At 65.9% G+C, this 54,331-nt stretch carries 59 protein-coding genes, 1 tRNA gene and 1 pseudogene (1 of these 61 running past the window's edge); 20 read left to right on the forward strand and 41 right to left on the reverse strand.

The window, feature by feature from the left end; genetic code table 11:
- From hisA to hisB, 3 genes are all read right to left on the reverse strand, one after another.
- On the reverse strand, window positions 1-287 hold the 5' portion of the coding sequence (hisA, locus tag QQK25_RS01660; RefSeq protein ID WP_284186445.1) for a 1-(5-phosphoribosyl)-5-[(5-phosphoribosylamino)methylideneamino]imidazole-4-carboxamide isomerase. It extends 460 nt beyond the left edge of the window; only the first 287 of its 747 coding nucleotides appear in the window; it begins with the start codon at window positions 285-287; its stop codon lies off the left edge, out of view.
- 71 nt (window positions 288-358) lie between these two features.
- On the reverse strand, window positions 359-997 hold the full coding sequence (hisH, locus tag QQK25_RS01665; protein WP_284186446.1) for an imidazole glycerol phosphate synthase subunit HisH: 639 nt from the start codon (window positions 995-997) through the stop codon (window positions 359-361).
- The gene (gene hisB / locus QQK25_RS01670; RefSeq protein ID WP_153162372.1) at window positions 997-1,584 is read right to left on the reverse strand and encodes an imidazoleglycerol-phosphate dehydratase HisB; all 588 of its coding nucleotides are present in this window, start codon (window positions 1,582-1,584) and stop codon (window positions 997-999) included. Before hisB ends, hisH begins: the two co-directional genes overlap by 1 nt.
- Window positions 1,585-1,694: 110 nt before the next feature.
- Here hisB and hisC point away from each other — a divergent pair, with 110 nt between their 5' ends.
- Window positions 1,695-2,777 (forward strand): histidinol-phosphate transaminase, encoded by a 1,083-nt coding sequence (gene hisC, locus QQK25_RS01675; protein ID WP_284186447.1) that lies wholly within the window; start codon window positions 1,695-1,697, stop codon window positions 2,775-2,777.
- Between the two features lie 124 nt (window positions 2,778-2,901).
- On the opposite strand, the gene hisD is transcribed toward hisC, so the two are convergent.
- Genes hisD through QQK25_RS01740 form a run of 13 tightly spaced genes read right to left on the reverse strand, consistent with a single transcriptional unit; the run spans window position 2,902 to window position 13,262 of the window.
- A complete protein-coding gene (hisD, locus tag QQK25_RS01680) occupies window positions 2,902-4,218 on the reverse strand; it encodes a histidinol dehydrogenase (RefSeq protein ID WP_284186448.1) in 1,317 nt (438 codons plus the stop codon).
- Complete coding sequence (hisG, locus tag QQK25_RS01685; RefSeq protein ID WP_153162375.1) at window positions 4,215-4,859, reverse strand: ATP phosphoribosyltransferase; 645 nt, start codon at window positions 4,857-4,859, stop codon at window positions 4,215-4,217. Before hisG ends, hisD begins: the two co-directional genes overlap by 4 nt.
- A 53-nt stretch (window positions 4,860-4,912) precedes the next feature.
- Window positions 4,913-6,190 carry a BCS1 and AAA domain-containing protein gene (locus QQK25_RS01690; RefSeq protein ID WP_284186449.1) on the reverse strand — a complete coding sequence of 426 codons (1,278 nt, stop codon included), beginning with the start codon at window positions 6,188-6,190 and terminating at the stop codon, window positions 4,913-4,915.
- 14 nt (window positions 6,191-6,204) lie between these two features.
- Window positions 6,205-7,455 carry a UDP-N-acetylglucosamine 1-carboxyvinyltransferase gene (gene murA / locus QQK25_RS01695; RefSeq protein ID WP_284186450.1) on the reverse strand — a complete coding sequence of 417 codons (1,251 nt, stop codon included), beginning with the start codon at window positions 7,453-7,455 and terminating at the stop codon, window positions 6,205-6,207.
- 15 nt (window positions 7,456-7,470) lie between these two features.
- Window positions 7,471-7,725, reverse strand: coding sequence for a BolA family protein (locus QQK25_RS01700; protein ID WP_284186451.1), 255 nt, complete (start codon window positions 7,723-7,725; stop codon window positions 7,471-7,473).
- Window positions 7,726-7,745: 20 nt separating this feature from the next.
- Window positions 7,746-8,501 carry an ABC transporter permease gene (locus tag QQK25_RS01705; RefSeq protein WP_153162379.1) on the reverse strand — a complete coding sequence of 252 codons (756 nt, stop codon included), beginning with the start codon at window positions 8,499-8,501 and terminating at the stop codon, window positions 7,746-7,748.
- A 19-nt stretch (window positions 8,502-8,520) separates the two neighbouring features.
- A complete protein-coding gene (locus tag QQK25_RS01710; protein WP_284186452.1) occupies window positions 8,521-9,423 on the reverse strand; it encodes an ABC transporter ATP-binding protein in 903 nt (300 codons plus the stop codon).
- Window positions 9,424-9,444: 21 nt separating this feature from the next.
- Window positions 9,445-9,729: an STAS domain-containing protein gene (locus QQK25_RS01715; protein WP_284186453.1), complete on the reverse strand. Its 285-nt coding sequence runs from the start codon at window positions 9,727-9,729 to the stop codon at window positions 9,445-9,447.
- Window positions 9,726-10,358, reverse strand: coding sequence for an MlaC/ttg2D family ABC transporter substrate-binding protein (locus tag QQK25_RS01720; protein WP_284186454.1), 633 nt, complete (start codon window positions 10,356-10,358; stop codon window positions 9,726-9,728). Before QQK25_RS01720 ends, QQK25_RS01715 begins: the two co-directional genes overlap by 4 nt.
- Window positions 10,359-10,404: 46 nt before the next feature.
- Window positions 10,405-11,145, reverse strand: a complete 741-nt coding sequence (locus tag QQK25_RS01725) for an MlaA family lipoprotein (RefSeq protein ID WP_284186455.1) — start codon at window positions 11,143-11,145, stop codon at window positions 10,405-10,407.
- 58 nt (window positions 11,146-11,203) lie between these two features.
- The gene (gene mlaD / locus QQK25_RS01730; RefSeq protein ID WP_153162384.1) at window positions 11,204-11,677 is read right to left on the reverse strand and encodes an outer membrane lipid asymmetry maintenance protein MlaD; all 474 of its coding nucleotides are present in this window, start codon (window positions 11,675-11,677) and stop codon (window positions 11,204-11,206) included.
- Window positions 11,677-12,459 (reverse strand): lipid asymmetry maintenance ABC transporter permease subunit MlaE, encoded by a 783-nt coding sequence (gene mlaE / locus QQK25_RS01735; RefSeq protein WP_284186456.1) that lies wholly within the window; start codon window positions 12,457-12,459, stop codon window positions 11,677-11,679. Before mlaE ends, mlaD begins: the two co-directional genes overlap by 1 nt.
- Window positions 12,459-13,262: an ABC transporter ATP-binding protein gene (locus QQK25_RS01740; protein ID WP_284186457.1), complete on the reverse strand. Its 804-nt coding sequence runs from the start codon at window positions 13,260-13,262 to the stop codon at window positions 12,459-12,461. Before QQK25_RS01740 ends, mlaE begins: the two co-directional genes overlap by 1 nt.
- Window positions 13,263-13,501: 239 nt before the next feature.
- Here QQK25_RS01740 and leuS point away from each other — a divergent pair, with 239 nt between their 5' ends.
- The 9 genes from leuS (at window position 13,502) to QQK25_RS01785 (ending at window position 21,609) form a co-directional block, all read left to right on the forward strand.
- Window positions 13,502-16,123: a leucine--tRNA ligase gene (gene leuS / locus QQK25_RS01745; protein ID WP_284186458.1), complete on the forward strand. Its 2,622-nt coding sequence runs from the start codon at window positions 13,502-13,504 to the stop codon at window positions 16,121-16,123.
- Window positions 16,124-16,140: 17 nt separating this feature from the next.
- On the forward strand, window positions 16,141-16,353 hold the full coding sequence (locus QQK25_RS01750) for a hypothetical protein (protein ID WP_153162388.1): 213 nt from the start codon (window positions 16,141-16,143) through the stop codon (window positions 16,351-16,353).
- Window positions 16,350-16,907: an LPS-assembly lipoprotein LptE gene (locus QQK25_RS01755; RefSeq protein ID WP_284186459.1), complete on the forward strand. Its 558-nt coding sequence runs from the start codon at window positions 16,350-16,352 to the stop codon at window positions 16,905-16,907. The genes QQK25_RS01750 and QQK25_RS01755 overlap by 4 nt, the downstream gene beginning before the upstream one ends.
- Window positions 16,904-17,929, forward strand: coding sequence for a DNA polymerase III subunit delta (gene holA, locus QQK25_RS01760; protein WP_284186460.1), 1,026 nt, complete (start codon window positions 16,904-16,906; stop codon window positions 17,927-17,929). The genes QQK25_RS01755 and holA overlap by 4 nt, the downstream gene beginning before the upstream one ends.
- Before the next feature lie 31 nt (window positions 17,930-17,960).
- Window positions 17,961-19,238 carry a glutamate-5-semialdehyde dehydrogenase gene (locus QQK25_RS01765; protein WP_284186461.1) on the forward strand — a complete coding sequence of 426 codons (1,278 nt, stop codon included), beginning with the start codon at window positions 17,961-17,963 and terminating at the stop codon, window positions 19,236-19,238.
- A 126-nt stretch (window positions 19,239-19,364) separates the two neighbouring features.
- Window positions 19,365-19,955 carry a chalcone isomerase family protein gene (locus QQK25_RS01770; protein ID WP_284186462.1) on the forward strand — a complete coding sequence of 197 codons (591 nt, stop codon included), beginning with the start codon at window positions 19,365-19,367 and terminating at the stop codon, window positions 19,953-19,955.
- A gap of 16 nt (window positions 19,956-19,971) precedes the next feature.
- Window positions 19,972-20,511, forward strand: a complete 540-nt coding sequence (locus tag QQK25_RS01775; protein WP_306664076.1) for a methylated-DNA--[protein]-cysteine S-methyltransferase — start codon at window positions 19,972-19,974, stop codon at window positions 20,509-20,511.
- A 67-nt stretch (window positions 20,512-20,578) separates the two neighbouring features.
- Window positions 20,579-21,070, forward strand: a complete 492-nt coding sequence (ybaK, locus tag QQK25_RS01780) for a Cys-tRNA(Pro) deacylase (RefSeq protein ID WP_284186463.1) — start codon at window positions 20,579-20,581, stop codon at window positions 21,068-21,070.
- Window positions 21,071-21,228: 158 nt separating this feature from the next.
- Window positions 21,229-21,609 (forward strand): H-NS histone family protein, encoded by a 381-nt coding sequence (locus QQK25_RS01785; protein WP_284186464.1) that lies wholly within the window; start codon window positions 21,229-21,231, stop codon window positions 21,607-21,609.
- Between the two features lie 29 nt (window positions 21,610-21,638).
- Here the strand turns inward: QQK25_RS01785 and QQK25_RS01790 are convergent, their stop codons facing one another.
- Window positions 21,639-22,034: a dihydroneopterin aldolase gene (locus QQK25_RS01790; protein ID WP_153162395.1), complete on the reverse strand. Its 396-nt coding sequence runs from the start codon at window positions 22,032-22,034 to the stop codon at window positions 21,639-21,641.
- A 64-nt stretch (window positions 22,035-22,098) separates the two neighbouring features.
- On the opposite strand from QQK25_RS01790, the gene plsY reads away from it, so the two are divergent.
- Complete coding sequence (plsY, locus tag QQK25_RS01795) at window positions 22,099-22,710, forward strand: glycerol-3-phosphate 1-O-acyltransferase PlsY (protein WP_284186465.1); 612 nt, start codon at window positions 22,099-22,101, stop codon at window positions 22,708-22,710.
- A 25-nt stretch (window positions 22,711-22,735) separates the two neighbouring features.
- Here the strand turns inward: plsY and tsaD are convergent, their stop codons facing one another.
- Entirely contained in the window at window positions 22,736-23,779 is a 1,044-nt protein-coding gene (tsaD, locus tag QQK25_RS01800; RefSeq protein WP_284186466.1) for a tRNA (adenosine(37)-N6)-threonylcarbamoyltransferase complex transferase subunit TsaD, read from the reverse strand.
- A 142-nt stretch (window positions 23,780-23,921) separates the two neighbouring features.
- On the opposite strand from tsaD, the gene rpsU reads away from it, so the two are divergent.
- From rpsU to QQK25_RS01830, 6 genes are all read left to right on the forward strand, one after another.
- Window positions 23,922-24,134 (forward strand): 30S ribosomal protein S21, encoded by a 213-nt coding sequence (gene rpsU / locus QQK25_RS01805; RefSeq protein WP_079432811.1) that lies wholly within the window; start codon window positions 23,922-23,924, stop codon window positions 24,132-24,134.
- Between the two features lie 149 nt (window positions 24,135-24,283).
- Window positions 24,284-24,730 (forward strand): GatB/YqeY domain-containing protein, encoded by a 447-nt coding sequence (locus tag QQK25_RS01810; protein WP_284186467.1) that lies wholly within the window; start codon window positions 24,284-24,286, stop codon window positions 24,728-24,730.
- A gap of 53 nt (window positions 24,731-24,783) precedes the next feature.
- Window positions 24,784-26,682 (forward strand): DNA primase, encoded by a 1,899-nt coding sequence (dnaG, locus tag QQK25_RS01815; protein WP_284186468.1) that lies wholly within the window; start codon window positions 24,784-24,786, stop codon window positions 26,680-26,682.
- A 75-nt stretch (window positions 26,683-26,757) separates the two neighbouring features.
- Complete coding sequence (rpoD, locus tag QQK25_RS01820; RefSeq protein ID WP_284186469.1) at window positions 26,758-28,716, forward strand: RNA polymerase sigma factor RpoD; 1,959 nt, start codon at window positions 26,758-26,760, stop codon at window positions 28,714-28,716.
- 26 nt (window positions 28,717-28,742) lie between these two features.
- Window positions 28,743-28,819: transfer RNA gene (locus QQK25_RS01825), tRNA-Ile, on the forward strand.
- 262 nt (window positions 28,820-29,081) lie between these two features.
- Complete coding sequence (locus tag QQK25_RS01830; protein WP_284186470.1) at window positions 29,082-29,282, forward strand: hypothetical protein; 201 nt, start codon at window positions 29,082-29,084, stop codon at window positions 29,280-29,282.
- A 50-nt stretch (window positions 29,283-29,332) separates the two neighbouring features.
- Here QQK25_RS01830 and QQK25_RS01835 read toward each other — a convergent pair whose 3' ends face one another.
- The 19 genes from QQK25_RS01835 to QQK25_RS01925 all read right to left on the reverse strand — a co-directional run bounded on the left by QQK25_RS01835 (window position 29,333) and on the right by QQK25_RS01925 (window position 44,799).
- Entirely contained in the window at window positions 29,333-30,280 is a 948-nt protein-coding gene (locus tag QQK25_RS01835; RefSeq protein WP_284186471.1) for a hypothetical protein, read from the reverse strand.
- Between the two features lie 96 nt (window positions 30,281-30,376).
- Window positions 30,377-30,775 carry a hypothetical protein gene (locus QQK25_RS01840; RefSeq protein WP_284186472.1) on the reverse strand — a complete coding sequence of 133 codons (399 nt, stop codon included), beginning with the start codon at window positions 30,773-30,775 and terminating at the stop codon, window positions 30,377-30,379.
- A gap of 370 nt (window positions 30,776-31,145) precedes the next feature.
- Window positions 31,146-31,934, reverse strand: a complete 789-nt coding sequence (locus tag QQK25_RS01845) for a hypothetical protein (RefSeq protein WP_284186473.1) — start codon at window positions 31,932-31,934, stop codon at window positions 31,146-31,148.
- Between the two features lie 57 nt (window positions 31,935-31,991).
- Window positions 31,992-33,107 (reverse strand): hypothetical protein, encoded by a 1,116-nt coding sequence (locus QQK25_RS01850; protein ID WP_284186474.1) that lies wholly within the window; start codon window positions 33,105-33,107, stop codon window positions 31,992-31,994.
- A gap of 56 nt (window positions 33,108-33,163) precedes the next feature.
- Window positions 33,164-34,720 (reverse strand): hypothetical protein, encoded by a 1,557-nt coding sequence (locus QQK25_RS01855; RefSeq protein ID WP_284186475.1) that lies wholly within the window; start codon window positions 34,718-34,720, stop codon window positions 33,164-33,166.
- 1 nt (window position 34,721) lies between these two features.
- Window positions 34,722-37,184, reverse strand: coding sequence for a transglycosylase SLT domain-containing protein (locus QQK25_RS01860; protein WP_284186476.1), 2,463 nt, complete (start codon window positions 37,182-37,184; stop codon window positions 34,722-34,724).
- Window positions 37,185-37,186: 2 nt separating this feature from the next.
- Window positions 37,187-37,738, reverse strand: a complete 552-nt coding sequence (locus tag QQK25_RS01865) for a hypothetical protein (RefSeq protein WP_284186477.1) — start codon at window positions 37,736-37,738, stop codon at window positions 37,187-37,189.
- Between the two features lie 338 nt (window positions 37,739-38,076).
- Window positions 38,077-38,958 (reverse strand): hypothetical protein, encoded by an 882-nt coding sequence (locus tag QQK25_RS01870; RefSeq protein ID WP_284186478.1) that lies wholly within the window; start codon window positions 38,956-38,958, stop codon window positions 38,077-38,079.
- 1 nt (window position 38,959) lies between these two features.
- Window positions 38,960-39,196: a hypothetical protein gene (locus tag QQK25_RS01875; RefSeq protein WP_284186479.1), complete on the reverse strand. Its 237-nt coding sequence runs from the start codon at window positions 39,194-39,196 to the stop codon at window positions 38,960-38,962.
- A complete protein-coding gene (locus QQK25_RS01880) occupies window positions 39,193-39,543 on the reverse strand; it encodes a hypothetical protein (RefSeq protein ID WP_284186480.1) in 351 nt (116 codons plus the stop codon). The genes QQK25_RS01875 and QQK25_RS01880 overlap by 4 nt, the downstream gene beginning before the upstream one ends.
- The gene (locus QQK25_RS01885; protein ID WP_284186481.1) at window positions 39,540-39,929 is read right to left on the reverse strand and encodes a helix-turn-helix domain-containing protein; all 390 of its coding nucleotides are present in this window, start codon (window positions 39,927-39,929) and stop codon (window positions 39,540-39,542) included. The genes QQK25_RS01880 and QQK25_RS01885 overlap by 4 nt, the downstream gene beginning before the upstream one ends.
- Window positions 39,930-40,265: 336 nt before the next feature.
- The gene (locus QQK25_RS01890; RefSeq protein WP_284186482.1) at window positions 40,266-41,213 is read right to left on the reverse strand and encodes a hypothetical protein; all 948 of its coding nucleotides are present in this window, start codon (window positions 41,211-41,213) and stop codon (window positions 40,266-40,268) included.
- Between the two features lie 59 nt (window positions 41,214-41,272).
- Window positions 41,273-41,572, reverse strand: a complete 300-nt coding sequence (locus QQK25_RS01895) for a hypothetical protein (RefSeq protein WP_284186483.1) — start codon at window positions 41,570-41,572, stop codon at window positions 41,273-41,275.
- Window positions 41,569-41,952: a hypothetical protein gene (locus tag QQK25_RS01900; RefSeq protein WP_284186484.1), complete on the reverse strand. Its 384-nt coding sequence runs from the start codon at window positions 41,950-41,952 to the stop codon at window positions 41,569-41,571. The genes QQK25_RS01895 and QQK25_RS01900 overlap by 4 nt, the downstream gene beginning before the upstream one ends.
- Window positions 41,953-42,054: 102 nt before the next feature.
- Window positions 42,055-42,435, reverse strand: a complete 381-nt coding sequence (locus QQK25_RS01905; RefSeq protein WP_284186485.1) for a helix-turn-helix domain-containing protein — start codon at window positions 42,433-42,435, stop codon at window positions 42,055-42,057.
- 8 nt (window positions 42,436-42,443) lie between these two features.
- Window positions 42,444-42,737, reverse strand: a complete 294-nt coding sequence (locus tag QQK25_RS01910) for a type II toxin-antitoxin system HigB family toxin (RefSeq protein WP_284186486.1) — start codon at window positions 42,735-42,737, stop codon at window positions 42,444-42,446.
- A 92-nt stretch (window positions 42,738-42,829) separates the two neighbouring features.
- On the reverse strand, window positions 42,830-43,114 hold the full coding sequence (locus tag QQK25_RS01915) for a HigA family addiction module antitoxin (protein ID WP_284186487.1): 285 nt from the start codon (window positions 43,112-43,114) through the stop codon (window positions 42,830-42,832).
- Between the two features lie 10 nt (window positions 43,115-43,124).
- On the reverse strand, window positions 43,125-43,403 hold the full coding sequence (locus QQK25_RS01920; protein ID WP_284186488.1) for a type II toxin-antitoxin system RelE/ParE family toxin: 279 nt from the start codon (window positions 43,401-43,403) through the stop codon (window positions 43,125-43,127).
- 31 nt (window positions 43,404-43,434) lie between these two features.
- Complete coding sequence (locus QQK25_RS01925; RefSeq protein ID WP_284186489.1) at window positions 43,435-44,799, reverse strand: tyrosine-type recombinase/integrase; 1,365 nt, start codon at window positions 44,797-44,799, stop codon at window positions 43,435-43,437.
- A 335-nt stretch (window positions 44,800-45,134) separates the two neighbouring features.
- Between QQK25_RS01925 and scpB the strand changes: the two genes are divergently transcribed.
- Window positions 45,135-45,908: a methylmalonyl-CoA decarboxylase gene (gene scpB, locus QQK25_RS01930; protein ID WP_284186490.1), complete on the forward strand. Its 774-nt coding sequence runs from the start codon at window positions 45,135-45,137 to the stop codon at window positions 45,906-45,908.
- Window positions 45,909-45,988: 80 nt separating this feature from the next.
- On the forward strand, window positions 45,989-48,754 hold the full coding sequence (mgtA, locus tag QQK25_RS01935) for a magnesium-translocating P-type ATPase (RefSeq protein ID WP_284186491.1): 2,766 nt from the start codon (window positions 45,989-45,991) through the stop codon (window positions 48,752-48,754).
- 61 nt (window positions 48,755-48,815) lie between these two features.
- Here mgtA and QQK25_RS01940 read toward each other — a convergent pair whose 3' ends face one another.
- Window positions 48,816-49,859 carry a polysaccharide deacetylase family protein gene (locus QQK25_RS01940; protein ID WP_284186492.1) on the reverse strand — a complete coding sequence of 348 codons (1,044 nt, stop codon included), beginning with the start codon at window positions 49,857-49,859 and terminating at the stop codon, window positions 48,816-48,818.
- Between the two features lie 400 nt (window positions 49,860-50,259).
- Between QQK25_RS01940 and QQK25_RS01945 the strand changes: the two genes are divergently transcribed.
- A complete protein-coding gene (locus tag QQK25_RS01945; RefSeq protein WP_284186493.1) occupies window positions 50,260-50,604 on the forward strand; it encodes a diacylglycerol kinase in 345 nt (114 codons plus the stop codon).
- A 3-nt stretch (window positions 50,605-50,607) separates the two neighbouring features.
- Here the strand turns inward: QQK25_RS01945 and QQK25_RS01950 are convergent, their stop codons facing one another.
- The 3 genes and pseudogenes from QQK25_RS01950 to QQK25_RS01960 form a co-directional block, all read right to left on the reverse strand.
- Window positions 50,608-52,092: a c-type cytochrome gene (locus tag QQK25_RS01950; protein ID WP_284186494.1), complete on the reverse strand. Its 1,485-nt coding sequence runs from the start codon at window positions 52,090-52,092 to the stop codon at window positions 50,608-50,610.
- A gap of 13 nt (window positions 52,093-52,105) precedes the next feature.
- Window positions 52,106-53,623: a c-type cytochrome gene (locus QQK25_RS01955; RefSeq protein ID WP_284186495.1), complete on the reverse strand. Its 1,518-nt coding sequence runs from the start codon at window positions 53,621-53,623 to the stop codon at window positions 52,106-52,108.
- A gap of 18 nt (window positions 53,624-53,641) precedes the next feature.
- Window positions 53,642-54,331, reverse strand: a pseudogene (locus QQK25_RS01960) (hypothetical protein); the annotation flags it as partial.

Raw genomic sequence — 54,331 nt, forward strand, 5'->3', positions numbered from 1 at the left:
TCGAGGTAGCGCTCGATGGTGTCGAGGTCGCGGATGCCGCCGCCCAGCTGGACGGGGATCTCGTCACCGACTTCCTCGAGAATCGACTTGATGGCGGCTTCGTTCTTCGGCTTGCCGGCAAAGGCGCCGTTGAGGTCCACCAGATGCAGGCGCCGGGCGCCCTGCTCGACCCAGTGACGGGCCATGGCACGCGGGTCTTCGGAGAAGACCGTGGCGGCATCCATTTCGCCTTGCTTAAGGCGCACGCAGTGACCGTCCTTGAGGTCGATGGCGGGAATCAGCAGCATAGGAAGAAGTGCGGTAAGGGAGGGGAGGGAACGGAACGACGGGATGGATTTGACTACCCATGGGGAGCGATTCAGGGCTTCCAGGACATGAAGTTGGACAGCAGCTGCAGACCTGCCTGGGCGCTCTTTTCCGGGTGGAACTGGATGGCGAAGATATTAGCCTGCGCTACCGCCCCGGTAAAGGGGATGCCGTAGTCGGTGGTCGCAGCGACGATGGCCGGATCGGCGGGATCGACGTAGTAGCTGTGCACGTAGTAGAAACGCGCGCCGTCGGGGATGCCGGCCCACAGGGGGTGAGCCTGCTTCTGCCAGACTTCGTTCCAGCCCATGTGGGGCACCTTGAGGCGGGCGCCATCGGCGGCCACCATCCTGTCGGCCGGAAAGCGCCGCACTTCACCCTTGAAGATGCCGAGGCCGGGCACATTGCCCTCTTCGCTGTGATCGAAGAGCATCTGCTGGCCGATGCAGATGCCCAGGAAGGGCTTGTTCCGCGCGGCTTCGAGCACGGCCGGACGCAGGTTGCGAGCGTCGAGCTCGCGCATGCAGTCGGGCATCGCGCCCTGGCCCGGGAAGACGACGCGATCCGCCGACAGCACTTCGGCCGGATCGGCAGTGACGACGACAGTGGCACCAGTGGCGACGTGCTCGATGGCCTTGGCCACCGAACGCAGGTTGCCCATGCCGTAATCGATGATGGCGACCTTGCTCATCACAGGGCCCCCTTGGTGGACGGCACCACGCCGGCCTGGCGCGGGTCGGGCGTCACCGCCATGCGCAGCGCGCGACCGAAGGCCTTGAAGGCGGTCTCGCACTGGTGATGCGCGTTGCGGCCCTTGAGGTTGTCGATGTGCAGGCTGACGCCGGCGTGATTGACGAAGCCCTGGAAGAATTCATACACCAGCTGGGTGTCGAGGGCGCCGATCATCGCGGCGGTGAAGGGAATGTCGAACTCCAGCCCCGGGCGGCCGGACAGATCGACCACCACGCGGGAGAGGGCTTCATCGAGCGGCACGTAGGCGTGGCCGTAGCGGGTCAGGCCCTTCTTGTCGCCGACCGCCTTCGCAAAGGCCTGGCCGAGGGTGATGCCCACGTCTTCCACGGTGTGATGGCCGTCGATGTGCAGGTCACCGACGGATTCGATCTCGAGATCGAAGGCGCCGTGACGGGCGATCTGGTCGAGCATGTGGTCGAAGAAACCGATGCCGGTGTTGAGCTGGCTGTTGCCCGAACCGTCCAGGTTGATCTTGACCCGGATCTTGGTCTCGAGAGTGTCGCGGGAGATTTCGGCTTGCCGCATTGGGGGTTTTCCAGGAGAAACGGTCGAAACGAAGTAATGAGAACGGCCATGATAGCATTTAGCGTTTTCACCGTCCCTTGCGGCGCAAACCGCCGCCCGAGTCGATCGCCATGAGCCGCTTCTGGAGCCCCGTCGTTCACGGCCTGACCCCGTATGTTCCGGGCGAGCAGCCCAAGCTCGCCAACCTGGTCAAGCTCAACACCAACGAAAACCCCTACCCGCCCAGCCCCCGCGTGCTGGCCGCCATCCACGCCGAACTGGGCGCCGACGCCGATCGCCTGAAGCTCTACCCCGATCCCCTCGGGAGCCAGCTGAAGGCTGCCGTCGCCCGCCATTTCGACGTGCCGGCCGAGTGGGTGTTCGTGGGCAACAGCTCCGACGAGGTGCTGGCCCACACCTTCCAGGCGTTGCTCAAGCACGACAAGCCGCTGCTCTTCCCGGACATCACCTACAGCTTCTACCCGGTGTACTGCGGGCTGTACGGGATCGACTACCGTGCCGTGCCGCTGGCCGACGACTTCTCGATCCGCGTCGATGATTACCTCGCGGGCGATGCCGGCGCGGTGATCTTCCCGAACCCCAACGCCCCCACCGGCCGCCTGCTGCCACTGGCCGAGGTCGAGCGCCTCGCCGCCGCACTGCCGGATGCGCCCATCGTGATCGACGAGGCCTACGTGGATTTCGGCGGGCTCGATGTGATCCCCACCGCGGTGGCGCTGGTCCGTCGTTTCCCGAACATCCTGGTCACGCAAACCTTGTCCAAGTCGCGCTCGCTGGCCGGCCTGCGGGTGGGCTTTGCGATCGGCCAGCCGGAGCTGATCGAGGCCCTCACCCGCGTCAAGGACAGCTTCAACTCCTACCCGCTCGATCGCCTCGCACTGGTGGGCGCCAGCGCCGCGATGGACGACGAGGCGTGGTTCGACGAAACCCGCCGCAAGGTGATCGCCAGCCGCGAACAGCTCGCCGCCGATCTGGCCGGGCTGGGCTTCGAGGTGCTGCCCTCGGCCGCCAACTTCGTGTTCGCCCGCCATCCGGGCCACGACGCGGCCGCGCTGTCGGCCCGCCTGCGCGAGCGCAGCATCATCGTGCGACACTTCAAGGCGGCGCGGATCGACCAGTTCCTGCGCATCACGGTGGGCACCGACGAACAGTGCGCGCTGCTGGTGGATGCGCTGAAGGCCATCCTCGGCTGATCCGGCGCCTTTCGGGCAACAAAAAGCCGCGCTCAAGGGCGCGGCTTTTTGTTGGGTGCTGTACCTCCAGCGCACGGATCATTCAAATTTTCTGAATGATTTACGCAACCGAAAGCAGAGGATTTCAACCCTTCAGGCGCATCTCCGCCGAGCGGGCATGGGCCTGCAGGCCTTCGCCGTGGGCGAGGATCGAAGCGACCTTGCCCAGGGTCTGGGCGCCGACTTCCGACACCTCGATGAGGCTGGTGCGCTTCTGGAAGTCATACACGCCCAGCGGGCTCGAGAAGCGCGCGCTGCGCATGGTGGGCAGCACGTGGTTGGGGCCGGCGCAGTAGTCGCCCAAGGCCTCGACCGAGTGGTGGCCGATGAAGATGGCGCCGGCGTGGCGGATCTTCTCGACCCACGGGCCGGGCTCGGCCAGCGAAAGCTCCAGGTGCTCCGGGGCGATCCGGTTGGCGATCTCGCAGGCTTCCGCCAGATCACGCACCCGCACCAGCGCGCCGCGGTTCTTGAGCGACGTGGCGATGGTGTCGCGGCGGGGCATCTCGGGCAGCAGTTTGGCGATGCTGGCCTCGACGCGACCGATGAAGGCTTCGTCGGTGCATAGCAGGATGGACTGGGCGAGATCGTCGTGTTCGGCCTGGGCGAAAAGATCCATCGCCACCCAGTCCGGGTTGCCGGAACCGTCGGAGATGATCAGCACTTCGGACGGGCCGGCGACCATGTCGATGCCGACGGTGCCGAACACCCGGCGCTTGGCGCTCGCCACGTAGGCGTTGCCGGGGCCGACGATCTTGTCCACCTGGGGAATCGTCGCGGTGCCGTAGGCCAGCGCGGCCACGGCCTGGGCGCCCCCGATGGTGAACACGCGGTCGACGCCGGTGATCGCCGCGGCGGCCAGCACCAGCGGGTTCTTCTCGCCACGCGGGGTGGGCACGACCATGATCAGCTCGCCCACGCCCGCAACCTTGGCCGGGATGGCGTTCATCAGCACCGAGCTGGGGTAGGACGCGCGGCCGCCCGGCACGTACAGGCCGACGCGGTCCAGCGGGGTGACCTGCTGGCCGAGGCGCGTGCCCTGCATGGCGGGGTCGTCTTCGGTGTAGCTCCAGGATTCGATGCGCTGGCGCTCGTGGTAGCTGCGCACGCGGGCGGCGGCGGCTTCCAGCGCGGCGCGCTGCTCGGCGGGCAGACCGGCCAGTGCCGCGTCGAGCTCGGCGCGGGGCAGTTCGAGCGCCGCCATGTCGGCCACGTCGAGGTGATCGAAGCGACGGGTGAATTCGACCACCGCCGCGTCGCCGTCCTTGCGCACCGCGGCGAGGATGTCGGCGACGGCCTGTTCGATGGCCGCATCGGTGCTGCCCTCGAAGGTCAGCAGGGCGTCGAGGGTGGCGGCAAAGCCGGGTTCGGCGGACGAAAGGCGGCGGATCTGCTCGCTCATGGCTTGATGGCTCCGGCAAAGGCTTCCAGCACGGGCTGGATGAGTTCGCGTTTCAGCTTGAGGGAGGCCTGGTTGACCACCAGCCGGGAGCTGATGGGCATGATGTCCTCGACCTCGACCAGGTTGTTGGCCTTGAGGGTGCCGCCGGTGGAGACCAGATCGACGATCGCGTCGGCGAGGCCGACCAGCGGCGCGAGCTCCATCGAGCCGTAGAGCTTGATGAGGTCCACGTGCATGCCCTTGGCGGCAAAGTGCGCCTTGGCGGCATTGACGTACTTGGTGGCGACGCGGATGCGCGCACCGCGCTTGACCGCCGCGGCGTAGTCGAACTCCTTGGGCACCGCCACGCACAGCCGGCACTTGGCGATGTTCAAGTCCAGCGGCTGGTACAGGCCGGCGCCGCCGTGCTCGATCAGCACGTCCTTGCCGGCAATGCCGAGGTCGGCGGCGCCGTACTGGACGTAGGTCGGCGTGTCGGTGGCGCGCACGATGACGAGGCGCACGTCGGGCCGGTTGGTGCCGATGATGAGCTTGCGCGACGTCTCGGGGTTGTCGGTCGGCGTGATCCCTGCGGCGGCAAGCAGCGGCAGGGTTTCTTCGAAGATTCGGCCCTTCGAAAGGGCAAGCGTGATGCCGTTCAAGGTGATGATCTGTCTGAGCAAAAAGTGATTTTAGCCGATCGCGGGGGTGGCCGTCAGTCGGCCGCCGTTACCGCAGCGCCGGCAAGCCCTGCGGGCACCGGCAGATCGAAGCGGACAAAGGCCTCGGCAGGGCTGCGGGCCTTGAGCAGCCGCTCCTGCACCGCCGCCGGCGACAGCGCGCCTTCGGGCAGCGCGGCGGCAAAGGCCTCGGCCAGCGCCGGGTCGTCGTGGAACTTGCGGAACATCCCCGCCAGTTGATGCCGGTCGCAGGGGCCGAGTTCCATCCGGAAGTCGATCCGGCCCGATCGCACCAGCGCTTCGTCGAGGGTTTCCGGGTGATTGGTGGTCATGAAGACCACCGAACCCTCGTGCGCCGCGACGCCATCGAGCGCGTTGAGGAAGCCCGAGAACGACAGCTTGACCTGCTGGCTCTGCTGCTCGCGCTGGCGGAAGAAGGCGTCCACGTCCTCGATGAGGATGATCGAACGCGGCGGCACGCTGGCGAGCAGGCTGCCGATCTTGTCGTCGGTGATGCCCGAGGCGGCGAGCGACAGGCTGCACACGTTGAGCCGCATCTCGGAGGCCAGCGCGGTGACCAGCGAGGTCTTGCCGGTGCCCGGCGCGCCGTACAGCAGGTAGCCGCGCCGCCACGGGATGCCCAGGTCGTCGTAGCGCGCCTTGTCGGCGAAAAAGCGGCCGAGATCGGCAAGGATCTGCTCGGTCTGCCCGGCCTTCAGGATGATGGACGCCAGCCGGCGGTTGTTGCCCAGCCGCGCCCGCGACCAGTCGCCGTGGGTGTAAGGGTTGGGGATGTAGATGGCGATCTTGTCGAGCTCGCGCGCCACGCGCTCTTCGATGGCGGCATGGATGAAGCCTTCCAGCACCGACTTGTCGCGCCCGAAGCACGACAGGGTGATCTTCTCGAAGATCGTCTGGCCGACGCTCACCTCGCGCTTCATCCACATCAGCCGGCCGTCCAGCCAGAAGATGTGGAAGCCCTCGGCCGGCGACAAAAAGGCCCGCGGCCGCACGCCCTGGCGCAGGTCGTCGGCGAGGCTTTGATAGGCGTCGGATTCCTTCACCGCGCGCACGGTGAACTGGTTGATCCGGCGCAGCACGTCGCGGGCGTGCATGTATTCGACGACAGTCGGGAAGAGGATCTCGTCCCGGTTGTCGACGGTGACGGTGGAGACGATGTAGCGGCTGAGGAAGACCGCCGTGGCCGGCAGCGCATCCTTCAACCAGTACACCACCGCCCCCAGCAGGCCCAGGGCGAGCCCGCCGGAGAACACCGGATTGGAGCCCGCCAGCGAAACGATCCACGCTTCCACGGCGGGCTGGCCGGTCAGCTCAGGCGGCGGACGTTGGCGCCCAGCGCCGCGAGCTTGGCTTCGAGCTTTTCGTAGCCGCGATCCAGGTGGTAGATGCGCTCGACGGTGGTCTCGCCCTCGGCCACCAGGCCGGCGATGATCAGGCTGGCGGAAGCGCGCAGGTCGGTCGCCATCACGGTGGCGCCCTGCAGGCTGGCCACGCCCTTCACGAAGGCGGTGTTGCCGTCGATCTTGATGTCGGCGCCCAAGCGCTGCAGCTCGACCGCGTGCATGAAGCGGTTCTCGAAGATGGTCTCGCGGATCACCGCGGTACCTTCGGCCACCGCGTTGAGGGCCATGAACTGGGCCTGCATGTCGGTGGGGAAAGCCGGGTACGGCGCGGTGCGCAGGCTCACGGCGTTGAGGCGGGCCGGGGCGGTGAGGCGGATCGCGTCGCGCTCGGTGACGATCTCGCAGCCGGCGTCCATCAGCTTGTCGATCACCGCGTCGAGATAGCTGCCGGAGGTTTGCGTGAGGCGCACTTCGCCCCCGGTGACGGCGGCGGCGCACAGGTAGGTGCCAGTCTCGATGCGGTCCGGCATCACCCGGTAGGTGGCGCCGTGCAGGGCCTGAACGCCGCGGATGCGGATCACGTCGCCACCGGCGCCGGAGATCTGGGCGCCCATCGCCACCAGACAGTTGGCCAGGTCGACGACTTCGGGTTCGCGGGCGGCGTTCTCGATGACGGTCTCACCGTCGGCCAGACAGGCGGCCATCATCAGGTTTTCGGTGCCAGTGACGGTGACCATGTCGGTGAAGATGCGGGCGCCCTTGAGGCGCGGCACCTTGGCGTGCACGTAGCCGTGCTCGACCTTCACCTCGGCGCCCATGGCCTGCAGGCCCTTGATGTGCTGATCGACGGGACGGGCGCCGATCGCGCAGCCGCCGGGCAGGCTCACGCGGGCCTCGCCGAAGCGCGCCACCAGCGGGCCGAGCACGAGGATCGAGGCGCGCATCGTCTTGACCATCTCGTAAGAGGCGACCGGGTTGTTCACGCCGGCGGCATCGAGGGTGACGGTGTCGCCATCGCGGGTGACCTTGACGCCCATCTGCTCGAGGAGGCGCAGCAGCGTGCCGATGTCGTTGAGGCGCGGCACGTTGGTGAAGGTGACCGGCTCGGTGGTCAGCAGCGCGGAACAGAGGATCGGCAGGGCGGCGTTTTTGGCGCCGGAAATGGCGATCTCGCCGGACAGGCGGGCGCCGCCGGCAATCAAGAGTTTATCCATCGACAGTCCGGGCGATCAGCCCAGTTCCTTCTGAAATTCGGCCCATTGGGCGGGGGTGTAGGTGTTGAGCTGGAGGGCGTGGATTTCGTTGCCCATCAGCTTGCCGAGGGTGGCATAGACCGCCTGGTGCTGGCGGACCTTGGGCTTGCCCTCGAAAGCCTTGCTCACGACGATGCCGGAGAAGTGAACCCCGTCATCGCCTTCGATCTGCAGGAAGTCACAGTCGAGGCCGGCAACGATCAGGCGTTCGATTTCACGTGCGTCAAACATCTTTTGATCCTTGGAAAAACTCAGGCGCGCAGCTTGTAACCGCGGGCCAGCATCTGCAGGGTGACGACTGCGAGCACGACGAAGCAGGCGGTCACGACACTGATGCTGGTCCACGGCGACACGTCGGAGGCGCCGAAAAAGCCGTAGCGGAAACCGTCAATCATGAAGAAAAACGGATTGAAATGCGACACCCCCTGCCAGAAGGCCGGCAGGGAATGAATCGAGTAGAAGACGCCGGACAGCATGGTCAGCGGCATGATCAGGAAATTCTGGAAGGCGGCGAGCTGGTCGAACTTGTCGGCCCAGATGCCGGCGATCACCCCCAGGCTGCCGAGGAAGGCCCCGCCCAGCAGTGTGAAGGCGATGATCCAGCCCGGCTGGGCGATGTTGAACGACACGAAGGGCAGCGACACCGCCAGCACCCCGACGCCGCAGGCCGCACCACGCAGCACGGCGGCGATCACGTAGGCGGCGTAAAACTCCCGGTACGAGATCGGCGGCAGCAGCACGAACACGATGTTGCCGGTGATCTTGCTCTGGATGAGGGACGACGAGCTGTTGGCGAAGGCGTTCTGGAGCACCGTCATCATCACCAGCCCCGGCACCAGGAAGGCCGTGTAGCTGACGCCCGGGAAGGGCTGGACGTGATCTTCCAGCACGTGCCCGAAGATCAGCAGATAGAGCACCGCGGTGAGCACCGGCGACAGGACGGTCTGGAAACCGACCTTCCAGAATCGCAGGCACTCCTTGTAGAGCAGGGTCTTGAAACCTTCCATGGGGTCGTCGGCTCGGGTTTTAGTTCTGGTTCATGATGCCGACGAAGACCTGCTCCATGTCGGGCTTGCCGAGGGCCATGTCGAGGACGTTGCCGCCCGCCGCACGGACGCCTTCGAGCAGGCCCGCCACTTCATCGAAGCTGTCGAAACCGAAGGCAAGCTCGGCGCCTTCGGCCCGGGAAACCCGCGCCGCCAGCGGCGCCGGCAGCACGATGGGCGCGGCGAGGCTGAGGGTGAGGGTGTGGCTGGCGAAGCGTTGCAGCAGGTTGGCGGTGGTGTCGAGGGCGACGATGCGGCCGGCCTTGAGCATGGCGATGCGGCCGCACAGGGTTTCGGCTTCTTCGAGGTAATGGGTGGTCAGCACGATGGTGTGACCGTCCTCGTTGAGCTTGCGGATGAACTGCCACAGGCCCTGGCGCAGCTCCACGTCGACGCCAGCGGTGGGCTCGTCGAGGACGATCACCGGCGGGCGATGGACCAGCGCCTGGGCCACCAGGGCTCGCCGCTTCATGCCGCCCGAGAGCATCCGCATGTTGGCGTTGGCCTTGGGAGTGAGATCCAGGTGGTGCAGGATCTCGTCGATCCAGTCGTCGTTGTGCTTGAGGCCGAAGTAGCCGGACTGGATGCGCAGCATTTCGCGCACCGAGAAGAACGGGTCGAAGACCAGCTCCTGAGGCACCACGCCGAGGGCCATGCGGGCGGCGCGGTAGTCGCGCACCACGTCGTGCCCCATCACTTCGAGGGTGCCGGTATCGGGCCGGCCCAGGCCCGCGAGACAGGAGATGAGCGTCGTCTTGCCCGCGCCATTGGGGCCGAGCAGGCCAAAGAATTCGCCCTGCCCGATCTCCAGGTCGACGCCGGCGAGCGCCTGCAGGGAACGGAAACGCTTGGTGACGCCGGCAATGCGGATCGCAGGGCTCATGGAAAAAACCGGGAGAGGCGCTCAGCGCCCGAGAGGCAGAATGGTATCGACGTCGTAGAGGGACGCCAAGCTCACCAGCGCTGCGGGGGCGCCGGTGATGGAGAACTCCCGGCCGGCGCCACGGGCTGCCCGCGTCCAGCTGAGCAAGAGGGCCAGCGCGGCCGAATCCACCTGGGTGACGGCGGCCAGGTCGACAACCCGGTCGGCCGCGGCCACGAGCGCCCGCCCCGCCTCGCCCAGCGGCGCGACGGTGGCAAGGGTGAGCGGACCTTCGAGGGTCAGCCGGGCGCCGTCTTCGCGGATCATTTCTTGGCAGAGACCGTGGTTTCGAGCTGCTTGTTCTTGTCCTTGAGGGACTTGATCAGGCCGTCGATGCCGCCGGCGCGCACTTCCTGGCCAAAGCTGTCGCGGTAGTTGGTGACGAGGCTGACGCCGGCCACCATCACGTCGTAGACCTTCCAGCTGTCGCCCTGCTTGTCGAGGCTGTAGTCGATCTGCACCGGCTTGGCGCCGGCCTGGCGGACTTCGGTGCGGACCAGCACGTCGGTGTCTTCGGGCTTGGCCTTGAGGGGCTTGAAGTCGATCTGCTGGTTGCGGTACTGGGTGAGGGCGTTGGAGTAGGTGCGCACCAGCAGGGTTTTGAATTCCTGGGTGAGCTGGGCCTTCTGGTCGGCGCTGGCCTGCTTCCAGTCCTTGCCCACGGCGAGGCGGGTCATGTGGGCGAAGTCGAAGTACGGCAGCACCTTGGTCTCGACCAGCTCGACGGCCTTGCGGGTGTCGCCGGACTGGATCGCCTTGTCCTGGCGGACGATGGTGATGACGTCGTCGGTCACGCCCTTCACGAGGGCGTCCGGGGCGACGGAGTCGGCCAGGGCAGCAAACTGCACGCCAAGACCAAGGACAAGGGCGGCAATCAGGGAGGAGATTTTCTTCATCGCGTGTTCTCTGTGTTCTTGTTCGTATTGGGGATGGCGATCCGGATCATTCGGCGCCGGAGTCGTCGTCTTCATCCTTTTCCCGCGGCGGGCGGCCATCGTAGACCTGACTCCGGCGGTACTGGATGTAGAAGCTGCGCATGTAGCCGTACTTGTCGAGGGCGGCCTGATCGGCGGTGGTGTCGGCACCGAGCAGCTGGGCACGGCGATTGATAAAGCGCAGGGCCGTCAGGCGGTTGCGCTCGCCGATGTCCTCGACGCCCCAGATCGGGTCAACGTTCAGATCACCCACCAGGCCGACGGTGTCACGCAGGTTGCTCGGGCCGAGGAGCGGCAGCACCAGATAGGGGCCATCGCCCACGCCCCAGCGGCCGAGCGTCTGGCCGAGATCCTCGTCGTGCTTCTCGAGGCCCATTTCGGTGGCGATGTCGAAGATGCCGAAGATGCCGACGGTGCTGTTGATCAGCAGCCGCCCGCCATCCGACAGTCCATCGACAAACTTGCCCTGGAGCAGGTTGTTCACCCCGATCCAGAAGTCACCCAGGTTGCCGAAGAAGTTGCCCACCCCCACCTTGACCGGCAGCGGCGCCAGATCGTAGACCTGCGCCACCGGGCGCATCACGTAGCGGTCGGCGGTTTCGTTGAAGCTGAAGGTGGCCCGGTTGAGGGGCTCCAGCGGGTCCTTGGGATGTCCGCCAGTGCCGGCGCAGGCCGAAAGGCCGAGGGCCAGCAGCAGCGCCAAGGCGCCGCGCCGCACGGGGGTCGAATCGGGTGTGCTGTTCTTCATGGCTTTTCCGGAGGCTGGCCAGGCCGCCTCCGCTCTCTGTCGTTGTTCCGGTTCTGCCCTACTTGGCCGGAGCGGAATCGCCCTCGGCCTTGCCGAACATGAACTGGCTGATCAGCTTTTCAAGCACAACGGCCGACTGGGTCTTCTTGATGACCTCACCGGGTGCCAGAGTCTTCTCCTCGCCGCCGGGATCGAGCCCGAGGTACTGCTCGCCGAGCAGGCCGGAGGTGAGAATGTTGGCGAAGGTGTCGGTCGGGAACTTGTAGCGCCCATCCACCGTAAAGACCACCTCGGCCTGAAAGCGTTCATTGTCGTAGCGGATCTGCTCGACCCGCCCGACCACCACGCCGGAGCTCTTGACCGGCGCGCGCAGCTTGAGCCCGCCGATGTTGTCGAAATTGGCACGCAGGGTATAGGGCGACTGGATCTCGGAGCCGGAAATGCTGCCAACCTTCAGCGCCAGGAACAGCAGCGCGGCGATACCCATCGCCACGAAAACCCCGACCCACAGATCGAGCGTCGTGCGACTCATCATAGACCTCTGAACATGAAAGACGTCATCACAAAATCGAGCGCCAGGATCGCCAGCGCCGAACTCACCACCGTCCGCGTGATCGCCCGGGACACACCCTCGGCGGTCGGCACGCAGTCGTAACCTTCAAAGACGGCGATCAGCGCCACCGCCACGCCAAAGGCGCAACTCTTGTAGACGCCATTGAGCACGTCGTACTGGAAATCCACCGCGGACTGCATCTGGCCCCAGAAGGCGCCGTGGTCGACGCCGATGAAGACGACCCCGATCAGCCAGCCGCCGAAGATGCCCATCGTCGAGAACAGCGCCGCCAGCAGCGGCATCGAGATCACCCCACCCCAGAAGCGCGGCGCGACGACCCGGGCGATCGGGCTTACCGCCATCATGTCCATCGCCTTCAGCTGCTCGGTGACCTTCATCAGGCCGATCTCGGCGGTGACGGCCGAACCGGCGCGGCTGGCGAACAGCAGCCCGGCCACCACCGGCCCGAGCTCGCGCAGCAGGGAGAGCGCGACGAGCGTGCCCATCGCCTCGGTGGAGCCGTAGCGCTGGAGGATTTCATAGCCCTGCAGTCCCAGCACCAGCCCGACGAACAGGCCCGACACCAAGATGATCAGCAGCGACAGCACGCCGCTGAAATACAGCTCGCGGATGGTCAGGTGAAGTCGCGTAAACGACTGTCCCGAATACACCAGGATCAGCCACAGGAAGCGGGCGATGAAGCCGATCTGCCACACGCCATTGATGGCCATGCTGCCAAGCTTGCGGAACACCCCGCCCATCAGGCTGCACCTCCGGTCAGGGCCGTGGCGTAATCGCCGGCCGGATAGTGGAAAGGCACCGGCCCGTCCGCCTCGGCGTTGACGAACTGATGCACGAAGGGATCGGTGGATTGCCGGATGTCGTCGGGCGTGCCCTCCGCCACCACGCGGCCTTCCGAGATGAAGTAGATGTAATCGACGATCTGCAGGGATTCGTGGATGTCGTGGGTGACGATCACCGAACTCGCCCCGAGGGCATCGTTGAGGCGCCGGATCAGCTGGCCGATCACGCCGAGGGAGATCGGATCGAGGCCGGTGAAGGGCTCGTCGTACATCAGCAGCATGGGGTCGAGGGCGATCGTCCGGGCCAGCGCAACCCGGCGCGCCATGCCGCCGGAGAGCTCGCCGGGCATCAGCCGCGCCGCGCCGCGCAGGCCGACCGCGTGGAGCTTCATGAGCACCAGATCGTTGATGAGCTCAGGCGACAGATCGGTGTGCTCGCGCAGCGGAAAGGCCACGTTGTCGAAGACCGTCATGTCGGTGAACAGCGCGCCAAACTGGAACAGCATGCCCATCCGCCGGCGCATGGCGTAGAGCGCATCGCGCCCAAGGCCGGCCACATCCTGCCCATCCACCGTGACGCGCCCGCCGCAGGCTTTTTCCTGCCCGCCGATGAGACGCAGCAGGGTCGTCTTGCCGCTGCCGCTGCCCCCCATGATGGCCACGACCTTGCCCCGCGGGATCGACATGGAAATGTCGCGCAGGATCGCCCGCTCGCCGTAGGCGAAGCGCACGTTTTCAAGTCGTACAAGTGGCTCGGACATGGGAAAATGTTGCAATGCGGGATGCCGATTGTAGCAGAGGGTTTGTTTCGTGGCATGCGGGGTAGCCCCATGCCGGCCAGAATTATCTCGTGACATCAAGGCGTTGAGCATCCCGAAGCGGGCTTCGCCAGAGCCGTTTATAATGCGCGGTTTCGGTCCGCCCGCAACACCACGCCCAACCCGGCCTGCCACGCGTAGCGCGACATTCTCTTCGATCTTCCCCGCCGATGCAGGAAAAAATGCAGGACAAATACCTCCCCGCCGACATCGAACGTGCCGCCCAACAGTATTGGGACGACAGCGCCGCCTTCCGCGTCTCCGCCGACGCGTCCAGGCCGAAGTACTACTGCCTGTCGATGTTCCCCTACCCCTCGGGCAAGCTGCACATGGGCCATGTGCGCAACTACACGATCGGCGATGTCCTGTCCCGCTTCCACAAGATGAAGGGCTTCAACGTCCTGCAGCCCATGGGCTGGGACGCCTTCGGCCTGCCCGCCGAAAACGCCGCGATCAAGAACCAGGTGCCGCCCGCCAAGTGGACCTACGACAACATCGCCTACATGAAGCAGCAGCTCAAGTCGCTCGGCTTTGCCATCGACTGGAGCCGCGAGCTGGCCACCTGCACGCCCGAGTACTACAAGTGGAACCAGTGGATCTTCCTGCGCATGCTTGAAAAGGGCATCGCCGAGCGCAAGACCCAGGTCGTCAACTGGGATCCGGTGGACCAGACCGTGCTCGCCAACGAGCAGGTCATCGACGGCCGCGGCTGGCGCACCGGCGCGGTGGTCGAGAAGCGCGAGATCCCTGGCTACTACCTCAAGATCACCGACTACGCCGACGAGCTGCTCGGCGATCTCGACCAGCTTGGCGGCTGGCCCGAGCGTGTCAAGCTGATGCAGGCCAACTGGATCGGCAAGAGCACTGGCGTGCGTTTCGCCTTCAAGCACGACATCGCCGACGAAGCCGGCCCGATCGGCGACGGCAAGCTGTGGGTGTTCACCACCCGCGCCGACACCATCATGGGCGTCACCTTCTGCGCCGTGGCCGCCGAGCACCCGCTGGCGCTGCACGCCGCCAAATCCAACCCGGGCCTCGCCGCCTTCATCGAGAAGTGCAAGCACGGCTCGGTGATGGAAGCCGACATGGCCACGATGGAGAAGGAAGGCCTGCCCACCGGCCTCTACGTCACCCATCCGCTCACCGGCAAGCAGGTCGAGGTGTGGGTCGGCAACTACGTGCTGATGAGCTACGGCGACGGCGCCGTGATGGGCGTGCCCGCCCACGACGAGCGTGACTTCGCCTTCGCCAGGAAGTACGGCATCGCCATCGAGCAGGTCGTGGCGCTGGGCGACAAGCCCTACTCGCTGGACGCCTGGCAGGAGTGGTACGGCAGCAAGGACGGTGTCTGCGTCAATTCCGGCAAGTACGACGGTCTCGGCTATCAGGCCGCGGTCGATGCCATCGCCGCCGACCTCGCCGCCCAGGAAATCGGCGAGAAGAAGGTGCAATGGCGCCTGCGCGACTGGGGCATCTCCCGCCAGCGTTACTGGGGCTGCCCGATCCCCATCATCCACTGCGACAGCTGCGGCGCGGTGCCCGTGCCCGACGACCAGCTGCCGGTGGTGCTGCCCGAAGACTGCGTGCCGGACGGCTCCGGCAACCCGCTGCACAAGCGCGAAGACTTCCTGCACGTCGATTGTCCCAAGTGCGGCAAGCCGGCCCGTCGCGAGACCGACACCATGGACACCTTCGTGGATTCGTCCTGGTACTACGCGCGCTACGCCACCAAGTTCGGCGCCGACAAGATGGTCGACGACGAGACCAACTACTGGATGACCGTCGACCAGTACATTGGCGGCATCGAGCACGCGATCCTGCACCTACTGTATTCGCGCTTCTGGACCAAGGTCATGCGCGATCTCGGCCTCGTCGAATACCGCGAGCCCTTCGCCCACCTGCTCACCCAGGGCATGGTGCTCAACAACGCCTTCTTCCACAAGCCCGAAGGCGGCGGCAAGAACTACTTCTGGGAAAGCGAGATCGACATCCAGAAGGATGCCAAGGGCCAGATCACCGGCGCCACGCTCAAGAAGGACGGCACGGTGCTCGAGCACGAGCTCACCACCATGTCCAAGTCCAAGAACAACGGCGTGGACCCGCAGGCCCTGATCGAGCAGTACGGCGCAGACACCGCGCGCTTCTTCATGATGTTCGCCGCCCCGCCCGAGCAGACCCTCGAATGGTCCGACGCCGGCGTCGAAGGCGCCTACCGCTTCCTCAAGCGGGTGTGGAGCTTCGGCCACGTCTTCGGCAGCGAGATCCGTCCGCAGATCGGTGCCCAGCGCCAGCTCGCCGGCACCAAGCTGCCGGAAGCCCTGGCCGCCTTCCGCCGCGAGATCCACCTGCTCCTCAAGCAGGCCAACTACGATCTGGGCAAGCAGCAGTTCAACACCGTGGCCTCCGCCACGATGAAGATGCTCAACGCCCTCGAAAAGGCTCCGCGCGAAGGCGCCCTCGCCGCCGAGGTGATCGAGGAGTGCTTCGGCATCCTGCTGCGCGTGCTCTCGCCGCTTACCCCGCACATCAGCCACGCCCTGTGGGCCGAGCTGGGTTACGGCGACGACATCCTCCGCGCCACCTGGCCCGAGCCCCTCGAAGCCGCGCTGGTGCAGGACGAAGTCGAGCTGATGCTCCAGGTGAACGGCAAGCTGCGCGGCTCGGTCCGCGTGGCCGCCGATGCACCGAAGGACGTCATCGAAGCGGCCGCCCTCGCCAACGAGGCCGCGGTAAAGTTCCTGGAAGGCCGCCCGGCGAAGAAGGTCATCGTCGTGCCCGGCCGTCTCGTCAATATCGTCGGCTGATCGAACGGAGGTTTCGCGTGATGCGCATCCAAGCCTGCCTGCTGCTCGTCCTGCTTGCCACCGGGTGCGCCAGCACCCCTGGCGACCGTACGTGGTACCAGAGCCTCGCCAACGAAAATGCCCGCCGGCAGTACGAACCCGGCCGCGACATCAACCGCGAACCTCCGCCGCCCAGCTTTGATGCCTACGAGCAGGAACGCCGACGCCTGAGAGAGAACCAAGCCAAATGAACGCGCCCCACTCCGCCGGCCGTCGCCGGGCCCTGCTCGCCATCGGCGGCGCCACGCTCCTCGCTGGCTGCGGTTTCCAGCTGCGCGGCGCCCGCCCGCTGCCCTTCGACTCGATCTACCTGAACATGTACCAGTACTCGGAGCTGGCCGCCGCCATCCGGCGCCAGATCCGGGCCAACGGCAACACCATCGTCACCGACAGGGCCGAGGACGCCCAGGTGCGTCTCGAGGTGCAGGCCGACGTCAAGGACAAGGTGATCCTCGCCCTCAACACCCAGGGCCGAGTCCGCGAATACCAGCTGCGCCAGCGCTTCATCTTCCGGCTGGTCGGCAAGAACGGTCAGGAGATCATGCCCTCCAGCGAGATCTTCCTGCGCCGCGACCTGGCCTTCGACGACACCCAGCTCCTCGCCAAGCAGCAGGAAGAAACCCTGCTCTACCGTGACATGCAGAACGACCTCGTCCAGCAGCTGATGCGTCGCCTCGCCGCCGCCAAGATGCCGGAAGCGCCGCCTGCCGCCGCGCCCGCCCCGGCGCCCGCAGCCAAGCCGTGAACCTGCGCCCCGAGCAACTCGCCGCGCACCTCGACAAGCCCCTCGCCCCGCTCTACGTCCTGCACGGCAACGAGCCGCTGCTGGTCCTCGAAGCCGGCGACGCCATCCGCGCCGCCGCCCGCAAGCAGGGCTACGCCGAACGCGAGGTGCTGGTCGCCGGCCAGGGCTTCAAATGGACGGAGCTGCAGTCCGCCGCCGGCAACCTGTCGCTGTTCGGCGCCAGCAAGCTCGTCGATCTGCGCATCCCCAACGGCAAGCCCGGGCGCGATGGCGGCGAAGCCCTGCAGCGCTACGCCAAGACCCTCGACGACGGCATCGTCACCCTCATCACCCTGCCCGAGCTCGACTGGGCGACCCGCAAGGCCGCATGGTTCGTGGCCCTGTGCGAAGCCGGCGTGGCCATCGAGACCAACGCCCCGGACCGCGACCGTCTGCCCGACTGGATCGCCCAGCGCCTCGCCCGGCAGCAGCAGAAGACAGGCCCCGAGGCCCTCGCCTTCATCGCCGATCACGTGGAAGGCAACCTCCTCGCCGCCCATCAAGAGATCCTCAAGCTCGGCCTGCTCCACCCGCCGGGCGAGCTCTCGTTCGACGCGGTGCGCGAGGCCATCCTCAACGTCGCCCGCTACAACGTGGATTCCCTGCGCCAGGCCATGCTCGAAGGCGACGCGGCCCGCTGCGCGCGCCTCCTCGAAGGCCTCAAGGGCGAAGGCGAGGCCCCGCCGCTCATCCTGTGGGCGCTCGCAAACGAGATCCGCACCCTCGCCAACCTGCGCCAGGGCCTCGACGAAGGCCAGCAGTTGCAAGGCCTGATGAAGGCCGAGCGGATCTTCGACGACCGCCGCCGCCTGGCCATACAGCGCGCGCTGCCGCGCCTCGACGGCGCCCCCCTGCGCACCGCCATCTTGCACGCCGCCCGGATTGACCGGATGATCAAGGGTCTGGTCGGCGGCGACGTGTGGGACGAATTCCTCCAGCTGTGCCTGCGCCTCACGCGCGGCGCCACGCCGGCACGGCGCTGACCCGCCGGCAATCGATTCAAAGCGAGAAAAGATGGACATCAAGACCTACATGCAGACCGTCGGCCGTCAGGCCCGCGCCGCCAGCCGCGCTGTTGCCGCCGCCTCCACCGACGCCAAGAACACCGCCCTCCTGGCCATGGCCACCGAGATCCGCGCCCGCAAGGCGCAGCTCCTCGACGCCAACGCCCAGGATCTCGCCGAAGCCCGCGCCAATGGCCTCGAACCGGCGATGATCGACCGCCTCACCCTGTCCGAAAAAGGCATCGAATCGATGGCCCAGGGCCTCGAGCAGGTCGCCGCCCTGCCCGATCCGGTGGGCGAGATGACCGACCTCAAGCGCCGCCCGTCCGGCATCACCGTCGGCAAGATGCGCGTGCCGCTGGGTGTCATCGGCATCATCTACGAAGCCCGCCCCAACGTCACCGCCGACGCCGCGGCCCTGTGCCTCAAGTCCGGCAACGCCGCGATCCTGCGCGGCGGCAAGGAAGCCCTGCACTCCAACCAGGCCATTGCCGCCTGCGTACGCGCCGGGCTGGCTGCCGCGGGCCTGCCCGAAATGTCGATCCAGGTGGTCGAGACCACCGACCGCGCCGCCGTCGGCGAACTCATCACCATGCCCCAGTTCGTGGACGTAATCGTCCCCCGCGGCGGCAAGGGCCTCATCGAGCGCATCTCCAACGACGCCCGCGTGCCCGTCATCAAGCACCTGGACGGCAACTGCCACGTCTACGTGGACGAGCGCGCCGACCCGGCCAAGGCCCTCGCCATCATCGAAAACTCCAAGACCCAGCGCTACGGCACCTGCAACACCACCGAATCGCTGCTGGTCGATGCCGCCATCGCCCGCGCCCAGCTGCCCGCTATCGGCACCATGCTGGCCGGCAAGGGTGTCGAGCTGCGCGCCTGCCCGGCATCGCTGGCGATCCTGCGCGAGGCCGACATTCCCGAAGCCCAGCTCAAGGCCGCCGTCGAATCCGACTGGACCGAGGAATTCCTCGCCCCGATCATCGCCATCAAGATCGTCGCTGGACTCGACGAGGCGATCGAGCACATCAACACCTGCTCGTCCCAGCACACCGAATCCATCGTCACCGAGGACTACACCCGGGCGATGCGCTTCCTGCGCGAGGTCGATTCGGCGTCGGTGATGATCAACGCCTCCACCCGCTTCGCCGACGGCTTCGAATACGGCCTCGGCGCCGAGATCGGCATCTCCACCGACAAGATCCACGCCCGCGGCCCGGTCGGTCTCGAAGGCCTCACCAGCCAGAAGTGGATCGTCTTCGGCAACGGCGACGTGCGCGCCTGACAGCCCGCCCGGCGCACATCGCGCTTTCCCTGCCGGAAGTCTTCCGGTTAAAATTCAAACGCCCGTTCGAAATCGAATAAAAATTCGACGAACGGGCGTTTGCCCATCAAAACCAAGGAGACAGCCATGCAACCCATCCTGCACCGCGCATTCGCCGCAGCCAGCCTAGCCACCGCCCTGTTTGCCGCCCTGCCCACCCAGGCCGCCGACGTCTCCGGTGTGCGCTTCGACGACCGCACCGCCGTCGCCGGCAGCGACCTCGCCCTCAACGGCGCCGGCCTGCGCACCCGCTTCATGCTCAAGGTGTACGCGATGGGCCTCTACCTGCCCCGCCGCACCGACACCCCCGACGCCATCGCCACCCTGGCCGGCCCCAAGCGCATCCAGATCGTGACCCTGCGCGACCTCACCGCCGAACAATTCGCCGATGCCCTCGTCGAGGGCCTCAAGAAGAATCACAACGAAGCCGAATTCGCCAAACTCCAGGCCCGCAGCGACGAGTTCCGCAACGCCCTGCTGGCCATCAAGGCCGCCCCCGCGGGCACCCAGATCCGCCTCGAATGGCTGCCCGCCAGCGGCACCCGCCTCTCGGTCGGCAATGACGCCCGCGGCAAGGACATTCCCGGCGAAGACTTCTATCGCGCGCTGCTGCGTATCTGGCTGGGCGACAAGCCCGTCGACGCCGACCTGAAAAACGCCCTGCTCGGCAAAGGCTGAGCACCTTGCCCGGGCCGTGCCGCAGGCGCAGAATTCCGGCATGGCCCCCTTGTTCAATCCCACCGCCACCGATCAGCCGTCTTCCTCGATTCCGGCCTTTTCCGCGGTGATGTCAGCGCCATTCGGCGCGGTCGGCGTCCTCAGCGACGATCAATTGATCCAGACAATCGAATTCCTGCCCCCCGGCCAGCCGGAGATTTCCCCGGCCAATCGGCTCGCCGAAAAAGCCATCGGGCAGCTGGCCAATTACCTGGCAGATCCGGATTTCCCCTTCGATCTCCCGCTGGCCGGCCGTGGCACGCCTTTCCGGCGCCGCATCTGGGCCGCGATTGCAGCGATTCCCCGGGGCGCCACCCGCAGCTACGGCGAGCTCGCCCGCGACGTCGGCAGCATCGCCCGGGCCGTCGGCCAGGCCTGTGGCGACAATCCCTTTCCGCTCGTCATTCCATGTCACCGGGTCGTCGCGGCCGCCGGCCTGGGCGGATTCGCCCACGAGAATAACGGCCACCTAATAGACACCAAACGCTGGCTATTGCGCCACGAAGGGGCGATCTGAATTCCGGCAATACGCCGGATCATCGCCTGCCGTTTCATCAGATATTCACGTTCAACCAATCGCCATCATGTCCCGTCCCGACCTGCACGCGCCGGAAACCCCGGCCACCCGCTTCCTGCGGCAACACCAGATTCCCTTCTCCACCCACCTCTATGCGTATGAGGATCACGGCGGAACGAAAGTCTCGTCCCGGGAATTGAATGTCGCCGAACACGCGGTCGTCAAAACCCTGGTGATGGAAAACGAAAGCCGCCAGCCGCTGATCATCCTGATGCACGGCGACCGCAAGGTTTCCACCAAGGAACTCGCCCGCCAGGCAGGGGACAAGCAGATTACCCCCTGCGACCCCACCGTCGCCCAGCGCCACACGGGCTACATGGTCGGCGGCACCTCGCCCTTCGGCACCCGCAAGGCGATGCCCCTATTCATGGAGCGTAGCATCCTCGACCTGCCGCTGATTTACATCAATGGCGGCAAAAGAGGCTTTCTCGTCGGCGTCCATCCCCACGACATTCTGCGGATACTCAAACCGACGGTCGTCACCGTGGCGCTTGAATGAATAACAAAAAGACTTGCCCGATCGTCAAATAAAAGTGGCAGAATAAGCGCTTGAATAAGGGCTGAAAAAAGCCTGCAGTGGCGATTGGTCGTCCAGCCGCCACATTCATCTCAAACGCTGATCGCACTCAAAACGCCACGCCGAAGGACAACACCGCCATGGATATCTCCACCCTTTCCCTTGCCGAATTGCGCCGTCTCCAGACCAAAGTCGAGACCGAAATCCGGCGCCGTTCCGACACAGCCAAGAAGGATCTGCTGAAGCGGATGCAGAAACTCGCCGCCGAACACGGCATGAGCCTCACCGACGTGATCGGCGGCCAGGAAGCCACCGAGAAAGCCGCCCCCGCGCCCAAGAAGGCCGCAGCCAAGCCCGCCGCCAAGAAGGCCGCCAAGCCCGCCTCGGTGATCAAGTTCCGTCACCCGGAAAACGCCGCCATCGGCTGGACCGGCCACGGCCGCAAGCCCCAGTGGGTGATCGACTGGCTCGCCCAGGGCAAGGCCCTCGACGACCTGCGCGCCGCCAGCGCCGAAGCCTGATTCAGCGCATTGCCACGCCCCCGCCGGGTTCAGCCCGGCAGGCCGGCGGTGGGTGCGTGGGCCGGGGGTTCGGCGCCATTGCGGCCGCGTTCGATGAATACGCCAACCCGCCGCACATCCTTCATCACGCCAATCTTGGCAATCGCCAGCTTCACCCACGGGGCGCCGAATTCGTCGAATAACAATTTGACGATGAATTCCCCCAGCGTCTCGATCAGATTGAATTGACGCACCGCCAGTTCGGCGCGAATCCGCTCGATCACCTTGGCGTAATCGATCGTATCCGCAATGTCGTCATGCTCGGCGGCCGCATCCGGCACACCAAAAGTCAGGTTGAGTTCGAGCGGCTGATCGGCAACCTGCTCCCGCGGATAGATGCCCACCCGCGACTTGACCCGCAGCGCTTCGATAAAAATGAAATCCATCGTGTGTCCCAGCTAAAATCGCGCACATTCTAGCCCGTACGCCTCCAAAAGCACTCACGCCAAAATGCATTTCGTCCTTTTGCTCATCGCGGCCTACCTGATCGGCTCCATTCCCTTCGCCGTCGTCGTCAGCCGCATCTTCGGCATGGCCGACCCCCGCTCCTACGGTTCCGGCAACCCGGGCGCCACCAATGTCCTGCGCAGCGGCAACAAGCTCGCCGCTGCCCTCACCCTGGTGGGCGACGCCTTCAAGGGCTGGCTTGCCGTGTGGCTGGCCGACAGCTTTGCGCCGGGCTTCGGGATCGGCGCCATCGCCGCGCCGGCAGCGGGCCTTGCTGCCTTCTTCGGCCACCTCTTTCCGGTGTTTCTCGGCTTCAAGGGCGGCAAGGGCGTGGCCACCGCTGCCGGCGTGCTGATCGGCGCCAAGGGCCTGCTCGGGCTGGCGGTGCTGGGCGTGTGGCTGGGCGTGGCCTTCACCCTGCGCTACTCGTCCCTCGCAGCCCTGTGTGCCGCGCTGGCCGCTCCGGCGCTGGCCTACCTGTTCGACCTGGGCCCCAACTGGATCACCGCCATCGCCGTGATGTCGGCACTGCTCGTGTGGCGCCACAAGGACAACATCAAGCGCCTCGTCGCCGGCCAGGAAAGCCGCATCGGCAGCAAGAAAAAGGCCGGCTGAAGCGCCGGCCCGGTCACCACACCACTCAATCCGCCGGCCCGACCACCACGGGCGGGCGGATGTCCTGCAGACTCCAGCGCGGCCGTACCGCAAACCGCCCAGCGGCAGGCTCGACCGTCTCGCCAGCAGCAAAACGCAGCGCGCCCGCAAAGGCGATCATCGCGCCGTTGTCGGTACACAGCTCCAGCTCAGGATAAAACACCCGCGCCTTGCGCTTGGCCGCCGCCGCATCGAGTTGGGCGCGCAACGCCAGATTGGCGCCCACGCCCCCCGCCACCACCAGCTGCTTGAGCCCCGTGTGCTTGAGCGCCGCCATCGACTTGGCGACCAGCACCTCGACCACCGCCGCCTGAAACTCCGCCGCCAGATCGGCCCGATCCTCCGGCACGAAGTCCGGTGCCGACGCGGCGGTGAGCACCGCCGTCTTGAGGCCGCTGAAGCTGAAATCGAAATCCTTGCTGTGCAGCATCGGCCGCGGCAGCTTGAAGCGCCCCGGTTTGCCCTGCTGCGCCAGCTTCGCCAGCGCCGGCCCGCCCGGATAGCCCAGGCCGATCAGCTTGGCGGTCTTGTCGAAGGCTTCGCCGGCAGCATCATCCACCGTCTCGCCGAGCAAGGTGTAATCGCCAACGCCCGCCACCCGCATCAGCTGAGTATGGCCGCCCGACACCAGCAGCGCCACGAACGGAAAGCTCGGCGGCGTGGCCGACAGCAGCGGCGACAGCAGATGACCTTCCAGGTGATGCACCGGCAGCACCGGCACATCCAGCGCCACGCCAAGGGATTCAGCCACGCTGGCGCCCACCAGCAGTGCCCCTGCCAGGCCAGGCCCGGCGGTGTAGGCCACCGCATCGATGTCGCCCATCGTGAGCCCGGTGACTTCCAGCGTCTCCCGCAGCAGCAGCGGCAGACGGCGGATGTGGTCGCGGGAGGCCAGCTCCGGCACCACCCCGCCGTAGGCCGCGTGCAGGTCGATCTGGGAGTGGAGACGATGGCCCAGCAGGCCCCGGCCGGTCTCGTAGATGGCCACGCCGGTCTCGTCGCAGGAGGTTTCGATGCCCAGAACGCGCATGGATCAGCCCGAAGAAAAAACGCGATTTTACCCTTCCCGGCACCTGGGCCACACGCAAAACTGAAAATTGGGCTTGGTGGACCCGAACGACTTGGTTATACTCTTCGTTTTTCCGTCCAAAGAATTTTCGAGGAAGCACGCAATGCCGGGTATTCGCGTCAAAGAAAACGAGCCGTTCGAAGTAGCCATCCGTCGCTTCAAGCGCACCATTGAAAAAGTGGGCCTCCTGCCCGAACTCCGCTCCCGCGAGTTCTACGAAAAGCCGACCGCCGAACGCAAGCGCAAGCTGGCCGCCGCCGTCAAGCGCCACCACAAGCGCCTGCGCAGCCAGACCCTGCCCCCGAAGATGTACTAAGCAACACCCCGAGTACACGCTTCCCGCTTCGCCACGCGATACGCGCTTCAGCGCGAGCGCGTGGCGTTTGCCTTTTGGTTCGCCAGCCCGCAGCCTTGCCTTGTCGGGCCTGCGTCGCGTCGCCCACCCTTTCGCCAGGAATCTCTTTCGTGTCCCTCAAAGCCCAGATCAACGAAGACATGAAGGCCGCCATGCGGGCCAAGGAAACCGCACGCCTGTCGGCGCTGCGCCTGCTGCTGGCCGCCATCAAGCAAAAGGAAGTGGACGAACGCATCGAACTGGATGACGCCGCGGTCATCACGGTGGTGGACAAGATGCTCAAGCAGCGTCGCGACTCCGTCACCCAGTACGAGGCCGCCCAGCGCTTTGATCTGGCGAGCGCCGAGCGCTTCGAGATCGACGTGCTCACCGCCTACAAGCCCGCCGGGCTCACCGTCGAACAGATCGCCGCCGAGGTGGATGCCGCCATCGCCGCGACGGGCGCCGCCAGCGCTGCCGACATGGGCAAGCTGATGGCCGTCCTCAAGCCGAAACTCGCCGGCAAGGCCGACATGGCCGAGGTTTCCAAACTGGTGAAATCCCGCCTCAGCAACTAGGATTCATGAAGATGGCGCCGTAGCGGCACCGCCGCCGGCGCCGGCTGGCCATCATGATTCCGCAATCCTTCATCCAGGATCTGCTCGCCCGCGTCGACATCGTCGAGGTGATCGAACGCTATCTGCCGCTCAAGAAGGGCGGTGCGAACTATTTCGCCTGCTGCCCCTTCCACGGCGAGAAATCCGCATCCTTCTCGGTGAGCCCCACCAAGCAGTTCTATCACTGCTTCGGCTGCGGCGCCCACGGCAGCGCCATCAGCTTCCTGATGGAGTACAGCGGCCTCGGCTTCATCGACGCGGTGAAGGAGCTCGCCAGCAACGTCGGGATGGAAGTCCCCCAGGATGACTTCACGCCCAACCGCGACCGCGTCCGCGAACAATCCCTCACCGAACTCATGGCCCAGGCCGCGCGCTTCTATAAAGAACAGCTCAAGCGCAGCCCGGTCGCCATCGACTACCTCAAGGGCCGCGGCCTGACCGGCGAGATCGCCGCCCGCTACGGCCTGGGCTACGCACCCGAAGGCTGGCAGGCGCTGCAGGCCGCCTTTCCCGACTACTCCGCCGCCAGCCTGCTCGAATGCGGGCTGGTGCTCGAGAACGAGCAAGGCCGCCGCTACGACCGCTTCCGCGACCGCATCATGTTTCCGATCCAGGACCAGCGCGGCAACGTGATCGGCTTTGGCGGCCGCGTCCTCGGCAAGGGCGAGCCCAAATACCTCAACTCGCCCGAAACGCCGATCTTCGAGAAGGGCCGCGAGCTCTACGGCCTCGTCCAGGCCCGGCAGGCGATCCGCGATCACGAATGCGTGCTCGTAGTCGAAGGTTACATGGACGTGGTCGGCCTCGCCCAGTTTGGGGTTGGCAATGCGGTCGCCACCCTCGGCACCGCCGCCACGCCGCACCACATCCAGAAGCTGCTGCGCCTCACCGACCGCGTCGTGTTCTGCTTCGACGGCGACGCCGCCGGCCGCCGCGCTGCCGGCCGGGCGCTGGAGGTCAGCCTCGAACACCTGGCCGACAACAAGACGCTCACCTTCCTCTTCCTGCCCGAAGAGCACGACCCGGACAGCTTCGTCCGCGCGGAAGGCCCGGACGCCTTCCGCGCCGCCATGAACCGCGCCCAGCCCCTGGCCGAATTCCTCCTCGCCGAACTGAAGAAGGACGTGGATCTCGCCACCGCCGAAGGCTGCGCCAGGCTCGTCCACGAAGCCAAGCCGCTGGTCACCCGGATCGGCGCCCCGCTGCTGCGCCTGCAGGTCATCAAGATGCTGGCCGAGACCGCCGGCTTCACCCAGGCCGAGATCGAGCAGTCCTTCGGCCTCAAGAACGCTTCGGCCATGCCCCGCCGAAACGACGAGCCGCCACCCTTCGACGACTTCGGGCGGGGCGGTTTCGATCGCGGCGGCTTCGGCAACCGGGGCGATTTTGGTGGCAACAACGGCTTCGGCGGCAACGGCGGATTCCGCGGCAAACGCCGCCAGGGCCTGCCGCGCCTCCCGCCGCGCCAGGCACCTCAGTCGGCCATCGAGACGCTCCTGAAGCTGGTCGTCCAGCACCCCGTGTGGGCCGCCCGCCTGCCCATCGACCTGCTGCCCAGCGACACCCCGGAAGGCCTCGCCCTGATCGCCATCGTCGACGCGATGAGCGTCGGCGACCTGCCCACCCACGGCCTGGGCGCCCTGATCGAGCATTACCGCGACACGCCCCACGCCGCCGCGCTGTCCCGCGCGGCCGGACAACTGGCCGACGAGACCATCGACGACACGACCATTGAACGCCTTTTCAACGACACGCTCTACAAGCTTGAAGCGGATCTGATCGAGAAGGAAATCGTCAGCCTCAACGCAAGAGCCCGCGAGACGAGCCTGACCACGGCCGAAAAACAGCGCCTCAAGGAGCTGATTTCCGCCAAACAGAGACTTAAGCCTCGCCCAAAAGCATCGGATTCGTAATATAATTTTCGGTTTCGCGCAAAACGCGCCGCCGAGACAACCGTCCATCAATCGGACGACAAATCGAGGACCGCCATGACCACGGACAAGCCCAAACAACCTCGCAAGGCCCCGGCCAAGCCGCGCGCCGCGAAGGTCAAGGACAAACTCGCCCCGATGATCGCCGAGGCTCCCTCGGCAGAAGAGGCTGAAGTCCGCCGCACGCGGCTCAAGACCCTGATCGCCCTCGGCAAGGAGCGGGGCTACCTGACCTACGCCGAGATCAACGACCACCTGCCGGACGACCTCGTCGACGCCGAGCAGATCGAGTCGATCATCAGCACCTTCAACGACATGGGCATCCAGGTGTTCGACGTGGCCCCGGCCGCCGAAGACCTGCTGATGTCCGAAGTCGCCCCCACGGTCGTTGATGACGAGCAGGCCGAAGCCGAAGCCGAGCAGACCCTGTCCGCCGTGGATTCCGAATTCGGCCGCACCACCGACCCCGTCCGCATGTACATGCGCGAGATGGGCACCGTGGAGCTCCTCACCCGCGAAGGCGAAATCGAGATCGCCAAGCGGATCGAGGAAGGCCTCAAGCACATGATCCAGGCGATCTCCGCCTGCCCGACCACCATCGCCGACATCCTCGAGTCCGCCGACAAGATCTCCCGCGACGAGATGCGCATCGACGAACTCATCGACGGCCTGATCGATCCGAACGCCGTCGAGGACATCGAAGCCCTCGCCGAGACCGAGGATCTCGAGGTCGACGACGCCGAAGATGACGAAGAGGAAGACGGCGACGGTGCCAGCGGCGCCCAGTCCGCGTCCCTCATCAAGATGAAGGCCGAAGCCCTCGAGCGCTTCGCCAACCTGCGCAGCCTCTACGAAAAGATGGCCGCCGCCCTCCAGAAGAAGGGCTACCAGGACAAGAACTACCTGAAGCTCCAGGAGCAGGTCTCCACCGAGCTGATGAACATCCGCTTCACTGCTCGCACCACCGAGCGCCTGTGCGACGCCGTGCGCCACATGGTCGACCAGGCCCGTGCCCACGAGCGCAAGATCCTGCACCTGTGCGTCGACAAGGCCAGCATGCCGCGTCCGCACTTCATCAAGAGCTTCCCGGGCAACGAGACCAACCTCGACTGGCTGAAGGCCGAGATTGCCGCCGGCCCGAACAACGCGCCGGTGCTGATGCGCATGCAGCCGGCCGTGCTTGAAGAGCAGCAGAAGCTCATCGACCTGCAGGAGCGCATCGGCATTCCGCTGAAGGAACTCAAGGACATCAACAAGCAGATGTCCACCGGCGAAGCCAAGGCCCGCCGCGCCAAGCGCGAGATGACCGAGGCCAACCTGCGTCTGGTGATCTCCATCGCCAAGAAGTACACCAACCGCGGCCTGCAGTTCCTCGACCTGATCCAGGAAGGCAACATCGGCCTGATGAAGGCCGTGGACAAGTTCGAATACCGTCGCGGCTACAAGTTCTCCACGTACGCCACGTGGTGGATCCGCCAGGCCATCACCCGCTCGATCGCCGACCAGGCGCGCACCATCCGGATTCCGGTGCACATGATCGAGACGATCAACAAGATGAACCGCATCTCCCGTCAGATCCTGCAGGAAACCGGCAACGAGCCCGATCCGCAGACCCTGGCCGAGAAGATGGAAATGCCCGAGGAGAAGATCCGCAAGATCCTCAAGATCTCCAAGGAGCCCATCTCGATGGAAACCCCCATCGGCGACGACGACGACTCCCACCTGGGCGATTTCATCGAAGACAACGCCACCCTGGCCCCGGCCGAAGCGGCGCTGTACTCCAGCCTGCGCGATGCCACCAAGGAAGTCCTGGACTCCCTCACCCCGAGGGAAGCCAAGGTGCTGCGCATGCGCTTCGGCATCGAGATGAACACCGACCACACCCTGGAAGAAGTCGGCAAGCAGTTCGACGTGACCCGCGAACGCATCCGCCAGATCGAAGCCAAGGCCCTGCGCAAGCTGCGTCACCCGAGCCGCTCGGAGCGCCTGCGCAGCTTCCTCGACAACGAAGCCTGACCCGGCGGTCCGCACCCCGTTTCGACGGGCCCATAGCTCAGTTGGTTAGAGCAGGCGACTCATAATCGCTTGGTCACAGGTTCAAGTCCTGTTGGGCCCACCAATCGCATCAAGCACTTAGGCCAGCCTCACGAGGGCTGGCCTTTTGCTTTTGGGGGTCAGGGAAGGACAGGGGAAGGAATCGAAAAAATCGACATCAACAACGGCGGCGCCTCTCCGTGTTGTGGAGGGGGTGAGCCCGGCCGTCAAAGCCTTCGACTGTGACCTACTTCTCAAACCGAGACACTGGCCACTGCCTAGACTGGGGTCTTGTCCAAGATCCAGCAGGTGAGATCAATGAGCATTGAAGACCCCGCGGCTACAACGTGAGCCCCCTGATCCTGCTCGAGCAGGAAAACCTCGCCCAGGAGCTACAACGGTTGGCCGATCTCGCGGAAAGCGGTGAGGTGGTGTGCGTCGCCCTCCGCCTGTTCATGGCGGACGGCACATCGGAAGACATCGTCGTTGGGGGAGTGAGCGAGGAGCAGCGGGCCGAGGCGCTCGCGCGGCTGCAGCGCCGCCATTGATCCGCGGAAGGCGCGCCAACGGAGCAAGAAGCTGTCGTAGTTGTCGATCATCAGCGACATTGTTTCCCCTGTTGGGCCCACATCGCTCGATGGCGCTCAGCAATCTCATCAAGCACCCGTTCGAATGTTGGGTCGACTGGAGGCTGGCGCGCATGATCCATGGGCATCAGTGACATCGAGCACCAAGTGCGGCACTCATCGTCCTCACCCGAGAGGTTCGCGCAGCGGGACTCAGAATGCAGGCGAACCGGGTACGCGACGTCCTCTAAACACCGAAGCAACTCGTCGACAGTCCATAGGGTTTCATGTGCGTCCGCCCTACACCTGCAGCGGGATACTTCCAGTTTTATGGTCTGGTGACCTGCCGCACGTGCAGCCAGCAGCCTCTGAGCGAAACTGCCAAGGTGCTCAGCGGTTCGGGTGACATCCAGCGGGACAGGCCAGAAACTCAACTGCTCGAGCGCATCCCGTCGCACGAACTGGTTGGGGCTGATCGTCCGCCAGAGTCTGTCCACCGTCTCATCATCAAAGGAATAGGGGGCACAGGGATGCTGCAGCACCACCGGTATGACCAGCCTCTCGAAGTCCACCAGCGATAGGCGGTATGCCCTGAACAGCTGATCCTGGCGCCGCCGCGCTTCAAGTTCGATCAGCAAATCTGACGGCCCATGAAACGCCATTGCGTGGCGAATGCGCTGGGCGTACGTCGCCTTCGCGGCTTCCCACTGTGCCACGGTGCGCACCTCGTCGGCTGGCCACCACGTCTGGTGAATCCACTCGACCGCCAGCATCTGATCATCAAACGACTTTGGCTCAGATCGCTCGCTTTCGAGGTAGGTCTTGACCCTCTCCAGTTCCTCCGACGACCATCTCCGCAGGGGGCGGTCCGCCGGCAGCGTAGGCAGCGGTTCACGCGCCACAAGCCGCATGAAGTCGATCAGCAGGCCCTGCAGGCGCTTCAGCCCGGCCAGCGTCCAATGCTTGATGAAGTCATCCATGATGGGGCTTCCGAAAGTGTCAGCTGACTCAGCGGCAAGGGGGCGGCTGTTGCTCGGCACGGCCTCAATGCAGGCCAGCCAAAACGACAGTATATGTCAATGAGATTTTTGCGGCGGTGGCGCCCGAAGCCAGTCGTTCGGGTCAATCCCCGTCTCGTGAAACTCCAGCAGCGTGGGCTCCACGCCACTGGCTTGAACAGCCACCCCTGGAAATCGCCGCCGGATGACGCGCTGCAATTCCTCCGGGCTCTCGACAAGGGCGGTCATCATGATGCGGCCGGGGGCCAGGTGGTAAAACCCGGGAATCGCCGCCAACACCGCCCGGGACAACTGCAGTGGTCTCACAATCGTTCGAGGCGCGTCGTCGTCTTCAGGCTGCGGCACTTCGCCAACGATGGCCCAGGCGGGGCGCAAGCCTTCCATGATGCCCACCGGCACCTTGCCGCGTCCGTCCCGCTGCAGGAGGGCCTCCTTCGTGCGGTTGTAGCAGGACACGCAGAGCGTCCGACCGATGATCCGTGACTGCCCGGACGGCCCGCATCGGCAGCACCGCCAGCCGCGGTCTGCATCGGGATCTGGCCCGCCCGCCTCTCCGGCGTGACCACGGCCGATAGGGCAGCGGTAGCAACTCGCGTAGCGGCCATCCCCCAAGACGGTAGAGCTCAGGAAGTTTGAGGCGCACGCCTCAGGCGTCAGCACGGCCCGCATCCGCTCGCAGTCGAAGTAGCTTCCCGGTACGCCCGCCAGCCCACGGTATTCGAGGTGCGGGAGGAGTTTGACTTGCCGAACGATGTCCATGCGGACATCGGGCCGTCACAGGTTTCGAACGGCAATGCTGCCAGTGGGTTGCGTGTGGCCAGCAGGGTCACACGCCGGCGGGCAGGCGAACCGCTGACAGGAGGAGTTGGCGCGCCATGGGCTCAATGTCTCGAGCCAGCTGCTGCACATGGAAGACGCCTGGCACCGGCTTGGAGATCCAGCCGGCGGAGCCCTCCATCATGGTGCGGAAAGTGAGGTAGACCGACGACTTGCCCTTGCCGGCGCTGGTGTTCATGCGGACCATGCCGGCGTAGCGATCAGTTTTGTGGTGCGGGGCCTGCTTGAGCGCCAGCCCGGCCGGCAGGTGGTCGCCCCACCTGTACTTTCGCTGGGCAACCAGCAGCGGAGCCTTCGTCTTGATGTCCCAGGCACCTGTCCCGGACCGTCGCATGCCCATCCCAGTCACTTCCGACTTTGTGAGCATTCTCGCCGCGGTGCGCACCGGTGCCGGCATCGCCGCCTGCGTGTGCCGGAACGGGATGGTCAGGTAACGCTTGCCAGCGTTCTTCTTCGAGGTGGACACGCGCACCTTCAATGACGTGTCCAGCATCCGCTTCAGATCGCGCGACGGGCGGCCATTCTCAATCTCGTAGGCGTACTTCCAGTCGGAATAGACCGACACCTGCAGCGGGCCAGTCGTCTCCACGGTCAGCGAGCGCACATAGTCGGCCTTCTCCTCCTGACGAATCGACGGGCTCTGCTCGATCAGATCCACCCACCTGGCGCGGGCCTCCAGGCCAATCGCCTGGAGCGCTCGACGCGCTTGAGGGAGCACATCGGCCTGAAGCGGCGAATCCTGGATGAAGACGTTCAGGCTCAGCTTGAAGATTGCCATGGCTTACCCAAGATGAGGCTGCAGTCTGCGACGGTCACAGGTGCGCAGATCACCGAATCACGCATTGAACCGCTCCATGTAGTAGGTCGCATCTGCTACGCTCATTGGGCGCAGCACCGGGTCACTCTTCGCCGCCGCCTCCAGAGCGGCAAGTCCTTCCGAAGTCACGTAGGAGGCCGACTGCACCGGCACCAGAAGCTCGAAAGCATTCACATGGCGCAGGGGAGAAAGGGGAGCGCCACCGGCCGTCGAAGAGCACGTGGACGCCCCGTACAGCGCCGAGTAATCCGGCAGCGCCTCGCGCACCTTGAACACGTTGCGCAGAATGCAAAAGCAGTTATGGAAGGCATTCGCCAGCTGCTGAAACTGGGCCTTCACTTCCATCGGCAGGCCGGTCAGTGCAGCCATGGACCACGCCACGTTGCGCACCGCCTGGGTAGCCAGATCGGCCACGCGGAACAGGGGGCGGATCGTGGCGTCAATCTCGCGCTTCGTCTGAAGCACGTCGTCCAGGATGCGTCGCGTCTTGCCGACGGCCCGAATCAATGCCTTGGTGAAATCCGGGAAGTTCTTTCCGAGCCACCCCATCTTCTGCACAAGCCGGTCCATCTGGCCCATGCTGTCCGCCATGGATTCAATCCCGGCGTCTCGGCCGTCTTCGTAGACGAACCGAAACACTTTCTTCGCCTCGTCGATGTCCTCCGACACCACCTGCAGGTTGATCTGGTATTGGCACAGCAGCGGCCGGCTCTTGCTTCGGCGCAGCACGAACGCGGTCGGCACCACCTGAAAGGCGAAGTCGTCCAACACGTCCACGAAGATCAGCTTCACCGCTCCCGGGTCGCGCCCGGCCTGCACTGCGGCGTCGCGCCGGCGCAGGTACTGGGTCATCACCAGGTCGCGAAGCTCCCCAAACAGCTGCACGCCGTCTTTCGTCGGGCTGCCACGCCATCCCGTATGCCCGGCAATCGAAATCGTCGGCAGGCCCGCCCCCCACACGTCAGCGAATGCGCCGCCAGCTGTCTGGAGCACGGCATTCCGTGTCGGGTCGATGCGCGTCAGTTCCTCAGGCCGGATCACCAGGTTCTGGATTCGGTAGAAACTGTCCGGGGCGGTGGAGTCGTCCAGCGCAAAGCCGATCGGTCGGCCCTTTTGCAGTGAAGGTGTGGTCATCGGGTCAGCGTCTCATCACAGGGTTCAGGGGGCATCGAGGGGCGGGAGGCTTCCGATCACCCCAAGGCACCGCCCTGATTCCACTCTGCCAGGTAAGCCGACTCGCGCCCGGCGCCGTTCCGGATGCGTGCAGCAAACGAGGTGCCACGTTTGAAGGTGGCCACGGTCACGAAGCCCTGAAATGGCACCATGCGGTGCTGCACGGCCACCACGTAGCATTCCCACACGAACGGCTTCAGGCACAAACCGGGACCACCGTGGAAGATCCGCAAGTACATGCCCGGCCGCAGAGTGCATTGCCCGCGCAGGGTGATCGATCCATCCTCGAAGACCGCGTTGTCCTTGTTCTGCGCCATCAACTGCGCGCGGCGGTCGTCAATCCACAGCCGCGCCTTGCCTTGTTCGCGCTTCACCACCTCGGCCGACTGGCCGTCGGCGCGCCCCAGGCTGTCCGCCCCACCCATCTGGGTGTCGGACTCCATGAAGCGCATCCCAAACAGCTTCGGCGTTGCGTTGGGGTACTTCGCGAGGTAGAAATCGTCCGGGTTGTTCGTCTGACCTGCGAGGTTCATCGCGGCGGCATCAATCAGGTTCATGCGGGGCATGTTCACCTGGAAGTAGTTCGCCACGTCCGCGTCCGAGCGTCCGATCTCAAGGCTCATCACCGCGTCGTCCCCCACCTCAAGGGCATCCGGCTTGATGGCTTGGGGCATGATGTACCCCTTTGAGGGGTCTAGATCCTTGAACGGGTTGTTGCGATAGACCAGCACCACACCGCCGGGACGGTTCGGGTCGTCCATCGTGTCCTGGCGGTCCTCGATGAACAGTTCCGTCCACGGCCCCACGTCCAGGAAGCCGCGCATCACGTCCCACAGCGTCCCTTGCGCCGACTGCGCGCCGAATGCGCTGACCGTCCCATCGTTGGCCGTCGCCTCGTAGCCAATCTCCCGGATGTACGAGAGCTTCGTGGGGGCCGCTGCCGCGCCGAGGCTGGCCATGTCGGCAATGAACGGATTGATCACCTTCTCGACGATTTGCTGGACGAAGAGATTCCCGTATTGGTTCGGCTTGGCCTCAATCCCGTAGTTCACAAACGCCCGCAACACGGTCAGCAGGTTCTGCCCGATCACGTAGTTCGGCAGGTAGCGAATCTGGATCATCTCCAGCACCTTGCCGTAATCCGCGCCGCTGATCGTCACGGCCCGCGCCGGCCGCCCGTCAGCCCCCATCGACATGGACCGGCGCACGCTCGACACGAAGCCGCGCATCACCACCGGCGGGGCCATACCGGTAGCGGCGGGGTCGGGCCGGTGGCGCATGCGGATTTCCACCACGTCCATGGGCTCGATGAGGCCGTAGAGCGAATCCATCTTCTCGGCCTCCATCTGGTCCACCACCACCATCGCCCACTGGCCGGCCGGCTGGCGAACGCTCTTGCTGGTTTCCAGCGAGCTCCCGTCCCCGAAGAACGGCGTCAGGTCGATCACCCGGTTTCCACCCGAGAACCGCTCGGACGTGGGCACGGTGCGGCCGTCGCTGCCCGTCACCATCCGCCGGGCCACCGTCTTGTAGAGCGTCACCCGAAACTCGGGCGCCATTGTCTTGAATGCCATCTCAGCCCTCGCGCCCTTCCGGCACCGGCACCCGGCGACCACTCGCAATTGCGGACGGGGCGATCGGGCGCCCCTGCGGGTCGCGCAGCGTCACCTCGACGCTGCTGCGCACGTCCACTGGCTCAGGCTTGCCGGCCCTTGCCCGCCGGGCAGCCGCGCCCGGATCGTAGTCGGCCACGTTGCCACCCATGTTGCGCAGCACCTTGTCGGCGTATTGCTGCGTCTCGGTCGGCATCGCCTGCCCTTTCAAGCCGCGACGCGTCTTCAGCCACGCATCCATGTTGCCCTCCCCCCAGTTGTAGGCCATGAGGGTGTTTCGCATGTCGCCCTTGTAGCGCCGGTGAAGCAGGTTCAGGTAGTCGCTGGCGCCTTTTCGTGCGGAGGCTTCGTCAAACGGATTGAGCACGCCAAATCGCTTGGCGGTGTCGTCCATCAGCTGATACGGCCCCTTGGCGCCCGCCTTGGAGACGGCCAGCCGGTTGCCGCCGCTTTCCGTCTTGCGCACGGCGTCCAGGAGCGCATCGTCGATGGCTGCGCCTTTCCAGCCGGTGTCGCGCCGGAGGATCTTGTTGGCGGTCTCCGGCGAGATTTCCCCCCGCTCCACCTGCCCCTTCAGGGTGTCTTCAAAGTCGGCCTGATCCTTCAGCCGTTTCCGCTCGGCGGTATAGGCGCGGGCCTCCTCGGAGTCGCCGGCGAACACGTTCACCAGCCGCCCCACGCCGTCACGGATCATGTTGGTGGCCGGGATGAGCCCGTCGCCTAGCCGCGCCAAGGCCGTCTCCATCTGCTTCTGCACCTCGAGCGACTTCTTGCCTTCGCTCATCTCCTGATCGGCGCGGGACAGGATGTCGGTCAGGGTGTCTTGCACCTTTCCGAAGTCACCGGTGTCCAGCGCCGCCTTCAGGGCTTTGCGGTCGGCCTCGCCGATGTCCTTGCGGTCACGCACGGAGTGGATCGTCGGGAGCAGATCGCCCATGTTGCGGGCCGCGGCGACACTCGCCAGCGACTGCATGCCGGCGCTGTTGATCTTGCCGAAGTCGATCCCGCGCCGCTTCGTCATTCGCGCGATCCCCCCCAGCTGGTCGGGGGTGAAGCCCGCCATCACCGCGGCCTGCTGTTCATTCAGGCCAAAGAAGCCTTGCAGGGATGCGGCGAACACCTCGGGCTTGTCCCCGTAGTTCGCCTTGATGAGGTTGCGCACGGCCTCGAAGTTGGTCATCGAACCCGTGCTCTTGAAGCCAGTCATCCGGCCCCAGGGTGAGGACGCCAGATCCTTGCCGGTGCCGAACAGACCAAGGCCCATCATTGCCTTGGCGCCGAAGGCCGAGATGCCCGGGTTCGCCTGCGACAGAGCGGAATAGGCCACGTTCAGCGAGGCCTCGCCCTTGGCACCGCCCTGGCGCATGGCTTGGTCGGCCTGCATCAGCAGCGATCCGGCACCCTGCGCATCCAGGCCCGGCAGCTTCAGGCGGGTCAGGGACGAGATGCCGCCGGCGAAGGCCTCCAGGTTGGGCATGGTGAGGGTCTGCCGCGCCATGCTGGTGGCGAACTGCTGCACCGCAGCCATCACCTCCTGCGCCTGCGCCGCGTTGCCGCCCTTCTCGATGCTCTCGGCCAGGGTGGCGGCCAGCCGCTTGCTGCTGGTCTCGTCGATGGTCACGCGGATGCCGCGCATCGAGGAAAAGAAGCCCACGCCGGCGCCCGGGTCCATGCCGTAGGCCCGACTGAAGCCGTAGGCGTTACGGAGCTCGTCCTGCAGCCCGCTCATGCCCCGCAGGTTGCCGCCGCGGGCGAACTGCCGGGCGTAGGTCGCCGACTCGACGCTGCTCAGGCCAAAGCCTGCCGACGCGCCGCGGTTCATGTCCCGCAGGGTGTTGAAGTTCACTCCGACATCGCCCAACTGGCGCTTCAGAAAGTCGATGGTGTGGGCTTCGTGCGTGGCAATTTCGTGCCCTTTCACGAGCGCCGAAATGGAGGCGCCCAGCCCAGCAAACAGCATGCCCTGCAGGCCGAAGCGCAGGCCACCCGACAGCACCGAAGCCGCGCCAGGCGTGCCGGCCATCTGACCAAGCCCGCTCAGGCTCTGGTTAATCCCCGCATGGGCAAAGCGGCCGAAGTTGTAGCCATACCCCGCCCCAAGGCGCGACGGCGCCATCGGTGGGTGCATGGGCGCATGCGGCACCACCGGCACGGGCAGCGGCACAAGCGGGGCCGGCGCCACGCCGGGGCCGGATGGCGCACCGGGCATCATCCGGCCGGGCACGCCAAAGCCCTTGCCGCCAGCCTTCCCGAGTTGGTCAAGGCGCTGGATCAGCGCGATGACGTTCTTCTCGAGATCCTTGATCCGCACCGACGCCCTGCCGGCGGACTTGCCGATGTTGTCGACGCCGGCGGCCGTGGTGTTGGCCGCCTGCTGAACGCCTTGGATGTTCGCCTGAACATCAATTCCGACACGCTGATTCATGGTCAGACCCTCGCCCCGTCGTCCTGGACGCCGGTGGCAGCCGAAAGTCGCGCCATCCGCGCCACGATGCGCGCAGCGCACTCAGGGCTCTCTCGCCGCACCTCATCGATCACCGCGTCATGGAAGTCCTGCATCTTCTGCATGTTCCACAGCTTATCCAGGGCCGCCAAGACGTTGCCAATGATGCCGTTGCGCATGTTGACCGATTGGCAGAAGGCCTTCAGGAGCTTGATGTCCTCGCCTCCGGCGTCGTTGTGCTTGATCGCATGCCGGCGCACCATGAGGCAGTCCTGCCAGAGCTCTTCCAGGCGCCCGATCAGGTTGAGGCTGCGTCGGGCTTCGCCCGGGGTGAGGCCGTCGGCGGATTCGCTGGCGGGCATGGTGGCAGGTGCAATCGTTTGCGAGAGCGCCGCCGGGTCTGCAAGGCTGCGACGGAGCGCATCTCGAGCAACGGCCAAGTCAGCCGCAGTCGGCTTGGCGCTCTTGGCTTGGGCAACCCAGTTGTACCAGGTGGCGACCGGAACGTGCTCCCAATGCTCGGCGCGGAGGTCCATGACGCCGCTGCGTCCGTGGGTTGCCAGGTGTTGCCGGATCGCAGCGAAGGCTGCAGCGCGACCGGGGAGAGGGGGCTTGGCCATTTTTTGAACTCCGTCAGGATTTCGGATTAGCTAATTCGACGTTCACGACGTGCAGAGGGAAAGCTAAATTTCGCGATTCACCACTCGTGCTGGCGGGCTGAAGGCCACCGGAGAGCGCCTTGCAGCCCGCGCCAGCTAAGGGTTTCGGCATTCAGATTTGAATCGGGAACGCTTGCCGAGGACCGGAGCAGCGCCGCGGCGGCCCGGGCGGTCCGCTGGGGGACTGCCCGCCAGCCAGGCACGGAACTGGCCAATCAGGCAGCCCTCCGGTGCTCAAGCTCGGCCTGCTGCCCCGCGCTGGTGAGGCAGTAGCCCCCGCCCCCATCGGCGCGCCACAGGTGGAACCAGTCGGCCTTGATGGCGTTGAGGAAGGCGAGGCGCCAGTCGCGGTAACGCTTGCGCTTGCCCTTCTCGGTGTTCTGGTAGCGGTCCTTGAAGACCTGGAAGGCCAGCATGACGAACTCCTCGGGGAGCCCAACCTTGCCGGCGTAGTCCCAGACGGGCCGGTAATCGGAGATGAACTTCTCGCCCTTGGCCTTCACGTCATCGCACCAGTCAGCAAAGTTCGTCTGCTGGCGGGCTTCTCGCTTTTTTGCCGAACAAACTGGGCTTCCCCCCTCGGGGGGGACTAAGGGGGGGATATCGTCTCCATGTCGGCTCCCTTCCCTTCCATTCCATTCCGGGGGTGAACACTCACCGAGTGTTCGACGAACGTTCTCAATGTGTTCGACGAACGGTTGGCGAACATGCTCAGTTGAGGCCTCTTGCCGTCTCTCTGCGCGCCGACGCGCGGCGCCCGCAGGCACAGTGCCATCGGGCCGGGGATGCTTGAACGTCGGCTGATCGATCCGCTGATGGTGCCAGCCCGTAACGACCCAGTAGTGCTGCCCAGCTACCTCGTACTTCTCCAGTAAGCCCTGTTCGATCAGTTCGTCGACGAGGCCGCGCACTTCCAATGCAGAGATATCGTCGGACGGAAAAATCTCGGCCTTCAGGGTCTTCGGACTGGCGGGATGGATGCCCGCGTCGTCGCAGAAATTCCATAGACCGATGAACAGCAGCCGAGCGTTCGGCGAACACTCCATGACCTGCTCCGATGTCCAAAACTCCGGCTTTATGGTTCGAATGCGGGCCATGTCAGTGCGTCCATGCAGGGGGGGCGACGGGGACATCCGCAGCGTCGATCGGCCGCAGTAGAAGCTCGGCCACCACCGCGGCGAGCACGGATTTGAGGTCATCAGGCAGTCTGTCGCTGGAGCCGACGACCCCGAGGAATGCGAGTAGCGTCTCGTCGCTCAATCGATCAGCTGCCCCCACGCTCATGGCGGCTACCACCCTTCCGACCACTCGACCAAAATCATCAACGTGGCTCATGGGGACACCCCGCCTTCCTCTCGCGGCTGGCGGATGCGTCGACGGGGCTGCCGGAGCACGACGATCTGGTCGGCGTGCAGGCGCAACGACGGACGTGGAGGCGATCCATCCTCAGGCTGCCAGACGGCCACGGTGAGCTCTCCGCCGAGCGTCAGCGTTGCGCCAGATTCGGCCGCCAGCAGCGTGCGCACAACGGCGCTGTCGGCGGCTGAGACAAAGACAGTGACGCAATCTCCCCCGTCCTGCCGGACTCGCAAGCGCGCGGTGGCGAAGGGCTGGCCGCTGGGGCCGTCGCTGCGCATCTGGGCAGGCGCAAGGAGTCGCCCAGTGATCATGACCGCAATCATGTCCGCCCCCTGGCCGCAGCCACCGCGGCGATGTAGGCCGCCCCGGCTTCGCCTGCTTGGTCGATCGTCGATTTTGGCAGCCTGTAGAAGGCTATGGTGGCCTGACGGCCGTCGGAGGTTGGCACCGGCCGCTCAACGGCTTTGATGGGCCACCCCGCCCCACCATCGCGGAGCATGTGCACGTGGTGGGCCAGTCGAGAGCTGCCAAACTGCTCCCAGCAGTCCAGGTGTGTCAGCTCTGCACCGGCCAGCAGGGCTGCGAGGACGCGCCCCTTGACCGAGCTCGGGCGCGGGTACGTCCCCACGCCCTGGCTTTTGGCATTACACTCGCTGGGCATCACCTCGCGCCCGCCCCCGTCCCCACGGTTCTTGGCGGGCGCGCTCATTTTGACACCTCGTCTGCAGATACGCGGATGCGGCCAGCGGCAAGGCGGGCTCCAGCGTTGGGCGCTTCATCTGCGCGAGCGCCGGATGCCAGAGCGTCGACTTCATCTGCTGGCCACAGCAGACGGCCGTTAGGCAGGCGGGCAGGACGGATGCCGCAGTAATGGCCGTTACGGTATAGGGCTGTCGAGAGGCTGGGAGCCCTGATTCCTAAGACAGTCGCGGCGCGGCTGGAACTGTAGTTCCGCGGGTCCTTGGTTTGCATTGTCGCTTCCTCGTGTGCATTGGAGTAGCGACAGCTTTACGGGGTGGCATCCCGGCTAAATCCCGCGAGGGACTCAGCCGGGACTCACCCGGGACTTTCCTTGTCGGGAGCGTGCTGTGGGTTTGCGGTTCTGAAATGCCTTGAAACCAGTGTCGCTTAGGCCCATATCAGCACGCCTCCAGGTCAGCACATCTCTATCCTCGTTATACTCAACAATGGTCTTGGTTTCGTCACGAGTAGCCAACCAGTCGAAGAGAGCTCTGATGCTCGGTTTCACACCATGATGTTTCTCGTACGCAATCAAACCGACATCGATGGCATGATCCAGGGCATCAGGTTTTGATTTTCTCGGCGTGGAAGCCGGACGGACTAGCAAGCTGGCGTCCCGAGTACCGTCGTCGGGCAAGCCAGCCAATTCCCCCTCCTCGCCGAGAAGCTCCACCTCAACTGCGACGGCGGTGGGCAACTCGGGCTGGATAGCGCGAATCAACCCACGCCCCTCAGATACCGGACGAACTTCATCCACCCGCCGCGCCAAATCGGGGTGCTCCCCACGGTCCAGTTCAAGCACCAACTGGTCGAACGCGGAAAGCAACTGGAATGCGTCGTTTCTCGGGATGCGGATATCGTGCACCGAAAAACGTCGGGTCACGTGAAAGCGCTCACCAGCTTGGGTGCTCACCCCATTGAGGGCGACCGCCTCGCCGCAGTGCCAAACAGTCGAGACAAACAAATCAATCGGCTCAAGGATGTATGCCAGCAGGCCCCCTCGAGTCACCACTTCGGCGCCGTCAACTTGAGCAGTCATTGCCTCCCCTGGGGGCACCACCACCCACACTTCTCGGGACGTGGCTACCCGTGATTGGCGCACTGTTCCATCTGGCAGGATCTCAGGCCTATCCCACTCCAACAACCTCGACAGTACCGCAGACGGGCTCCAGGCCTCATCCGAGGCGCCCGTCAGCCATGCTGCGACCTCATCAAGCGTCGGGTACTCCGGGAGTCTGGGCAGCTTTTTCATTGTTCTCTACACGGCGAGATGCAGCCGGGAGATCTGGTGAAGAGCTCCCGGCCATCACATCAATCCCAATCCGCCTTGGCGAAGGCCACCCGGATGAATATCTGATCTGCTAGATCCTTGACCTTGTGAGCCCAGGCAAGCAGATCATCCGCCGCCCCGTATTCGCCACTGAAGGCCTCAGGGTCACTGGCCTGCAGGCGGGCCAAGCTGTCGAAGTCCAGCTGACCCAGCCGCAAGCACGAGCTAACGATAGACCTCATCTGCTTGGCGCCGAACAGGCCCAGTAACTGCTGGCAGGCGTCAGTCTCACCGTCGAAGACGGAAGCCGCAGACGGCCGGACCTCCACGCGGGCGCTCATCGTAGCCCCCTGATCGCGACAGATTTCCGGTGGTCGTGCCGAATCCGCTCATAAGCCAGCATGGCCCGGGCGTATCGCAATTGCTCGCGTGCCCTCTCCTTTTCGGCCGTCTTTGCGTCGATGGCGCGCATCTCTTCGAAGGTCGCACCGAACCTCTCCCGCTGCACCTCCGCGGAACAAAAAACGCACGTGCAGTTGGCTGCCTGTTCCTCTTGCGCGCACTGCGCCCGGAGGCAGACTTTCGCGCGGTGGCGCTCTGCCAAGATGGCCATCAGGCCATCCATGCTAGTGCGCACGTTCGATTTGTTGCATTCGACGACCTGAAAATGCACAGAATCAAACAAAACGGAACGTCCGATAGTAGACTTCTGGGTAGTCACGGCTGATCTCCTTAGTAGATCGGTTTGTGATTAGGGCCGGCGGATGCTCCAACATCCGTTCGGCCCGCTTTGCCTGTAGCCTCAGGCGGCGGTAAAACTCGGTCAGGCCGCGACGACCTCTCGCAGCGCGTACGGCTGAATCAACACGTCTGCAGGTAGCCCCAGGCCGCTGCACAGCCGGCGGATCATCGCCACGGACAGGGGGCGGGTCCGGTTCATGATGTCGGCCACCCTGCCCCGCGGCCCGATGTACGGCTCGAGGTCTTTGCGCGTCAGTTCCCGCACATCCATGATGTACTCGAGGTAGGCGATGGGGTCGGGTGCCTCAATGGGAAAGTGTACTTTCTCGTAGGCCTCCACCAGCATGGTGAGCACCTCCAGGTGGTCAGCCTCCACGCTCTCTTCCGGGGCGTCCCACAAGCGTTCAATCTCTGCCAGTGCCTTCGCGTGCTCGACTTCGGTTCGGATGGGCTTCAGGTACATTGCAGCTCCTAGATGGTCTCGGCGTCTATCCGGTCGTACTCGGCATGGGTGCCCACGAAGCGGATGAACATCATGGTGGAGGTGTAACGAACGGCCACCACCAGCCGGAAATCATTGCCCTTGATGTTGAACACCACCCGGTTGTTGGGCAGGAAACTGGCGTTCCGGTGAGCGGCCTTGATGTCCGCCGGAACCTTCCAGTCAGCCCGGCTCGCTTCTGCGTACCAAGCCCGCAATGGTGTTTCAGCCTGCGGATGTTTCTCCCAAAACTCGCGTAGCGCCTTCAGTGCAATGATGTGCATGTCTTAATCTAGCACGCTACCAAATTGGTAGCAAGAACTCAGTTTCGACAAACATAGCCCGGGCGGCTCGACAACGCGGCGGCGGTGCTCGGTCAGGCTGCGATGCGGGCCACGGGAGGCCGATCCTTGGCGCGCTGGCTGGCGGCCCACAGATCACGCTGCGTCTGCAGGCGCAGCCAGTAGCCGGGCGAAGTGCCGAGGGCCTCATGCAGGCGCAGGTCCATGTCGGCGGTAACGGCGGCGTGACCATTCAAGATGCGGGAGAGCATGACGCGGCTGATGCCGACATGGGCGGCGAAGGCCGTCACGCTCATGGAGAGGTCTTCCAGCCAGCCGGCCAGGATTTCACCAGGGGTCGAAGGGTCGTGCATGTCCATGTGTTGGGCCTCAGTGGTAATCCAGATAGTCGAGCAGTTCCACGTTTCCGCCCTCGAAGCGGAACACAAGCCGCCAGTTGGCTTGCACCGTCATGGCAAGGAAGCCGGCGCGGTCTCCGGACAATGCGTGCAGGCGCCAGGACGGGCGGGCGAGGTCTTCCTGGCCCGCGGCGGCATTCAGCGCGGTCAGCATGTCCCGCAGGCGCTTGGCGTGAATCGGCTGAATGCCAGCCTGCTTACCGGTCAGAAAGAAGGTTTCCAGCCCCTTGTGGCGGAACGAGACAATCATAAACCGTAAATCCTCGCTTTACAATTCACGCTCAGCCCACCACCCGCAGCCCCGGTGCCTGATCCTCGCCCGGCTGCTGGATGCCGGCCTGCTCCAGAATCCACGCCTCGATCTTCACGTGCCACATGCGCAGCAGATCGAGCGGCCGGCGCCGGTAGTGCTTCTCGGCCAGGGCCGACGGCTTGTGCCCCTGGATCTGGGCAACAACGCCGACAGGACATTCAACCCACTCCGCCAGGGTGCCGAAGCTGCGGCGCAGATCATGCAGGGAGAACGGCGGCAGGCCGGCGGCTGCCATCGCATTCTTGTGGGGCTTCAGCGGCTCCTGCAGCCGGCCGGATGCCGCAGAGGGGCTGGAGAACACCCACGGCAGGGAAATCTTTTCCCCGTCCCGGATCACCGTCCTGCGCGGTAGCGCTGCAAGCAGTGCGGCCACGTAGGGCGTCAGCGGGATGACGCGCTGCCCCTCCACCTTGTCCCGGATCGTGAGGCTCTTCCACTGGAAGTCCACGTCCTCCCAGCGCAGGCCCGTCAGCTCCTCCCGGCGGGCGCCGGTGAGCAGCGCGGCCTGCAGATAGGCGGCATGCACCGGGTTGCCCAGCTGGCGGACGTGTTCGAACCACAGCGCCAGCTGCTCCCGCTGCAGGCTGTCGCCCTTCGCCTTGACCGCCTTCACGTGATCCTTCACCTCGGACGTGGTACAGGCATCCGGGCGGACGACGCCGACGTACTCGGGGCGCTCGGCGCACCAGTTCAGGAAGGCGCGCAGCAGGCGGAAGTTCTTCGCCGCCTCGGTCGCCCCGCGGGCGTTGTTCTCCTGCATCCAGATGGTCACCCGCTCGGGCGTCAGATCCTTCAGGGGCTCGAGCAAGAGGGAATGCACCATGCCCGGCAGCGAGTATTCCCCCTGTCCCTTCTTCCGCCCCCGGGTGATCCGCTCGCCACCGGGCAGGATCGCCTTCTCGTGGTCGCGCTTGTGGGAGTCGCCCCACTTGTGGGAGCGGGCGGCCACGTAGGCGGCCCAGGCTTCGCCCACGGTCACGGCTTGGCGGCGTAACTCCTCCTTCTCGATGTCTGCCGCAGCCTGACGGGCAGCCTCGTCGACCTTGCGTGCCTCCACCTCCTGGCGCAGCACGTCCCGGGGGTCTTTCCCTTCGTCGATCATCCGCTGATACCGGCGAGCCTCCTCGCGGGCCGCCTCGATCGTCCACGCATCCACGCTGCCGATGGTGATACGGATGTCCCGGTAGCCGAGACCACTTTGGAAGATGAAGCTTTTCGAGCCAGAGGCGCGGACACGAACCGCGAGTTGGGGGGCGTCCTCATCCCAAAGGAAGCCCTCTGACTTGGGCTTGAAGGCTGCGATGCGGGGAAGCGTAAGTCTTTGTCGGGGCATGACGGCGACCCTGGGAAGGACTGGGGAAGGAATAAAATCGATTTTCGTCCATTCCTGTCTATGATGCAACCAGATGGAAAAAGCCGAAAAACCCAGCATTTACGCCAATCTCAGAGGTTTTGAGGATTCTTGTCTATGCTTGTCAAACCCTCATTTTTGCCGACTCATAATCGCTTGGTCACAGGTTCAAGTCCTGTTGGGCCCACCATACGCATCAAGCACTTAGGCCAGCCTCACGAGGGCTGGCCTTTTGCTTTTGGCGGCTTCCGCACCGCCACGCCGGCCAAGCGGGGCCGCGCTGGTTATCATCTGCCTTTCGACCACGAGGCCCTGCCATGCTGCTGCTCGCCATTGCCGACAACATCGGCACCATCACCCTCGACCGCGACCACCGGCGCAACGCCTTCTGCGAAGAGATGGTCCACGGATTCACCGCGGCGCTGGAATCCTTCCGCTCGGCGGGGGTGCGTTGCGTGGTGCTGCGGGCGAAGCCGGGCAGCAAGGTGTGGTCGGCGGGGCACGACATCGACCAGTTGCCCGCCGCTGGGCTCGACCCGCTGGCCTGGCGCGATCCGATGCGGAAGCTGATCCGCGAGATCGAGCTGTTTCCGGCGCCGGTGATCGCGATGATCGAAGGCAGCGTGTGGGGCGGCGCCTGCGAAACCGTGTTCGCCTGCGACCTGATCGTGGCGGCCAGCGACGCCACCTTCGCCGCCACGCCGGCCCGCCTCAACGTGCCCTACAACGTGGGCGGCCTGCTCACCTTCCTCAACGCCGCGCCGCTCAACATCGCCAAGGAGATGCTGTTCACCGCCGATCCGCTGTCGGTGGAGCGCCTGTGCAGCCTGGGCGTGATCAACAAGGTGGTGGACAAGGCCGAACTCGAGACCGTCACCTACGCCATGGCCCACCGCATCGCCGCCAATGCGCCGCTGTCCATCGCGGTGATGAAGGAGCAGCTGCGCATCCTGGCCGGCGCCCACACCATGTCGCCGGAGGACTTCGAGCGCATCCAGGGCCTGCGCCGGGTGGTGTACAACAGCCGCGATTACGCCGAGGGCGTGCAGGCCTTCCGGGAGAAGCGCAAGCCGGTGTTCAGGGGCGAATAGCCCCCGCCCGCTACGTGCGCAAGCGTACGGCGGCGCGGGCCTGATCGGCGTAGAGTCAAGGCTTGACCAGGGCTCTTCCGATGAAGCCATCGCGCCTGCGCGCCCATTTCGTCTCCCGCCTGCAGCGGCGCCGCGCCGCCCGGCACTTCCTGCGCCATTTCAGCTTCGAACTGTTCCGCCACGCGCCGGTCAGCAAGACGGTGCCGCCGGATCTGGCGCGCACCCTCACCGCTGCCGCCACCGAAGCGCCGGATCAGCTGCTCGCCCGCCTGCACAGCCATCCGGACGGGCTCGACGCCCAGCAGGCGGCCCGCATCCGCCGGCGCACCGGCGAGAACGTGGTCCTCCACGAGAAGCCCCTGCCCGCTTGGCTGCATCTGTGGCATTGCTACGTCGATCCCTTCAACCTGCTGCTGTCGGTGCTCGCCGCGGCGTCGTGGTATTCGGGCGACCTGAAGGCGACCACCGTGATCGGCTGCATGGTGGTGCTGTCCACGCTGATCCGCTTCGTCCAGGAGCGGCGCTCCAGCCGCGCCGCCGACGCCCTGAAGGCGATGGTGAGCAGCACGGCCACGGTGCTGCGACGGCAGACCGACGACCCCGCCGCCCCGGTCGAGACGCGCCACGTGGAGGTGGAAGGGCGCAACGTGCGCTGCGTCGAGATCGCCCCCCGCGAGCTGGTACCCGGCGACATCGTGGTGCTGTCGGCGGGGGATCTGGTGCCTGCCGACCTGCGCCTGCTGTCGGCCCGGGATCTCTTCGTGGGCCAGGGCGCGATGACCGGCGAGGCCCTGCCGGTCGAGAAGTTCGACACCCAGCGCCGCGCCACCGCAGCCAGCCCGCTGGAGATGGACAGCCTCGCCTTCATGGGCACCACCGTGCTCAGCGGCTCGGCCACCGGCGTGGTGCTCGCCACCGGTGCCCAAACCTACTTTGGCACCCTGGCCGACCGGGTCGCCGCTGTCGAGCAGACGCCCACCGCCTTCCAGGCCGGCGTGAACAAGGTGAGCTGGCTGCTGATCCGCTTCATGGCGGTGATGACGCCCATCGTCTTCGTCACCAACGGCCTCACCAAGGGCGACTGGCTGGAGGCCGGACTTTTTGCCATGTCGGTGGCCATCGGCCTCACGCCGGAGATGCTGCCGATGGTGGTCACCTCCACCCTCGCCAAGGGCGCGGTGCTGCTGTCGCGGCGCAAGGTGATCGTCAAGCGGCTGGACGCGATCCAGAACTTCGGGGCGATGGACGTGCTGTGCACCGACAAGACTGGCACCCTCACCCAGGACCACATCGTCCTGCAGCGCCACACCGACATCGACGGGCAGGACTCCCTTGAAGTGCTGGAATACGCCTGGCTCAACAGCCACTACCAGACCGGCCTCAAGAACCTCCTCGACGTGGCCGTGCTGGCCAGGGGCGACGAGCTGGGCGGGCTCGATCCGGCGCGGGATTTCCGCAAGGTGGATGAGATCCCCTTCGACTTCCAGCGCCGTCGCATGTCGGTGGTGGTGGCCCGGCAGGATGGCGGCGACCCGCAGCACCTGCTGATCTGCAAGGGCGCCATCGAGGAGATGCTGGCCGCCTGCAGCACGGTGCGCCGCGGCGATGCCACCGAGCCCCTGACGCCCGAGCTGCTCGCCCACATCCGCGCGCAGACCGACACCCTCAACGCCGACGGCCTGCGGGTGGTGGGCGTGGCAACCAAGCCCCTGCCGCCGGGCCAGGATCGCTGCAGCGTGGCCGACGAGGCCGGTCTCACCCTCGCCGGCTACGTCGCCTTCCTCGACCCGCCCAAGGACAGCGCCGCGCCGGCCCTCGCCAGCCTGCGCGCCAACGGCATCACCGCCAAGGTGCTCACCGGCGACAACGCGCTCGTCACCGCGCGGGTGTGCCGGGAGGTCGGGCTCGATGTCGCCGGCACCCTGCAGGGCAGCCAGGTGGCCGGGATGGACGACGCCGCGCTGGCCCAGGCGGTGGAAGCCACCACCGTCTTCGCCAAGCTGTCGCCCCTCGACAAGGAGCGCGTGGTGCGGGCGCTGCGGGCCAACGGGCACGTGGTGGGCTTTCTCGGCGACGGCATCAACGACGCCCCGGCGCTGCACGCGGCGGACATCGGCATCTCGGTGGATAGCGCCGCCGACATCGCCAAGGACACCGCCGACATCATCCTGCTCGAGAAGAGCCTGATGGTGCTGGCCGACGGCGTGCGCGAGGGCCGCAAGACCTTCGCCAACATGCTCAAGTACATCCGGATGACGGCCAGCTCCAACTTCGGCAACGTGTTCTCGGTGCTGGTGGCGAGCGTGTTCCTGCCCTTCCTGCCGATGCTGCCCATGCACCTGCTGCTGCAGAACCTGCTCTACGACATCTCCCAGACCGGCATCCCCTTCGACAACGTGGATGAGGAATCCCTGCGCACGCCCCAGCACTGGAACGTGGAAGGGCTGGGGCGCTTCATGCTGTGCTTCGGGCCGATCAGCTCGATCTTCGATCTGCTCACCTTCGGGCTGATGTGGTTCGTCTTCCATGCCACCACGCCGGCCGCCCAGACGCTGTTCCAGTCCGGCTGGTTCGTCGAGGGGCTGCTCTCCCAGACGCTGGTGGTGCATATGATCCGCACCCGCAAGCTGCCCTTTGTGGAGAGCCGCCCTGCCCTGCCCCTGGCGGCGATGACGGCATTCACGGTGCTCACCGGTATCGCCATCGTGATGGGGCCGCTGGCGCACTACTTCCGGCTCACGGCGCTGCCCGGCGCCTACTTCGGCTGGCTGGCGGCCATTTTGCTGGGCTACGCCGCGCTGATCCAGGCCATGAAGGGCTGGTACGGCCGGCGCTTCGGCTGGTGAGCGGGGCAATACAAAAAAGCCAGGCGCTGGCCTGGCTTATTCGTGTCACGGCGAAAGACGATCAGCCGCGCCCGGCCAGCCGCTTGAGGAAGTCCGAAAAGCCGCTCATCTCGGCCTCGAACTCCAGCGCGTGGATGCGCTCGCCGTCCAGGAAGCGCGGCAGGTAGGAGACATCCCGGCCCGTCGCCGTGTCGATCAGGCCCGGCAGACAGGTGGTGGCGGACTTGACGCCGATCTCCTGCAGCGCGGCGTGGGCGTTGTGGTCGTAGTCGCCGCTGGGGTAGCAGTAGTGGCGCGGCTCCGGCAGCCCCTGGCCGCGGATCACGGCGGCGCAGGCGGCAAGGTCGTCCTTCAGGCGCTGGGGCACGCCCACCGGGTAGAGGTGCACGTGGCCGTGGAGCTCGATGGCGCAGCCCAGGCCCGGGATGCGGGCCAGTTCGTCCGGGGTCATGTAGTCGAAACGACGCGAGCCAAGATCCAGCTCGGCAGCGCTCACGCCCACCGCAGCAGCAAAGCGCTCGACCAGCGCCCGGTTGGCGGCCGGGTCGGCGATGGCGTCGAGCTGTTCGACCAGGGCCTCCACCAGCCTGCGCGTGGCCGGGCGATCAGCCAGCACATGATGGCCATCGATGCCGGGGCCGAAGCCGGCCAGATCGATCTCGGACTTGCCGGATTTCCAGAGGATGTAGTTGAGCACCACCGGCGGGATCGGATTGCCGCGCTCGAAATACTGGGTGCACAGGTAAAGGGTGGAGGGCACACCGTGGCGGGCGAGCACCGGCAGCAGGGCCTGATAGGTGGAATACCAGCCGTCGTCGAAGGTCAGCACCACCGGCAGCGCGGGCCGGGCCTGGGGCGTGGCAAGACCATCCACCGCCGCATCCAGCGGCACCACGGTGAAGCCCTTGTCCTTCAGCCAGCGCACGCGGGCGTCCAGGTGTTCGGCCGAGCAGAACAGCAGCGGGTTGAACTGGCGCTCGTCGCCGATGTTGCCCCCGTGGTAGCACAGGATGCGCAGCTTCGAACGGGTGAGGCGACGGGAGAGACCGAACAGGCCCAGCGCGCGCGCGAGCCACAGCACAGAGAGTTTGAGCGTCTTTTTCATGCGGATCGATTGACCATCACGCCGGCCTGCGCCAGCGACTGCGCACTGTAGCAGAGTCTCGCCGACGGCCGGGTGCGCAAGGGCACGCCGCCATGCAGATCAGGTGTGAAAAGGTGAACATCCGGCGTTCGATCGGCCGAATGGCACTGCCCGGCATGGGCCAGGACGGGAACGGAGCGGGGAGGAAGAAAAATGCGACCGCCGGAAGAGGATTGCTGCCTGGAGGCCTCCCCGGCGGTCAGCGCAAACCCGATACGGGTATGGAGGAGTTATCACCTTAACGACAGATGAATCCGATTCCTTTAGCCACCAGGATCAAAAACTTTCGTGTCGCGACCGGCCGGCCGGGCATACGCCCCGAGGCTGGCGGCCCGGCAGGCCTTGGCGTAGAGTTGGAAGAATGAAAGGACAAGGATTCCTGCGCCGCTTCGGCTATGCCCGTAGCGGCATCGCCGTGGCCTTCCGGCGCGAGCGCAGCATGCGCACTCACGGCGTGGCCGTGGTGGCGGTGGTCATCTTCCTCACCCTCACCGGCGCCCCGGCCGTGTGGTGGGCGCTGATCGGGCTGGCCGTCGGGCTCGTGCTGGTGGCCGAGATGGCCAACACCGCCATCGAAACCCTGGCCGACCGCCTCCACCCCGGCCAGCACCCGGAGATCGGCGTGGTCAAGGATGTGGCCGCTGGCGCGGTGCTGGTGGCCACCCTCGTGGCAATCGTGGTCGGCGTGGCCTATCTGCTGCGCTAGGCGCTAGAGCGTCTTCAGGTATTCCACCAGCGCCTCCTTGTCGGCGCGGCCAAGGTTGGTGCCAAACTCATGGCCCTGGTTGCCGCTGCCCCGCTGGGTGGTGTCCATCCGCGTGCCGACCTGCTTCGCCCCGTCGCCTTCGGTCACGAAGCCCACCTTCACCGGATCAAACACGTCGTAGCCCCGCCAGAAGGCCTTGGGGCGGTCGGCAGCCGGCTCCAGCAGATCGCGCAGCGTGGGTACCGAACCGTTGTGCAGATAGGGGCCGCGCAGCCAGATGCCGTCGAGGAAGGGGATCTTGTAGCCGGGCAGGTCTTCCTCCACCAGGCCGCGTCGCTGGATGCCCATCTCCGCAACGATGCGATTCGCCTTGATGGCGGCGTCCTTGTTCCAGGTATCGAGACGCCCGCGGTCGGTGCCCACCTCGGCCAGCGGCAGCCGGGTGCCGGTGCGCGGGCTAGCGTGGCAGGCGGCGCAGTGGGCATCGAACACCGCCTTGCCGGCGGCGGCGCGGGTGGCGTCGATGGGGAAGGGATACTTGGGCGGCGGCAGCTTCGAGAGGTAATCCTCCAGCCACTTCACCTGGGCCGCAAAATCCACCTTGTTGGCCGGCGCGGCGCCGAGCACGCCGAGGGCCGAATCGACCATCACCGAGTGCACGTCATGGGTGTCGCCGGCGTAGTTGGGGAGCTGGCCGGTCTCGGCGTGATATTTGCCGAGGTTCCATATCGCCGGGATGTCAGCCGGGCCGAAGGCGTCGTCCATCGGCGCGCGGATCATGAAGTAGCGGGTGAGGTTCATCCCGTCGTCCCGGCCACGACCCCAGTCCGGAAAATCGCTGCGGTAGATCCACGCAAACTGGGCCTCCCGCTCCAGCAGGCGCTTCTTGGTGATCGGGATGATCACGAAGCGGTAGAGCAGCCGGTCGATGATGTCCAGGTCGGTCACCCGGTCGATCTCGGCCATCAGGATGTCGGCGTTGAAGCGCGGGTCGCGGGCGCAGTCGATCAGCAGGCGGAAGAAGTTTTCGATATTCACCGTATGGCCGGGTCCGCCCACCACGAACACCGGGTTGGAATCCGGGCTCGTGCGGTAGCTGGTGGTGTGGCAGGCCGCGCAGTTGTTGGCGACCCGGGCAAAGCCGATGGTCTTGCGGGTGAAGCCGACGGGCAGCTCCTGGCCCTGCTCCCAGGCCACGCCCAGGGCCGCGTAGCCACCGGGGGCGACCTTGCCGTCCTGGCGGAACTTCTCGGGGAACACCCGGGGCAGCACGTAGAAGATCCAGTACGGCACGCCGGCGTCGTGCTCGGCGCCGATCGATCCGTACTTGAAGCGGCTGTCGGCGGATTCGAACACCCAGGCGGGCTGCGGCTCCTCGCGGAAACCCCGGCTCCAGCCCAGGTAGATGCCCGCGACCACCAGCAAGACCAGGGCCAGCAGCCCGGCACTCAGGGCGGCGCGGCGGATTTCCAGAGATCGGGCGTTCATGGCGTCCTCCCGTTCAGAAGGTCTTGAGGAATTCGACGAGGGCGGCCTTGTCGTCGGCCGGGAGTTCGGTGCCGTAGGCCCGGCCCTCGTGGCCGCCGTTGCCGTTGCCCGGCTGGGTGGTGTCGAAGCGGAAGAAGGGCTTGCCGGCGGCCTCGGGCAGGTTCGACACGAAGCCCACCTTCACCGGGTCGAACACGTCGTTGCCGCGCCAGAACACCGCCGGGCGCCGGGCCGCAGGCTCCAGCAGGTCGCGCAGGCTGGGCACCGAGCCATTGTGCAGGTAGGGCGCGCGCAGCCAGATGCCGTCGAGGGGCATGTTGGCGTAGCCGTGGGTCTTGCGGAACTGGGTGAAGCGCCACGGATAATCGGCGTAGAGCGTGGCCTGATTGACCGCCAGGGTGTAGGTGTAGGAATCGAGCCGGCGCCGGTCGGTGCCGATCTGCACCAGCGGCGTGACCCGCCCCACCTGACCGCCGCTGAAATCGCGCCCGGAGGCGCCGTGGCAGTCGGCGCAGTATTCCTTGTAGATGGGCGCGCCGCGCGCGGCCAGCGCCGCATCCACCGGAAACAAGCGCGTGAAGGGCGGCGGCTCGGCCTCCAGAATCCACTCCTCCACCCGCCGGATGCGATGCACGTCGAGGGTCGGCGGCGTGGTGCCGGTGCCGAAGGCGGCGCTCTTGTTGCGCTCGGTCATGTCGGTGTTGTTGCCGTCCCAGTGCAGCTCCATCGCCCGGGGTTCGCGGCGCGGCCGCTGCAGCCAGATCGACGGGAAGTCCGCCGGGGCGTCGAATTCCTCGGGCGGCAGGTGATCCATCGGGAAGTTGAAGATCACCTTGGCCGAGTTGAAGGTATCCACCCGCCCCGGCCCCCAGGGCTGCTGGCGATACACCCAGTCGAAGCGCCCCTTCAGGGCCAGCACCCGGTCGCGCATGATGCCGATGGCGAGGGGATACACCACGTAGCGGTCGAGCAGGTCGAGGTCCGCCCCCTGACGCTGGATCTCGGGGATCACGTATTCCTTGGCAAACTTGGGGTCGGCCGCGCAGTTGAAGAAGAAGGTCTCGAAGCCCTGCATGTTGAACAGCGCCGCCGGCATGCCCGCCACCAGCAGCGGCGGTTGGTCTGGCGCGGCGCGCACGGTGCTGGTGTGGCACACCGCGCAATTCACGAAGACCCGATCCACGCCCTGGTAACGGCGCTTCGAGGTGCCCACCGGCAGATCCTTCGGGCTGCCGTCGGGGTTCGTCTCGTAGAGCATGCCCAGCGACGCGTAGCCCTTGCCCGGCAGCAGGTGGCCGCACACCTCGGGCAACGCGCGCCAGATCCAGTACGGAAAGCCCATCTCGTGCTCGCCGCCGGTCGATCCGTACTTGAAGTGCTCCACCGGGTCCACGTAATCCACCGGCGAATCGGCGCCGAAGCGCCCGACGAGCCACAGGACGACGGTGGCCGGCAGCACCACGGTAATGGCGAAGAGGATCAGGAATCGGCGCTTCCAGCGGTAGGTGGGCGGCACGGCGCGGTGGGGCATGATGGCCTCCGTTTGTTCTCAGTGCGCCCCGGCGGCGAGGCAGGGACGCAGGGATTCGTAGCCGCCCGCCAGCAGCGCGTCGGGGTCGGGATCGCGGCCGGTCTCGAGCCGCAGCATGGTGGCGACCACGGCCTCCATCTCCGCCCGCTCGGGGCTCGCCGCCCAGGCGGCCGGATGGATGCCGAAGGCGGGCAGCATGGATTCGGGTGGCATCGGCGTCTTCTCCCGCGTGGCGGGCATCCGGCGCGCCATCGCCAGACGCACGAAGATGCGCGGCGCGCACTGGCGGATGCGGGCTTCCAATTCGCTCCGCGGCCCTTGCAGGAAGTTGGGCGGAAACTGCTCGGCGCTCAGATGGCAGGCGGCGCACCAGGCGTGGAAGGCGGCCAGCGACGCGGGTAGCGGCGTGCCCATCGGCGCGTTGCCGGGCGGTGTGTCGGGGGTTTCGAGGCGGGGCGTGGGTGGCACGCCTTGCGGTGGCCTGGCCGGGGCCTCACCCAGCATCTTGAGCAGGGCCGTGACCAACGCCGCGCCGGGGATCGGCCTGTCCGCCAGCAGGGCGGCACCCTCCGGGCTCGCGGCAAGGGCCTCCATCGCGCTGGCGAGTGCCCGGCTGTCGGTGCGCAGGCGCAGCTGCAGCGGGCCGGCGCCGGCCTCCAGGGCGCGGGCGTCGACGGGCTCCAGCCAGTCGCCCCCGGCCAGGCGTAC

The sequence above is a fragment of the Zoogloea oryzae genome (genome assembly GCF_030161255.1).
Taxonomy (GTDB): Bacteria; Pseudomonadota; Gammaproteobacteria; order Burkholderiales; family Rhodocyclaceae; genus Zoogloea; species Zoogloea oryzae.

What these genes read in the sequence shown, in the direction of transcription:
- hisH (WP_284186446.1), bottom strand. Translation starts at nt 997, where the DNA reads ATGAGCAAGGTCGCCATCATCGATTACGGCATGGGCAACCTGCGTTCG.
- hisB (WP_153162372.1), bottom strand. Translation starts at nt 1,584, where the DNA reads ATGCGGCAAGCCGAAATCTCCCGCGACACTCTCGAGACCAAGATCCGG.
- hisC (WP_284186447.1), top strand. Translation starts at nt 1,695, where the DNA reads ATGAGCCGCTTCTGGAGCCCCGTCGTTCACGGCCTGACCCCGTATGTT.
- hisD (WP_284186448.1), bottom strand. Translation starts at nt 4,218, where the DNA reads ATGAGCGAGCAGATCCGCCGCCTTTCGTCCGCCGAACCCGGCTTTGCC.
- murA (WP_284186450.1), bottom strand. Translation starts at nt 7,455, where the DNA reads ATGGATAAACTCTTGATTGCCGGCGGCGCCCGCCTGTCCGGCGAGATC.
- QQK25_RS01700 (WP_284186451.1), bottom strand. Translation starts at nt 7,725, where the DNA reads ATGTTTGACGCACGTGAAATCGAACGCCTGATCGTTGCCGGCCTCGAC.
- QQK25_RS01705 (WP_153162379.1), bottom strand. Translation starts at nt 8,501, where the DNA reads ATGGAAGGTTTCAAGACCCTGCTCTACAAGGAGTGCCTGCGATTCTGG.
- QQK25_RS01710 (WP_284186452.1), bottom strand. Translation starts at nt 9,423, where the DNA reads ATGAGCCCTGCGATCCGCATTGCCGGCGTCACCAAGCGTTTCCGTTCC.
- QQK25_RS01715 (WP_284186453.1), bottom strand. Translation starts at nt 9,729, where the DNA reads ATGATCCGCGAAGACGGCGCCCGGCTGACCCTCGAAGGTCCGCTCACC.
- QQK25_RS01720 (WP_284186454.1), bottom strand. Translation starts at nt 10,358, where the DNA reads ATGAAGAAAATCTCCTCCCTGATTGCCGCCCTTGTCCTTGGTCTTGGC.
- QQK25_RS01725 (WP_284186455.1), bottom strand. Translation starts at nt 11,145, where the DNA reads ATGAAGAACAGCACACCCGATTCGACCCCCGTGCGGCGCGGCGCCTTG.
- mlaD (WP_153162384.1), bottom strand. Translation starts at nt 11,677, where the DNA reads ATGAGTCGCACGACGCTCGATCTGTGGGTCGGGGTTTTCGTGGCGATG.
- mlaE (WP_284186456.1), bottom strand. Translation starts at nt 12,459, where the DNA reads ATGGGCGGGGTGTTCCGCAAGCTTGGCAGCATGGCCATCAATGGCGTG.
- QQK25_RS01740 (WP_284186457.1), bottom strand. Translation starts at nt 13,262, where the DNA reads ATGTCCGAGCCACTTGTACGACTTGAAAACGTGCGCTTCGCCTACGGC.
- leuS (WP_284186458.1), top strand. Translation starts at nt 13,502, where the DNA reads ATGCAGGACAAATACCTCCCCGCCGACATCGAACGTGCCGCCCAACAG.
- QQK25_RS01755 (WP_284186459.1), top strand. Translation starts at nt 16,350, where the DNA reads ATGAACGCGCCCCACTCCGCCGGCCGTCGCCGGGCCCTGCTCGCCATC.
- QQK25_RS01765 (WP_284186461.1), top strand. Translation starts at nt 17,961, where the DNA reads ATGGACATCAAGACCTACATGCAGACCGTCGGCCGTCAGGCCCGCGCC.
- QQK25_RS01770 (WP_284186462.1), top strand. Translation starts at nt 19,365, where the DNA reads ATGCAACCCATCCTGCACCGCGCATTCGCCGCAGCCAGCCTAGCCACC.
- ybaK (WP_284186463.1), top strand. Translation starts at nt 20,579, where the DNA reads ATGTCCCGTCCCGACCTGCACGCGCCGGAAACCCCGGCCACCCGCTTC.
- QQK25_RS01785 (WP_284186464.1), top strand. Translation starts at nt 21,229, where the DNA reads ATGGATATCTCCACCCTTTCCCTTGCCGAATTGCGCCGTCTCCAGACC.
- QQK25_RS01790 (WP_153162395.1), bottom strand. Translation starts at nt 22,034, where the DNA reads ATGGATTTCATTTTTATCGAAGCGCTGCGGGTCAAGTCGCGGGTGGGC.
- plsY (WP_284186465.1), top strand. Translation starts at nt 22,099, where the DNA reads ATGCATTTCGTCCTTTTGCTCATCGCGGCCTACCTGATCGGCTCCATT.
- tsaD (WP_284186466.1), bottom strand. Translation starts at nt 23,779, where the DNA reads ATGCGCGTTCTGGGCATCGAAACCTCCTGCGACGAGACCGGCGTGGCC.
- rpsU (WP_079432811.1), top strand. Translation starts at nt 23,922, where the DNA reads ATGCCGGGTATTCGCGTCAAAGAAAACGAGCCGTTCGAAGTAGCCATC.
- dnaG (WP_284186468.1), top strand. Translation starts at nt 24,784, where the DNA reads ATGATTCCGCAATCCTTCATCCAGGATCTGCTCGCCCGCGTCGACATC.
- rpoD (WP_284186469.1), top strand. Translation starts at nt 26,758, where the DNA reads ATGACCACGGACAAGCCCAAACAACCTCGCAAGGCCCCGGCCAAGCCG.
- QQK25_RS01835 (WP_284186471.1), bottom strand. Translation starts at nt 30,280, where the DNA reads ATGGATGACTTCATCAAGCATTGGACGCTGGCCGGGCTGAAGCGCCTG.
- QQK25_RS01845 (WP_284186473.1), bottom strand. Translation starts at nt 31,934, where the DNA reads ATGGCAATCTTCAAGCTGAGCCTGAACGTCTTCATCCAGGATTCGCCG.
- QQK25_RS01850 (WP_284186474.1), bottom strand. Translation starts at nt 33,107, where the DNA reads ATGACCACACCTTCACTGCAAAAGGGCCGACCGATCGGCTTTGCGCTG.
- QQK25_RS01855 (WP_284186475.1), bottom strand. Translation starts at nt 34,720, where the DNA reads ATGGCATTCAAGACAATGGCGCCCGAGTTTCGGGTGACGCTCTACAAG.
- QQK25_RS01860 (WP_284186476.1), bottom strand. Translation starts at nt 37,184, where the DNA reads ATGAATCAGCGTGTCGGAATTGATGTTCAGGCGAACATCCAAGGCGTT.
- QQK25_RS01865 (WP_284186477.1), bottom strand. Translation starts at nt 37,738, where the DNA reads ATGGACCTCCGCGCCGAGCATTGGGAGCACGTTCCGGTCGCCACCTGG.
- QQK25_RS01870 (WP_284186478.1), bottom strand. Translation starts at nt 38,958, where the DNA reads ATGGCCCGCATTCGAACCATAAAGCCGGAGTTTTGGACATCGGAGCAG.
- QQK25_RS01875 (WP_284186479.1), bottom strand. Translation starts at nt 39,196, where the DNA reads ATGAGCCACGTTGATGATTTTGGTCGAGTGGTCGGAAGGGTGGTAGCC.
- QQK25_RS01880 (WP_284186480.1), bottom strand. Translation starts at nt 39,543, where the DNA reads ATGATTGCGGTCATGATCACTGGGCGACTCCTTGCGCCTGCCCAGATG.
- QQK25_RS01885 (WP_284186481.1), bottom strand. Translation starts at nt 39,929, where the DNA reads ATGAGCGCGCCCGCCAAGAACCGTGGGGACGGGGGCGGGCGCGAGGTG.
- QQK25_RS01890 (WP_284186482.1), bottom strand. Translation starts at nt 41,213, where the DNA reads ATGAAAAAGCTGCCCAGACTCCCGGAGTACCCGACGCTTGATGAGGTC.
- QQK25_RS01895 (WP_284186483.1), bottom strand. Translation starts at nt 41,572, where the DNA reads ATGAGCGCCCGCGTGGAGGTCCGGCCGTCTGCGGCTTCCGTCTTCGAC.
- QQK25_RS01905 (WP_284186485.1), bottom strand. Translation starts at nt 42,435, where the DNA reads ATGTACCTGAAGCCCATCCGAACCGAAGTCGAGCACGCGAAGGCACTG.
- QQK25_RS01910 (WP_284186486.1), bottom strand. Translation starts at nt 42,737, where the DNA reads ATGCACATCATTGCACTGAAGGCGCTACGCGAGTTTTGGGAGAAACAT.
- QQK25_RS01915 (WP_284186487.1), bottom strand. Translation starts at nt 43,114, where the DNA reads ATGGACATGCACGACCCTTCGACCCCTGGTGAAATCCTGGCCGGCTGG.
- QQK25_RS01920 (WP_284186488.1), bottom strand. Translation starts at nt 43,403, where the DNA reads ATGATTGTCTCGTTCCGCCACAAGGGGCTGGAAACCTTCTTTCTGACC.
- QQK25_RS01925 (WP_284186489.1), bottom strand. Translation starts at nt 44,799, where the DNA reads ATGCCCCGACAAAGACTTACGCTTCCCCGCATCGCAGCCTTCAAGCCC.
- scpB (WP_284186490.1), top strand. Translation starts at nt 45,135, where the DNA reads ATGCTGCTGCTCGCCATTGCCGACAACATCGGCACCATCACCCTCGAC.
- mgtA (WP_284186491.1), top strand. Translation starts at nt 45,989, where the DNA reads ATGAAGCCATCGCGCCTGCGCGCCCATTTCGTCTCCCGCCTGCAGCGG.
- QQK25_RS01940 (WP_284186492.1), bottom strand. Translation starts at nt 49,859, where the DNA reads ATGAAAAAGACGCTCAAACTCTCTGTGCTGTGGCTCGCGCGCGCGCTG.
- QQK25_RS01945 (WP_284186493.1), top strand. Translation starts at nt 50,260, where the DNA reads ATGAAAGGACAAGGATTCCTGCGCCGCTTCGGCTATGCCCGTAGCGGC.
- QQK25_RS01950 (WP_284186494.1), bottom strand. Translation starts at nt 52,092, where the DNA reads ATGAACGCCCGATCTCTGGAAATCCGCCGCGCCGCCCTGAGTGCCGGG.
- QQK25_RS01955 (WP_284186495.1), bottom strand. Translation starts at nt 53,623, where the DNA reads ATGCCCCACCGCGCCGTGCCGCCCACCTACCGCTGGAAGCGCCGATTC.